This is a genomic window from Desertimonas flava (assembly GCF_003426815.1).
GTDB classification, from domain to species: Bacteria; Actinomycetota; Acidimicrobiia; order Acidimicrobiales; family Ilumatobacteraceae; genus Desertimonas; species Desertimonas flava.
On the sequence record NZ_QKYK01000011.1, the window covers coordinates 57,672 to 115,342 of the forward strand.

General features: G+C 70.0%; 52 protein-coding genes (2 of these 52 cut by a window edge). 23 read left to right on the forward strand and 29 right to left on the reverse strand.

Annotated features, from left to right (window positions below; genetic code table 11):
* Positions 1–54, reverse strand: partial view of an SDR family NAD(P)-dependent oxidoreductase gene (locus DN771_RS14340; RefSeq protein ID WP_162941949.1) — the 5' end (the start) only. 792 nt of this gene lie to the left of the window's left edge; the window shows 54 of its 846 coding nt (coding positions 1–54); it begins with the start codon at positions 52–54; its stop codon lies beyond the left edge, outside the window.
* Between the two features lie 207 nt (positions 55–261).
* Here DN771_RS14340 and DN771_RS14345 point away from each other — a divergent pair, with 207 nt between their 5' ends.
* From DN771_RS14345 to DN771_RS14375, 8 genes are all read left to right on the forward strand, one after another.
* On the forward strand, positions 262–1,092 hold the full coding sequence (locus DN771_RS14345) for an SDR family NAD(P)-dependent oxidoreductase (protein WP_162941950.1): 831 nt from the start codon (positions 262–264) through the stop codon (positions 1,090–1,092).
* 198 nt (positions 1,093–1,290) lie between these two features.
* Positions 1,291–2,532 (forward strand): ABC transporter substrate-binding protein, encoded by a 1,242-nt coding sequence (locus DN771_RS14350; protein ID WP_162941951.1) that lies wholly within the window; start codon positions 1,291–1,293, stop codon positions 2,530–2,532.
* A complete protein-coding gene (locus DN771_RS14355; RefSeq protein ID WP_205528592.1) occupies positions 2,529–4,499 on the forward strand; it encodes an ABC transporter permease in 1,971 nt (656 codons plus the stop codon). The genes DN771_RS14350 and DN771_RS14355 overlap by 4 nt, the downstream gene beginning before the upstream one ends.
* Positions 4,496–5,287, forward strand: a complete 792-nt coding sequence (locus tag DN771_RS30065) for an ABC transporter ATP-binding protein (RefSeq protein ID WP_205528604.1) — start codon at positions 4,496–4,498, stop codon at positions 5,285–5,287. Before DN771_RS14355 ends, DN771_RS30065 begins: the two co-directional genes overlap by 4 nt.
* Positions 5,287–5,991, forward strand: a complete 705-nt coding sequence (locus DN771_RS14360; RefSeq protein ID WP_116998237.1) for an ABC transporter ATP-binding protein — start codon at positions 5,287–5,289, stop codon at positions 5,989–5,991. The genes DN771_RS30065 and DN771_RS14360 overlap by 1 nt, the downstream gene beginning before the upstream one ends.
* A 108-nt stretch (positions 5,992–6,099) precedes the next feature.
* On the forward strand, positions 6,100–7,740 hold the full coding sequence (locus DN771_RS14365) for a CocE/NonD family hydrolase (protein ID WP_193615370.1): 1,641 nt from the start codon (positions 6,100–6,102) through the stop codon (positions 7,738–7,740).
* Between the two features lie 303 nt (positions 7,741–8,043).
* A complete protein-coding gene (locus DN771_RS14370; RefSeq protein WP_205528593.1) occupies positions 8,044–9,570 on the forward strand; it encodes a serine hydrolase in 1,527 nt (508 codons plus the stop codon).
* A 131-nt stretch (positions 9,571–9,701) separates the two neighbouring features.
* Positions 9,702–10,082 carry a VOC family protein gene (locus DN771_RS14375; RefSeq protein ID WP_162941952.1) on the forward strand — a complete coding sequence of 127 codons (381 nt, stop codon included), beginning with the start codon at positions 9,702–9,704 and terminating at the stop codon, positions 10,080–10,082.
* Positions 10,083–10,161: 79 nt separating this feature from the next.
* On the opposite strand, the gene DN771_RS14380 is transcribed toward DN771_RS14375, so the two are convergent.
* A complete protein-coding gene (locus tag DN771_RS14380) occupies positions 10,162–10,869 on the reverse strand; it encodes a GntR family transcriptional regulator (RefSeq protein WP_116998240.1) in 708 nt (235 codons plus the stop codon).
* Between the two features lie 106 nt (positions 10,870–10,975).
* Between DN771_RS14380 and DN771_RS14385 the strand changes: the two genes are divergently transcribed.
* On the forward strand, positions 10,976–12,178 hold the full coding sequence (locus tag DN771_RS14385; protein ID WP_116998241.1) for a pyridoxal phosphate-dependent aminotransferase: 1,203 nt from the start codon (positions 10,976–10,978) through the stop codon (positions 12,176–12,178).
* A gap of 137 nt (positions 12,179–12,315) precedes the next feature.
* On the opposite strand, the gene DN771_RS14390 is transcribed toward DN771_RS14385, so the two are convergent.
* Complete coding sequence (locus DN771_RS14390; protein ID WP_162941953.1) at positions 12,316–13,119, reverse strand: IclR family transcriptional regulator; 804 nt, start codon at positions 13,117–13,119, stop codon at positions 12,316–12,318.
* A 101-nt stretch (positions 13,120–13,220) separates the two neighbouring features.
* Here DN771_RS14390 and DN771_RS14395 point away from each other — a divergent pair, with 101 nt between their 5' ends.
* The 6 genes from DN771_RS14395 (at position 13,221) to DN771_RS30890 (ending at position 18,795) form a co-directional block, all read left to right on the forward strand.
* The gene (locus tag DN771_RS14395; RefSeq protein WP_227462358.1) at positions 13,221–14,360 is read left to right on the forward strand and encodes an ABC transporter substrate-binding protein; all 1,140 of its coding nucleotides are present in this window, start codon (positions 13,221–13,223) and stop codon (positions 14,358–14,360) included.
* Between the two features lie 6 nt (positions 14,361–14,366).
* The gene (locus DN771_RS14400) at positions 14,367–15,140 is read left to right on the forward strand and encodes an ABC transporter permease (protein WP_116998244.1); all 774 of its coding nucleotides are present in this window, start codon (positions 14,367–14,369) and stop codon (positions 15,138–15,140) included.
* Between the two features lie 124 nt (positions 15,141–15,264).
* The gene (locus DN771_RS14405) at positions 15,265–16,005 is read left to right on the forward strand and encodes an ABC transporter permease (RefSeq protein ID WP_162941954.1); all 741 of its coding nucleotides are present in this window, start codon (positions 15,265–15,267) and stop codon (positions 16,003–16,005) included.
* Positions 16,006–16,026: 21 nt separating this feature from the next.
* The gene (locus DN771_RS14410; protein ID WP_116998246.1) at positions 16,027–16,830 is read left to right on the forward strand and encodes an ABC transporter ATP-binding protein; all 804 of its coding nucleotides are present in this window, start codon (positions 16,027–16,029) and stop codon (positions 16,828–16,830) included.
* 94 nt (positions 16,831–16,924) lie between these two features.
* Entirely contained in the window at positions 16,925–18,004 is a 1,080-nt protein-coding gene (locus tag DN771_RS14415) for a TauD/TfdA family dioxygenase (RefSeq protein ID WP_162941955.1), read from the forward strand.
* 59 nt (positions 18,005–18,063) lie between these two features.
* The gene (locus DN771_RS30890; protein ID WP_116998248.1) at positions 18,064–18,795 is read left to right on the forward strand and encodes an IclR family transcriptional regulator; all 732 of its coding nucleotides are present in this window, start codon (positions 18,064–18,066) and stop codon (positions 18,793–18,795) included.
* 61 nt (positions 18,796–18,856) lie between these two features.
* On the opposite strand, the gene DN771_RS14425 is transcribed toward DN771_RS30890, so the two are convergent.
* The 12 genes from DN771_RS14425 to DN771_RS14480 form a co-directional block, all read right to left on the reverse strand.
* Entirely contained in the window at positions 18,857–19,558 is a 702-nt protein-coding gene (locus DN771_RS14425) for a 4-carboxy-4-hydroxy-2-oxoadipate aldolase/oxaloacetate decarboxylase (protein ID WP_116998249.1), read from the reverse strand.
* 209 nt (positions 19,559–19,767) lie between these two features.
* The gene (locus DN771_RS14430) at positions 19,768–21,540 is read right to left on the reverse strand and encodes a gamma-glutamyltransferase family protein (RefSeq protein ID WP_116998326.1); all 1,773 of its coding nucleotides are present in this window, start codon (positions 21,538–21,540) and stop codon (positions 19,768–19,770) included.
* 20 nt (positions 21,541–21,560) lie between these two features.
* Positions 21,561–21,950 (reverse strand): VOC family protein, encoded by a 390-nt coding sequence (locus DN771_RS14435; protein ID WP_116998250.1) that lies wholly within the window; start codon positions 21,948–21,950, stop codon positions 21,561–21,563.
* A complete protein-coding gene (locus DN771_RS14440; RefSeq protein WP_162941956.1) occupies positions 21,947–23,188 on the reverse strand; it encodes an FAD-dependent monooxygenase in 1,242 nt (413 codons plus the stop codon). Before DN771_RS14440 ends, DN771_RS14435 begins: the two co-directional genes overlap by 4 nt.
* A gap of 35 nt (positions 23,189–23,223) precedes the next feature.
* Positions 23,224–24,024, reverse strand: a complete 801-nt coding sequence (locus DN771_RS14445; RefSeq protein ID WP_116998252.1) for an alpha/beta fold hydrolase — start codon at positions 24,022–24,024, stop codon at positions 23,224–23,226.
* A complete protein-coding gene (locus DN771_RS14450; protein ID WP_116998253.1) occupies positions 24,021–25,853 on the reverse strand; it encodes a dipeptide ABC transporter ATP-binding protein in 1,833 nt (610 codons plus the stop codon). Before DN771_RS14450 ends, DN771_RS14445 begins: the two co-directional genes overlap by 4 nt.
* Complete coding sequence (locus DN771_RS14455) at positions 25,850–26,728, reverse strand: ABC transporter permease (protein WP_116998254.1); 879 nt, start codon at positions 26,726–26,728, stop codon at positions 25,850–25,852. The genes DN771_RS14450 and DN771_RS14455 overlap by 4 nt, the downstream gene beginning before the upstream one ends.
* Positions 26,725–27,750, reverse strand: a complete 1,026-nt coding sequence (locus DN771_RS14460) for an ABC transporter permease (protein ID WP_116998255.1) — start codon at positions 27,748–27,750, stop codon at positions 26,725–26,727. The genes DN771_RS14455 and DN771_RS14460 overlap by 4 nt, the downstream gene beginning before the upstream one ends.
* Before the next feature lie 24 nt (positions 27,751–27,774).
* Positions 27,775–29,352, reverse strand: coding sequence for an ABC transporter substrate-binding protein (locus DN771_RS14465; protein WP_116998256.1), 1,578 nt, complete (start codon positions 29,350–29,352; stop codon positions 27,775–27,777).
* Between the two features lie 150 nt (positions 29,353–29,502).
* Positions 29,503–32,058, reverse strand: a complete 2,556-nt coding sequence (locus tag DN771_RS14470) for an ABC transporter permease (protein WP_116998257.1) — start codon at positions 32,056–32,058, stop codon at positions 29,503–29,505.
* Positions 32,055–32,894, reverse strand: coding sequence for an ABC transporter ATP-binding protein (locus DN771_RS14475; RefSeq protein WP_116998327.1), 840 nt, complete (start codon positions 32,892–32,894; stop codon positions 32,055–32,057). The genes DN771_RS14470 and DN771_RS14475 overlap by 4 nt, the downstream gene beginning before the upstream one ends.
* Positions 32,895–33,117: 223 nt before the next feature.
* Positions 33,118–33,615, reverse strand: coding sequence for a hypothetical protein (locus tag DN771_RS14480; RefSeq protein ID WP_116998258.1), 498 nt, complete (start codon positions 33,613–33,615; stop codon positions 33,118–33,120).
* A 355-nt stretch (positions 33,616–33,970) separates the two neighbouring features.
* Here DN771_RS14480 and DN771_RS14485 point away from each other — a divergent pair, with 355 nt between their 5' ends.
* Both DN771_RS14485 and DN771_RS14490 read left to right on the forward strand, forming a co-directional pair.
* Entirely contained in the window at positions 33,971–34,672 is a 702-nt protein-coding gene (locus DN771_RS14485) for a response regulator transcription factor (RefSeq protein ID WP_205528594.1), read from the forward strand.
* Positions 34,669–36,045: a sensor histidine kinase gene (locus tag DN771_RS14490; protein WP_116998259.1), complete on the forward strand. Its 1,377-nt coding sequence runs from the start codon at positions 34,669–34,671 to the stop codon at positions 36,043–36,045. Before DN771_RS14485 ends, DN771_RS14490 begins: the two co-directional genes overlap by 4 nt.
* Positions 36,046–36,088: 43 nt before the next feature.
* Here the strand turns inward: DN771_RS14490 and DN771_RS14495 are convergent, their stop codons facing one another.
* Complete coding sequence (locus tag DN771_RS14495; RefSeq protein ID WP_116998260.1) at positions 36,089–36,682, reverse strand: class I SAM-dependent methyltransferase; 594 nt, start codon at positions 36,680–36,682, stop codon at positions 36,089–36,091.
* 58 nt (positions 36,683–36,740) lie between these two features.
* Here DN771_RS14495 and DN771_RS14500 point away from each other — a divergent pair, with 58 nt between their 5' ends.
* Positions 36,741–37,493 carry a helix-turn-helix domain-containing protein gene (locus DN771_RS14500; RefSeq protein WP_205528595.1) on the forward strand — a complete coding sequence of 251 codons (753 nt, stop codon included), beginning with the start codon at positions 36,741–36,743 and terminating at the stop codon, positions 37,491–37,493.
* A 91-nt stretch (positions 37,494–37,584) separates the two neighbouring features.
* On the opposite strand, the gene DN771_RS14505 is transcribed toward DN771_RS14500, so the two are convergent.
* Positions 37,585–37,998, reverse strand: coding sequence for an SRPBCC family protein (locus DN771_RS14505; RefSeq protein WP_116998261.1), 414 nt, complete (start codon positions 37,996–37,998; stop codon positions 37,585–37,587).
* Between the two features lie 48 nt (positions 37,999–38,046).
* On the opposite strand from DN771_RS14505, the gene DN771_RS14510 reads away from it, so the two are divergent.
* A complete protein-coding gene (locus DN771_RS14510) occupies positions 38,047–38,775 on the forward strand; it encodes a MerR family transcriptional regulator (RefSeq protein ID WP_116998262.1) in 729 nt (242 codons plus the stop codon).
* 37 nt (positions 38,776–38,812) lie between these two features.
* Here the strand turns inward: DN771_RS14510 and DN771_RS14515 are convergent, their stop codons facing one another.
* The 5 genes from DN771_RS14515 to DN771_RS14535 form a co-directional block, all read right to left on the reverse strand.
* Positions 38,813–39,181: an iron chaperone gene (locus DN771_RS14515; protein WP_162941957.1), complete on the reverse strand. Its 369-nt coding sequence runs from the start codon at positions 39,179–39,181 to the stop codon at positions 38,813–38,815.
* A gap of 110 nt (positions 39,182–39,291) precedes the next feature.
* Positions 39,292–39,642 (reverse strand): MmcQ/YjbR family DNA-binding protein, encoded by a 351-nt coding sequence (locus DN771_RS14520; protein ID WP_116998264.1) that lies wholly within the window; start codon positions 39,640–39,642, stop codon positions 39,292–39,294.
* Positions 39,642–40,094 carry a TIGR03618 family F420-dependent PPOX class oxidoreductase gene (locus DN771_RS14525; protein ID WP_116998265.1) on the reverse strand — a complete coding sequence of 151 codons (453 nt, stop codon included), beginning with the start codon at positions 40,092–40,094 and terminating at the stop codon, positions 39,642–39,644. The genes DN771_RS14520 and DN771_RS14525 overlap by 1 nt, the downstream gene beginning before the upstream one ends.
* A gap of 81 nt (positions 40,095–40,175) precedes the next feature.
* Positions 40,176–41,054, reverse strand: coding sequence for an alpha/beta fold hydrolase (locus DN771_RS14530; protein ID WP_116998266.1), 879 nt, complete (start codon positions 41,052–41,054; stop codon positions 40,176–40,178).
* A gap of 172 nt (positions 41,055–41,226) precedes the next feature.
* Positions 41,227–42,531, reverse strand: a complete 1,305-nt coding sequence (locus DN771_RS14535) for an MFS transporter (protein ID WP_162941958.1) — start codon at positions 42,529–42,531, stop codon at positions 41,227–41,229.
* A gap of 137 nt (positions 42,532–42,668) precedes the next feature.
* Here DN771_RS14535 and DN771_RS29535 point away from each other — a divergent pair, with 137 nt between their 5' ends.
* From DN771_RS29535 to DN771_RS14545, 3 genes are read left to right on the forward strand one after another with little or no spacing between them, the layout of a single operon-like run.
* Positions 42,669–42,926, forward strand: a complete 258-nt coding sequence (locus tag DN771_RS29535; protein ID WP_162941959.1) for a hypothetical protein — start codon at positions 42,669–42,671, stop codon at positions 42,924–42,926.
* The gene (locus DN771_RS14540; protein WP_162941960.1) at positions 42,923–44,278 is read left to right on the forward strand and encodes a cytochrome P450; all 1,356 of its coding nucleotides are present in this window, start codon (positions 42,923–42,925) and stop codon (positions 44,276–44,278) included. The genes DN771_RS29535 and DN771_RS14540 overlap by 4 nt, the downstream gene beginning before the upstream one ends.
* Positions 44,275–45,126 (forward strand): class I SAM-dependent methyltransferase, encoded by an 852-nt coding sequence (locus DN771_RS14545; RefSeq protein WP_116998268.1) that lies wholly within the window; start codon positions 44,275–44,277, stop codon positions 45,124–45,126. Before DN771_RS14540 ends, DN771_RS14545 begins: the two co-directional genes overlap by 4 nt.
* A 97-nt stretch (positions 45,127–45,223) precedes the next feature.
* Here DN771_RS14545 and DN771_RS14550 read toward each other — a convergent pair whose 3' ends face one another.
* From DN771_RS14550 to DN771_RS14580, 7 genes are all read right to left on the reverse strand, one after another.
* Entirely contained in the window at positions 45,224–48,142 is a 2,919-nt protein-coding gene (locus DN771_RS14550) for an NHLP bacteriocin export ABC transporter permease/ATPase subunit (protein ID WP_116998269.1), read from the reverse strand.
* A 2-nt stretch (positions 48,143–48,144) separates the two neighbouring features.
* Positions 48,145–50,340, reverse strand: coding sequence for an NHLP family bacteriocin export ABC transporter peptidase/permease/ATPase subunit (locus DN771_RS14555; protein WP_116998270.1), 2,196 nt, complete (start codon positions 50,338–50,340; stop codon positions 48,145–48,147).
* A complete protein-coding gene (locus DN771_RS14560) occupies positions 50,337–51,152 on the reverse strand; it encodes an HlyD family efflux transporter periplasmic adaptor subunit (protein WP_116998271.1) in 816 nt (271 codons plus the stop codon). The genes DN771_RS14555 and DN771_RS14560 overlap by 4 nt, the downstream gene beginning before the upstream one ends.
* A gap of 3 nt (positions 51,153–51,155) precedes the next feature.
* A complete protein-coding gene (locus DN771_RS14565; protein WP_162941961.1) occupies positions 51,156–52,673 on the reverse strand; it encodes a SagB family peptide dehydrogenase in 1,518 nt (505 codons plus the stop codon).
* A 15-nt stretch (positions 52,674–52,688) separates the two neighbouring features.
* Positions 52,689–54,956: a TOMM precursor leader peptide-binding protein gene (locus DN771_RS14570; protein ID WP_116998273.1), complete on the reverse strand. Its 2,268-nt coding sequence runs from the start codon at positions 54,954–54,956 to the stop codon at positions 52,689–52,691.
* A 108-nt stretch (positions 54,957–55,064) separates the two neighbouring features.
* On the reverse strand, positions 55,065–55,343 hold the full coding sequence (locus DN771_RS14575) for a hypothetical protein (protein WP_205528596.1): 279 nt from the start codon (positions 55,341–55,343) through the stop codon (positions 55,065–55,067).
* 139 nt (positions 55,344–55,482) lie between these two features.
* Positions 55,483–57,510, reverse strand: coding sequence for a B12-binding domain-containing radical SAM protein (locus DN771_RS14580; protein ID WP_116998275.1), 2,028 nt, complete (start codon positions 57,508–57,510; stop codon positions 55,483–55,485).
* A gap of 126 nt (positions 57,511–57,636) precedes the next feature.
* On the opposite strand from DN771_RS14580, the gene DN771_RS30070 reads away from it, so the two are divergent.
* A protein-coding gene (locus tag DN771_RS30070; protein ID WP_205528597.1) for a plasmid pRiA4b ORF-3 family protein crosses the window boundary here: on the forward strand, positions 57,637–57,671 show its 5' end (the start). The gene runs 1,093 nt beyond the window's last position; only the first 35 of its 1,128 coding nucleotides appear in the window; it begins with the start codon at positions 57,637–57,639; its stop codon lies beyond the right edge, outside the window.

Consider the following 57,671-nt stretch of genomic DNA (forward strand, 5'->3'; position numbering starts at 1 on the left):
GATGCCGCTTGCTCCACCCGTCACGACGGCCGTCCGGCCGGCGAGCTCCTTCACGATGTCCCTTCCTCGTTCGGCATGCGCTTCGAGATGCCCAATCTCGGCGACGCGATGGTGGTGGTCAAGGGTTCCGCTTGTGCTGTCATCACCACCACCACGACCCAGCCCATATTTCCTGAGAGACGAGCAACATGCGAGTTGACACCTCATCTTCACTGCGCTGAAACTGCACACGATTTGACGTGGAGACCGAAGGAGCGATCGATGGATTTTGCAGGACGCACGGCAGTGGTGACGGGCGGGGGCAGCGGGATCGGCCGGGGCCTGGCGCTGACGTGGGCCGCCGAGGGGATGAACGTGGTGGTCGCCGATCTCCGGACCGAAGCGGCCGAGGCGGTCGCCGACGAGGTCCGCGCCATGGGTCGTGAGGCCGAAGCCGTGGCGTGCGACGTGGCCGCGCAGCCGTCGGTCGAGGAACTGGCGGCGCGTGCGTACGAGCGCTTCGGTTCAGTCGAGCTGCTGTGCAACAACGCTGGTGTCGGCACATACGGAGCGGTGCTCGACGCCACACCCGCCGACTGGGACTGGATCCTGTCGGTGAACCTCTACGGCATCGTCCACGGGGTCGGCGCGTTCGTCCCGCGCATGCGCGCCCAGGGCGGTCCGGCCCACGTCCTGAACACCGGCTCGGCCGCCACGATCACCGCCGGGAACTTCGGCAACGGCCTCTATCTGGCGTCGAAGGCCGCTGTCTCGGCCCTGACCGAGCGGCTCCGCAAGGAGCTCAGGCCCGACGGCATCGGGGTGTCGCTGCTGCTGGCCAGCCGGGTGGCCACGGCGATCCACCAGACGTCAGCGCAGAACCGCCCGGCCGAGCTCGGTCCGATGCCCGAGCATCGCCCCGACCCCGTGTCCAACGACGCACCGACGCTGGCAGCACTCGACCCACTCGAGGTGGGGCGGATCGCCCGTGACGGGGTGAAGGCGAACCGGGCGTTCATCCACACCGATCGCGCGCTGCGCGCCGGTGTCCTCGAGCGCAACGCCGACATCGTCGAGGCGTTCGCGTTCGTCGAGGCCGCGTCTCGCGAGTAGACCGCGCTGCCGGCCGAAGAGACGCCACCGGCGAGCCACGAGTCCGGGTCGTGGTAGTCGCAGCAACAGCAGAAGCGGAACCCTTGACCACCACCCTCACATCCCGGAGATTGGCATCGAGAAACGCGTGCCGAGCGACCGGGCAAATACCGCTCGAAGAATTCGTGCCGGCACGCATGAATGTCCAAGGGGGACTCGATGACTACACGGCGTACGTCGTGGCAGAAGCTTGCCGTCGCGGTGACCGGAGGCGCGCTCGCCGTGGGCGGTGGCGTCGCCCGAGCGGCCGGCGGGACCGACCCGCTCGAACCCGAGGGCGGCGCGGTGGCAGCCACTGGCGATCCGGTGAAGGTGGGCATCATCAACGTCGAGGGCGGCCAGACCATCAGCGCACCCGACAGCCGCAAGACCGGGGAGGCGGCCGCCCAGTACGCCAACGAGTACCTCGGTGGCATCGGTGGCCGTCCGATCGAGCTCGTGCCGTGCCTCACGCTTGGCACACCGGAGTCGACGATCAGCTGCGCCAACGAGATGGCGAGCAACGACGAGCTCGTCGCCGTCGCCCTGGCCACCGAGTCGTCGAGCGACCTGATCGTTCCCATCGTCACGGGGGCGGGCATCCCCTACGTCACGGCGGTCGGTCCGAGCCGGGCCGACCTCACGACGCCCGGGTCGTTCGCGATCACCGGCGGTGCGGTGTCCAACTACGGCGGCATGGCCAAGCACGCCCAGGACTCGGGCTACGAGCACGTGACGATGATCGCCATGAACATCAGCGGCATCACCGTGGGCATCGACGAGTTCGCCGTGCCGGCGTTCGAGGGAGCCGGCGTCGAGCTCGAGGTGGTGTACGCCGACCCGGGGACGGCCGACATGACGCCGACGGTGACGTCGGCCGTGCAGAACGGCAGCGATGCCATCGCCATCTTGGGCAGCGACCCGTTCTGTGCCGCCACGCTGCTCGCCGTGGAGGCAGTCGGGGCGACGGATCTCGACATCTTCGGCAGCGGGCGCTGTGCGTCGGAGCAGGTGATCGACGTGGCTCCGCCCGACGTGCTCGAGGGCATGACGATCATCAACTTCTACTACGCCGGTGCCGACGAGCCCGTCGGTCAGCTGTATCACGACATCGTCGAGCGGTACGCGCCCGGCACCGACGGCCGCGGCACCAACGCCTCGGGTTACGTGTCGGTGCTCGGTCTCGTGCGGGCGACCGCCGGGCTCGAGGGCGAGGTCACCCGCGAGACGGTGATGGAGGCCTTGACCACGTCGAACGGCATCCTCTCGCCGCTGACCGCCGATGAGACCTTCAGCTGCGATGGTTCGGTGGTCGCCGCCTACCCGGGCGCCTGCTCCGCCGCCTACACCGTGTCCACGGTCGACCGCGACGGCATCGAGCACTTCGTGTCGACCGGCGACGCCAGCGACCTGTTCCGTTGAGCCAGCACCTCGGGTACCTGCTTCTGGGCCTCGGCTCGGGAGGTGTCGCCGCCGGGCTGGCGCTCGGTGTGGTCATCACCTACCGCAGCTCACAGGTCCTGAACCTGGCAACCGGGGCGATGGCGCTGTTCGCCGCCTACACCTACGCCTTCCTCCGGCGGGGCGAACTGTTCATCCCGGTGCCGGGTCTGCCGACGTCGATCCAGTTGGCCGACAGCCTGCCGGCGGTGGTGGCGCTCCCTGTCGCCATCGCCATCAACGCGCTGTTGTCGCTGCTCGTCTACGTGGCGGTGTTCCGCCCGCTGCGGCAGGCCCGGCCCGTGGCCCGCGGGGTGGCGTCGGTCGGCGTGATGATCGTCATCCAGTCGGCCCTCGTCATCCGCGTCGGCACGGCGCCGGTGGTCGTCGAGCGCCTGTTCCCCTCGGGGCGATGGTCGGTGGGCTCGACGTCGATCCCGAAGGACCGGGCGTTGCTGGCGGTGACCGTGGTGCTGGTGGCCGTGGTCCTGGCCTGCGCCGACCGTTTCACACGGTTCGGCCTCGCCACGCGCGCCGTGGCCGAGACCGAGAAGGGTGCGATCGTCGTCGGGCTGAAGCCCGATCGGGTGGCCCTCGCCAACTGGGCGATCACGGGGGCGGTGGCCGGCCTCGCCGGCATCCTCATCGCCCCGATCGTGCCGCTGGTGCCGGTGTCCTACACGATGCTGATCGTTCCGGCGCTCGCCGCCGCCGCCCTCGGCCGCTTCGTGCTGATCGGCCCGGCCGTGATCGGCGGCATCGTCATCGGGATGCTGCAGTCGCACGCCGTCTATCTCGTCGGCCAGTGGGACTGGCTGCCACGCGCCGGGCTGCCCGAGCTGATCCCGTTCGCCGTCGTGCTCGTCACCCTCGCCGTGCGCGGTGGACCGCTGCCGACACGCGGCGCCGTCATCGAGCGCAGCCTCGGCCGCTCGCCGCGGCCCACACGCATCCTCACCCCGGCCGTGTGCGGTGGCGCGGTCGCCGTGGCCGCGCTGTTCGCCACCGGCCACGCCTACCGGGCCGGGTTGATCACGTCGTTGATCCTCGGCGTGCTCGGACTGTCGTTCGTCGTGCTCACCGGGTACACCGGTCAGGTCGCCCTCGCCCAGTGGGCGCTGGCCGGAGTGAGCGGCTTCGCGCTGAGCGGGCTCACGTCCGGGTGGGGCGTGCCCTTCCCCGTGGCACCGCTGCTCGCCGCGACGTTGGCGGGAGCGATCGGGACGGTCGCCGGGCTGCCGGCCGTACGGGTCCGAGGACTGAGCCTCGCCGTGGTCACGCTGGCGCTGGCCGTGGCCATCTCCGGGCTGGTGTTCGCCAACTCGTCGTTCAACGGCGGTGCCGACGGTGCGCAGCTCGCCAAGCCGACACTGTTCGGCCTCGACCTGTCGGCCGGCAGCGGCCGGGAGTTCCCGCGCGTGGAGTTCGGGCTGGTGTGCGTCGTCGTGCTCGTGCTCGCGGCGAGCGCCGTGGCGCTGCTGCGTCGTAGCAGCGTCGGTGTCGCCATGCTCACGGTGCGTTCCAACGAGCGCGCAGCTGCGGCGAGCGGCATCAACGTGGCCGCCGTGAAGCTGCTCGCCTTCGCCGTCTCGTCGTTCCTCGCCGGCCTCGCCGGGTCGCTCTACGCCTACCACCAGACCGTCGTGTCGGCGGCGTCGTTCGACCTCTTCGTCGGCCTCGGTCTGTTCGCCGCCGTGTTCCTCGGCGGCATCACCAGCGTGGCCGGCGGCATCTGCGCCGGCTTCCTCGCCGCCCACGGACTGCTGTACGTCATCTTGGAGCGGGCCGGCGCCACCGGCCGCTGGTACGACCTGGTCGGCGGCATCGGCCTCGTCCTCGCTGTGATCATGCATCCGAGCGGACTGGCCGGCACCGTCACCGACCTCTGGTCGTCACGGCGACGTCGCGCCGTCCGCGTCGAGCTCGCGCTGCAGGGCGACGCCCGATGATGCCGACGATCAGCGAGCAGGGTGACGTCTCGCCCGACGACGTCGACCCGACGCCGTCCCAAGGTGCTGCCCTGCTCGAGATCCGTGACGTCAGCGTGCGTTTCGGAGGCGTACACGCCCTCGAGGGCGTCACCTTCGGAGTGCCGGCCGGTTCGCTCACCGGGCTCATCGGACCCAACGGCGCCGGCAAGTCGACGCTCATCGACGCCATCTGCGGCGTGGTGCCGGCGAGCGGCGTCGTGGTCTTCGAAGGCCACGATCTCCGCGGACTCCGGCCGCACGTCCGTGCTCGTCGCGGTCTCGCCCGTGTCTTCCAGTCGGGCGAGCTGTGCGACGACCTGACCGTGTTGGAGAACGTCGTGGTCGGACCCTTCCGCTCGCGCCGGCGGCGGGCCGATCACGCGCGCGACGTACTCCAGCGACTGCAGCTCGATGCCGACGCCGATCGTCACGTCGACGAGCTGTCGACCGGTCGGCGCCGGCTCGTCGCCATCGCCCGGGCCCTCGCGCAGGAGCCGAGGCTGCTGCTGCTCGACGAGCCGGCCGCCGGCCTCGACAGCCGCGAGAGCGACTGGCTCGGCCAGCAGCTGATCGCCGTGCGGGACTCGGGGGTCACCATCGTGATGATCGAGCACGACCTCCAGCTGCTGATGCGCATCTGCGACCACCTCCACGTGCTCAACTTCGGCCGGCTGATCGCGTCCGGCCCTCCGGCCGTCGTCGCCCGTCATCCCGAGGTCGTCGCCGCGTACCTCGGCGGTGCCCACGTCGCGGCGGAGCCGGCGTGATGGACCCGGTTCTCGAGTGCCGGCGGCTCACGTGCGGCTACGGCCGCGTCGCCGTCGTCCGCGACCTCGATCTCACGGTGACCAAGGGCGAGGTGGTCGCCATCATCGGACCCAACGGCGCCGGCAAGACCACGCTGCTGTCGACGATCGCCGGGTTCGCCCGGCCGCTCGATGGTCAGGTGCTGCTCAACGGCCAGCCCTTGGCTGGGGGCAGTCCCACGGCCGCCGCCTCCGCCGGCATCGTGCTCGTACCCGACGATCGTTCGCTGTTCACCCAGCTGTCGGTGTTGCAGAACCTCAAGCTCGCCCAGGCCCGCGGTGGACGCACCGTCGACGACGTGCTCGACCTGTTCCCCGCCCTCCGACGCCGCATCCGCTCCCACGCCGGGGTTCTCTCGGGCGGCGAGCAACAGATGCTGACGCTCGGTCGGGGTCTCATGCGACCGGGCCACGTGCTCCTCATCGACGAGATGAGCATGGGCCTCGCCCCCACCGTCGTCGCCGACCTGCTGCCCGCTCTGCAGCGCGCCTGCAGCGAGACCGACACCGCCGTGCTCCTCGTCGAGCAGCACGCCGAGGTGGTCGAGACGATCGCCGACCAGATCATCGTCATGGTCCACGGCGACGTGGCCTACCGCGGCAGCGCCGAACGAGCCAGCACCGATCGCGACGCCATCGAAGCCGCCTACCTCGGCCAACGCTGACGGTGCCTTCCCGTGCGCGACCGGAGGGTACATACCTGACGGAAGCGTCCGGTAAATACCCTTCGGTCCCGGAGGTGGGCAAATACCCTCCCGTTCTAAGGTGCCGTCGTGTCGAGCACTCGATTGCGTGCAGCGCGCACGCCTCCACGCGGATCTGCGCGACGACGTCTGAGGCTGCTGGCTCGTCCGCTGGCCGAGATCACCGACCCGCCGTCGGAGATCGTCGTCGAGCGGGACGTCGAGGTCGTCGCCCGAGACGGTCTGGTCTTACGGGTCAACGTCCATCGACCGTCGGTGCCCGGGTGCTACCCGGTGCTGTTGTGCGCGCACCCGTATGGCAAGGACAGGGTTCCCACGCGGCGTCGTCGCGGCGGGTTCAGGGTGCCGATGCAGTACCGGATGCTGTCGCAAGGCCAGCCGTTCTCGCATTCGTCGTTGACGTCGTGGGAGGCTCCGGATCCCGCGTACTGGGTCACCCATGGCTACGTGGTCGTCAACGCCGACCTACGTGGCTGGGGACGATCGGACGGTGTCGGCGATCTGCTGTCGGCGCAGGAGGGACTCGACGGCCACGACCTCGTGGAGTGGGCTGCGTCCCAGCCGTGGTCGAACGGGCGGGTGGGCATGACCGGCGTGTCGTACCTGGCGATCGTGCAGTGGCGCACCGCCGCGACGCGCCCGCCGCACCTCTGTGCGATCAACCCGTGGGAGGGGTTCACCGACGCCTACCACGATTTCGCGTACCCGGGCGGTGTACGCGAGGACGGCTTCATCACGCTCTGGACGGCGATCCTGCGCAGCCAACGGCGAAGCCCTGTCGCCCTTCGGCGTGAGCAGCTCCGACGTCCGGATCGCGATGACTGGTGGGCGAGTCGGGCAGCCGACCTCTCGGCCATCGAGGTCCCGGCGCTCGTGTGTGGCAGCTTCTCCGATCACAACCTGCACAGCGCCGGCTCCTTCGCCGGCTACCTCGGCATCTCGTCGCCCTTGAAGTGGCTGTACACGCATCGTGGCCCGAAGTGGGCGGTGTACTACTCACCCGAGGCGCTCGAGACGCAACGCCGGTTCTTCGACCACTTCGTCCGCGACGGGCGGACCGACACCCTCGACGAGCCACGGGTGCGGCTCGAGGTGCGCCAGGACGCCGGCACGATCACATCCGTGCGTCGCGTGGACGCGTGGCCGCCGCCAGAAGCGGTCCGGCACCTCATGTATGTGGACGCCGAGAGCCGTCGTCTTCATGGCGACGGCACCCCGTCGCCCGCGACGCTCGACCTCCAACTGCCGCGGGATCGGATCTCGTTCCTCACCGACCTCGACGAGACCGACGAGATCGTCGGCCCGATGACGCTTCGTCTCACCGTCCGACACGGCGGCGGTCGTGACGTCAACCTCTTCGCCGGGATCCGGCTGATCCGCGATGGACGACCCGTGACCTTCGAGGGCTCCTACGGGTTCCACACCGACCTGGTCACCCACGGCTTCGTCCGGCTTCCGATCGACGTCGACCGGCAGGACGCCAGCGGCGGCACCACCGTCGTCGAGCTGACGCTGCCTCCATCGGCAACGGCGATCCTTCCCGGCGACCAGCTCCGCCTCGACCTGCAAGGCCGGTGGTTCTTCGCCACGAACCCGTTGCGAGGCCAGTTCCCCGCCAGGTACCGCCGGAGCCGGCGACATCGCATCACCGTCGTCACCGGCGGCGACGCGACCTCGACGCTCGAGTTCCTCACCACGCCGTCGACCTAGGCCGGCGTGCTCCGTGAGCTGGCAGCAGACTGAGCCGTGGCGGCTACATGTGCTGCCAGCTCGACACGGACCGCCGTCCGCCGGACAGGCGAGTGCGAGGGGTCGAACCGCTACATTGCGCCGGAGGGCGCGAACCGCTGCACGGCGTGAGCGCGAGGGCAGGGCCAGCACGGGCCTCTTGGTGTGGGAACGGCTTCGATCGGAGGAGCGGACATGAGACGGCAGGATCGCTCGCGACCGAACACGTGGAGGAGCCTGGTGGCGGCAACGACCGTCGTCGCAGGAATTGCATCAACGGGTGCAGTGGCGCGGGCAACGAACAGTTCGCCGCCGACGCTCAACTTCGACGCGGCGGCGATCGACGAGGCCGTCGAGGGTGTGCTCGCGCAGACGACGACGCCAGGTGCGGTCGTGCTCCTGCGCCAGGGTGACACCGAATACCTCCAGGCGTATGGCACTCGCCAGTACGGCGGCGGCGCGGCCGTCACGGTGGGCGACCACTTCCGGATCGGGTCCAACACCAAGACGATGACCGGGACCGTGATCCTCCAACTCGTCGACGAGGGCGAGCTGGCGCTCGACGACCCGGTGTCGGACTTCGTCCCCGAGGTGCCGAACGGCGAGAACATCACGATCACGCAGCTACTGAACATGCGCAGCGGGCTGCACAACTACAGCGAGCTCGTCTCGTTCAACCGCATGCTGGACGAGGACCCGCAGCGGGCCTGGCAGCCCGAGGAGTTGGTGGCGATGGGAGTCGCCGAAGAGCCGTACTTCGCACCCGGGAACGGCTTCCACTACTCGAACACCAACACGGTGCTGCTCGGCATGATCATCGAGCAGATCACCGGCAACTCGGCGGCCGACGAGTTCCGCACGCGCATCTTCGAACCACTCGGTCTCGACGACACCCTGCTCCCCGCGCTGGACGATCCATCGCTCCCCGAGCCCCACCCGCAGGGCTACCTGTGGGGAACGAACGAGTCCACGGCGCTCGACGCGGTGCTTCCCGCCGACGAACAGGAAGCAGCGCTCGCCGGCGAGATCGAACCGAACGACGTCACCGAGGCCAACCCGTCGTGGGGATGGACGGCGGGAGCCGGCATCTCGACCGCCGGCGACCTTGCGACGTATGTGGAGGCGATGATCGGCGGCGGGTTGCTGTCGGACGAGCTCCAAGATCTCCGCCTCGACAGCCTCGAGCCGGTCGAGGACGACAACCCGCAGGCCGCTCAGTACGGGCTGGCAATCGCCCGGCTCGGACCGCTGCTCGGCCACGACGGGTCCTTGCCCGGGTTCCAATCCGTCATGGGACACGACCCCGACACCGGGCTCACGATGATCGTGTTGACCAACCTCCAGGCGGCGCCCGATGGGCAGCAGACGGCCAACCTCCTCGCCCAGACGCTGATCCCCGTGCTCTACACCGACCCCGCCACGACCCCTGCGACCACAATCGACGAACCGGTGACGGCGACCGACTTGGCGGCCGGCGAGTACGACGAACCCGTCGAGATCTCCGTCGGCGATGGCGACGGCGTGCAGGTCGTCTTCCGCGAGATCGTCCTGCCTCCCGGTTCTCGCACAGGTGAGCACTGTCACCACGGCCAGCTCGTCGCCGTGGTCAAGCAGGGCGAGCTAACGCACTACGCGCCGGTCTATCCGGACGGCGTCCGCGTGTACCAGGAGGGCGACGCCATCATCGAGGGTGCCGACTACGTCCACGAGGGCGTCAACGAGGGCACCGAGGACGTCGTGCTCTGGGTGACCTACATCATCGAAGCCGACGAGCCGCTCGCCGAGACCGACCTGACGCGCTGCGCGGACTGAGTTCCGCGCATCCGGCTGTCGCCGGCGCATCCGGTGAGCCCATCTGGAGGTGCACACGGCGGTGTGAGTCGTTCTCGGCCACTGGCAGGATGAATGGGACGACGACACGAACCCAGCGAGGAGGCAACCCGATGAAGGTGATTCGTATGGTTCCCAACGTCGCCTCCGAGGCCTTCGAGGCCAGTCGCGACTTCTACGCCGCGATGTTCGACCTGGAGGTGAGCGTCGAGCTCGACGACTGGTATCTGCAGCTCATGCCGGCGTCGGAGCCTCGACTCAACATCGGATTCGTCAAGGCCGATAGCGAGCTGTTCAACGGCCGGGAACGGCCGTCGGGACCGTCAGGCGTTGTTCTGACCGTTCACGTGGATGACGTCGACGAGGCGTACGAGCGGGCAGGACGACTGGGCGTCGAGGTCGTGACCGAACTGCGCGATGAAGAGCACGGCCAGCGCCACTTCGTGGCCGTGGACCCGAACGGGCTGCTCGTGAACGTCATGAGCGCGATCTGATCACGCACGTGCCGTCCGGGCCCATCCGCGAGAGGAACTCGCGCCTCGCGATGCAGGCTCAGAGGCCTTGCGGAGCTTCTTAGTCCACCGCCCGGCTCTCGAGCCACCGGGCGGTGTTCTGGGTGGCACCGCGGCAGTGGGCGAGCATTTTCGCCCGGGCTTCGACAGGGTCGTGGTCGGTGATCGCCTCGGCGATGGCGAGGTGCTCGTCGAGGTTGCGGCGCAGGAGATGGGAGTGGCCGGCGTAACCACTGAACGAGAGGTTGCGGGGGATGCGGCGGTGGAGATCGCCGAGCGTGCTGGCCAGCTGCCGGTTGTGGGCGGCCTCGACGATGACGCCGTGGAACTCCTCGTTGGCGGCGGCCCACATCTCGCCGAGGTCGGCCGGTGTCTTGCGGCCCGAGTTGAGCACCTTGGCGAACTTCTCCCAGGCGGCGTTCATCCGGCGGAGATGGTCGTCGGTGCTGCGCTCGGCGGCGAGCTCGGCGGCGAGCGCCTGAAGATCGCCGCGCACCTCCCCGATCTCGCGCACCTCGCGGCTGGACAGCCCGTTCACACGGGCGCCGCGGTTGGGCACGATGGTGACCACACCTTGGGCGGCGAGGACCCGGAGGGCCTCGCGGATCGGGGTGCGGCTGACGGCGAACTCCTCGGCGAGCGCACCATGGCGGAGCCAGGTGCCGATCGGGACCTCACCGGTGACGATGCGCCGCTGCAGTGCCGTCACGATCCGGTCGGTGGTCGACCCCTGCGCCCCGACTGCTTCCTCCGCGATTCCGATCGACACGTCGCTCCCTCCGAGAAGTGTGGAGCGATCCTAGCGACGGCCCCACTCCGCACATCTTGCATCCAATCTTTACGAGATTGCACGACTCTCCTGCTAACGTATCGCGATGCGCCGCGCCTCCCGTCGACTGCTGGAGATCGCCCCCTCGGCCACGCTGGCGGTGGACGCCAGGGCCAACGCCCTGCGAGCGGCTGGGGCTCACGTCATCAGCTTCGGGGTCGGCCAGCCTGATTTCCCGACGCCCGCTCCGGTGGTCGACGTGGCAGCCGCAGCGTGCCGGGAGCCGCGGAACCACCAGTACACACCGGCTGGTGGCCTCGCCGAGCTGAAGGCTGCGGTCGTCGCCAAGACCGAGCGCGACAGTGGGATCCGCTACGACCCGTCCCAGGTGCTGATCACCAACGGCGGCAAGCACGCCGTGTTCACGGCCCTGGCGTCGTTGCTCGACCCGGGCGACGAGGTGCTGCTGCCGGCCCCGTACTGGACCACGTACCCCGAGGCGATCCGCCTCGCCGGCGGCACGCCGGTGGAGCTGGCGTGCCCCGACACGACCGGCTTCAAGGTCAGCGTCGACCAGCTCGACGTCGCCGTGAGCGACCGTACCAAGGCGCTCATCTTCGTCAGCCCGTCCAACCCGACCGGGGTGGTGTACACGCCGGACGAGACGCGGGCGATCGGTGAGTGGGCGGTCGCCAACGGGGTCTGGGTGATCACCGACGAGATCTACGAACACCTCACGTACGGCGACTCGGTGTTCACGTCGATGCCCGCCGCCGTTCCCGCGCTGCGCGATCAGTGCCTCATCGTCAACGGCGTGGCCAAGACGTACGCGATGACCGGCTGGCGGGTCGGCTGGATGATCGGACCTCCCGACATCGTGCAGGTCGCCGACGGCTACCAGAGCCACACGACCGGCAACATCGCCAACGTGTCGCAGCGGGCGGCGATCGCCGCCGTTGAGGGCGGGCTCGAGGAGGTGGCGCGCATGCGCGAGGCGTTCGCCCGACGCGGTGCGGTGATGCACAAGCTTCTCTCGTCGATCCGCGGTGTCACGTGCGTCGAGCCGCAGGGCGCCTTCTACTGCTTTCCCAACGTGACCGGCCTCCTGGGTCGCGACTACGGCGGCGTCACGCCGCTCACCTCGCTGGAGCTTGCCGACGTGGCGCTGGCCCAGACCCACGTCGCCTTCGTGCCGGGCGAAGCGTTCGGCGCCCCGGGCTACGCACGGTTCAGCTACGCGACCAGTGACGAGGCGATCGAAGAGGGCATCGGCCGCCTCGTCGAGTGGGCGACACGGGCGGCCAGCTGACACTCGCGCCGTACCGGCCGATGTGAACACGACCCGCAACCTGTGCGGGCGGTGTTCACCGACGCAGACACAGTGACGCGGGAGCTGCGCTGGGAACGCGGACCGAGCGGCCGCTCGCTCGCCCGGCCGCCCCGCCGTCAGGGATCGCCGAGGCGGTGCGACAGCGCGTTGGCGGCGTCGACGACGGCTGTGGCCGTCGCCGACCTGACGTCGTTGGGGACGGTGGCGGTCGTTCCGATGATGGCCAGTACGGCGGCAATGTGTCCATCGCGAAACACCGGCGCCGCAACGGTGCGGACCCCGTGCCACGCGGGCGTGCTGAGAGCGAGGCCCCGTTTGCGAATGGCGAGCAGCTCGGCGTGATCGTCGGTGGTCGTCTCGGGGTCGGTGAGCCGGTCATTCATGAGGAACGCCCGGAACACCTGACTCTGCGCCGACTCGTTGTCCAGTCGGGATCCGACGCGGACGTTGATCTGTAGGAATCGGTCGGTGTTGTCATCGGTTCGCACGACGATCGGCGCTTCGCCGTCCCAGACCGACAGGACAACGGTCTCGTTCGTCTGGCGCACCAGTTCCTCCATGATGGAGGCGGCCAGCGTGATGAGCGGCAGCCCTGCTCGTGCCGCCGCAGCGAGGGTGAGGATCTGTGAGCCGAGTGTGTACTCGGCGGTGCGGCGGTCGTAGCGCAGCAGATGCCGGTGGCGGAGTGCGACCGCATACCGGTGGGCCGTCGGTTTGCTGATGCCGAGCAGGGCGGTGATCTCGGCGAGTGTGAGTCGCGGACGGCTGGGGGTGAAGAGCTCGAGCAGGCTCGCCGCCCGGTCGACCGATTGGATCTTCCCGATCGGGTCGTTCGAAGCGTCCCGCGGAAGGAGATCGCGGCTCGAGATGTGCTCGTCGGCGGCCTCGTGATCGCCGTCGATACCTGGTCGCCGGTTCATAGGTATCGGTTGACGGTAGCGGTCACCTGCCTTGGGGCCGCTTTTCTCCGACAGCAGACGGCGGCCTGCTGTGTCCGCGCTCATGAGCGCGGGCGGTGCCGATGGCGGAGACGTGCGTCAGCCGTGAGTTGACGAGCGCCGCCACGCATGTCAGTATGAGAGATGCCGTTTCATATCGAGAGATTTGGCAGCGACCATCTCCCAGACGACGTGATGCCGGCAGGGATCCAAGACAAGGGGAAATGATGATGAATCGAAAGCGCTCTACCGCTGCCGTCGCCGGCGTCCTCGCTCTGGTGGGAACCGGAGGTGTGGCAACGGCGTCGTCGTCCGAAGAGACCTCGATCCGAGTGACGACGCTGGGACTGTGCACCGAGGTTCCCCACTGGGCAGAGGTCCAGGGCTTCCATGAGGCCGAGGGGCTGTCTGTCGAGTTCGTCTCCACCACGGGTGGCGCTGCGGGCCTCGACGCGATCGAGGCGGGAGAAGCAGACATCGCCTTCGTCAACCCGATGACGTTTCTGAATGCAGTCGAAGCGGGCCGCGATCTGGTCGTCGTTGCCGGGGCGGGCACGTCGATGCCCGACAACAACGGCGTGATCGTCAGCGCCGACAGCGACGTGGAGCGGCCCGCTGATCTCGTGGACCACACGATCGGCATCAACGAGATCGGAGGCCTCGGGTACGTGATGACCCAGGCATGGATCGCGGCTGACGGCGGGGATCCCGATGACGCCGAGTTCGTCGCCTTGGGCTTTCCAGAACTGGTGCCGGCAGTCGAGGGAGGACAGATCGATGCCGCTCAGGTGACGGCCAACCAGACCGCACAAGCGGCTGCGTCCGACAACTTGAGAGTGCTCGGCAACCCCTTCTACGAGGTCGTCGGCTCGATCCCGACCGCCTTCTGGGTGGCCAAGCGAGATTTCGTCGAGTCCGGTGATGCCGCCGAGCGATGGAACGCTGCGATCGTTGCTGCTGGGGCCGACTTCGACGATCCGGCCAACCGCGAAGAGCAGTTCGAAGTGATGAGCGAGTTCTGCCAGTCCGACGTGTCCGTGTTGGAGGCGACCCCGTACACCGAGCAGCCCGGCACCCTCAACGTCGACGAGTTCCAGGGGCTCATCGACGTGTTGGCGGAGCAGGGGGCACTGGGCGAGGAACACGCGGCCACGGATCTGGTTGCTCCGTTTGCGGTGGCGGCAACGGATGAGGCCGCTGCGCCGAGCAGCACCACTCCCTGACGGTTGATGTTGCACGTGGGAGGCCGGCGTCGATTGATCGACGCCGGCCTCGGACTCCTCGGCACCGCCTTGATCGTCGCCGGGTGGTGGATCGTCTGGGCAGCTGGATGGGTCTCGGAGCGGTCGCTCCCGGCACCCCACGAGGTGCTCGCACGCATCGTGGATCTCGTCGCCGACGGCGAGTTCTGGTTCCAGCTCCGCGACACCATGTGGACCTGGATCCTCAGCCTGATCATCGTGACGGCCGTTGCCGTCCCGGTCGGCCTGCTCATCGGACAGATCCCGGCGCTCGCCAAGCCGACCCAGGTAGCGGTGAACGGGTTGCGATCGGTGCCGTCGACGGCGTTGTTGGCGGTGGCGATCATCACGTTCGGGCTGGGGTACGAGATGAAGCTCGCCTTGACCCTGTACGCCATTGCGTGGCCGGTGTTGATCAACACCATCTATGGGTCGCAGCAGACCGAGCCACTTCGGCTCGACGTGGCCCGCACGCTGGCTTGGGGTCGGACGCGGACGTTCGCCCAGATCGTGCTCCCGAGCGCCCTCCCGATGATTGCCACCGGTGTGCGCATCGCATCTGGAACGTCGCTCGTCGTGATCTTGAGCGCCGAACTGTTGGGCGCGTCGAAGGGCGTCGGGGTGCTGATCCGGATCTACCAGCAAGCGGAACGACCTGACTTCGTCTACGCAGGGATCGTGTTGGTCGGGGGTCTCGGCATGGTGCTCTACACGGCCCTGGTCGTGGTCGAAGGTCGGATCCTGAGGTGGAACCGTGCCTAATGCGACGACGAGCGCGCTGGTTGCCTCGACGCCTCGTCCGACGAGCACACGGGGTTGGACGCGTCAACCGGTCGTTCACGCGGCGAGGAGCATTGGCCACCTTCTGTCGTCGGTGTGGCTCGTCGTGTTGCTCTTGATCGTGTGGGAGCTGGTCGCCCGTTCCGCCGATGTCCGGCACTTTCCACCGCTGAGCGAGATCTTTCGGCAGTTCCGCGAGGACTGGTTGACGGGCGATCCCACGACGCTGTTCCTGTCCGAGCACTTCTGGGAGAACGCCGGCCCGAGTCTTCGCAGATTCGGCATCGGTTGGTTCCTCTCCATCGTGATCGGAGTCGCTGCGGGCGTGGTGCTGGGTCGGTCCCGGGTCGCGGCGGCGATGTTCAACCCTCTGATCCGCTTCTCGATCGCGACGCCCAAGACGATCCTGCTCCCGTTGGCTGTGACGTTCTTCGGCGTCGTGGACGAGATGAACATCTTCTTGATCTTCATCGGCACGGTCTGGGTGATCCTGATCAACACGATGGACGCCGTTGCCACCATCGACTCGATGTGGCTGCGCTCGGCGAGGAGCATCGGCTTGCCGAAGGTACGCCTCCTTCGAACGGTGATACTTCCGGCGGCAAGCCCACAGATCATGGCCGGCATCCGAGTCAGCCTCGGAGTGGGGCTGATCCTCATGGTGATCTCCGAGCTGTATGCGACGACCAGTGGAGTCGGCTACGAGATCACCCTCGCGCAACGTACGTTCAAGTACCTCCCGATGTGGTCGGCGATCATGCTGGTGGCGATCATCGGCATCGTGCTCAACATGGCGTTCGATGTCGTCGAGCGCAGACTGCTCCGATGGACCCAGCGCAAGCGATAGACGCGACAAGTAAGGCATCACATGTTTCAACTCATCGACGTCGGAAAGAACTACGCCACCCGTGCGGGTGAGCGTGTCGCAGTGGCGGGAGCCAACGTGACGATCGAGCCGAACGAATTCGTCTCGATCGTCGGGCCGTCAGGATGCGGAAAGTCCACCCTCCTCATGATCATGGCCGGGCTGCTCGACGCGTCGAGCGGACAGGTTCTCTTCGACGGTGAGCCGGTCAACGGACCGCCCGCGGGCTTGTCAGTGGTCTTTCAGGACTACAGCCGGTCCCTCTTTCCCTGGATGACGGTCGGCAAGAACATCGGCGCCGCCCTCGTCCGCTCCCGGCTGAGCAAGTCCGATCGGCACGATCGGATCGAACATGCCCTGACGTCGGTCGGGCTGGACGGCGCTGCGCATCTACACCCCTCGCAGCTGTCTGGCGGCATGCAACAGCGCGTAGCCATCGCCCGGGCACTGGCCACGAATCCACGCGTGATGCTCATGGACGAACCCCTCGCCGCCGTGGACGCCCAGACCCGCGCCGATCTCGAGGACCTCGTACTGCGCGTGCGACACGAATACAACGTCACGGTCGTGCTCGTCACCCACGACATCGACGAGGCCGTGTACGTGGCCGATCGGGTGGTGGTGATGGCCGCGAACCCGGGCCGCATCATCGCCGACGTGCCCGTCGAACTGCCCAGGCCGCGCGACCAGGTCGACACAAAGCGCCACCCCCAATTCGTCGACCTGCGCGCCCAGGTCTTCGAGCTGGTGATGCGTCGCCGTGAAGCAACCACCGAACGGCTCCTGACCGCAGGTGAGGCGCGATGACCGGTCCCATCGATCCGCCGTGCCGTCAACCGAGCCGGCGCAGGCTCTCCAGACTCGGAACCGACCGTTCACGACACATCGGGAGACGTGGCACTTGAGCACCGACACGATCCGTCATCTGAGCCCGATCGACGGGCCAACCGCCTGGCGTGGCGACGATCTCCAGCACCGCACGGACTGGATCTACCAGCTCAGCAGCAGCGAGTGTTCCGACCTCGAGACGGTTGGCGAGCGCTTCGTGGCCGACGACCCCGATCTCCGCACCGTCACGGCCGACGCCTACCCGCTCGCCGCGGCGCGCGCGGTGATCGATGAGTGTGCACGGCAGATGGACCGCGGGCTCGGCTTCGTCCTCGTCCGCGGCCTCGACACCCCGGCGTACGGCGACACGTTGGCCGGGGCGATCTTCTACGTGATGGGCCTGCACCTCGGTCAGCCGATGGAACAGAACCAGATGGGTAACGTTCTCGACCACGTCATTGCCACCTCGAACAAGTCGATGGCAGACAAAGGAGCGCTGCCGTCACGGGTGCGCGACCGGCTGCGGTTCCACTCCGACAGCTCCGACGTCGTGGCCCTCATGTGTCTGCGGCCGGCCCGCGAAGGGGGCGCGAGCAGCCTCGCCAGTGGGACCACCATCTTCAACGAGATCCTTCGGCTCCGCCCCGACCTCGCACCGCTGCTCTTCGACAACTGGTACTGGGACTGGCGAGGACAGGACCCCGACGCCCGATCGGACTTCTACGTCTCGCCGATCTGCAGTCATGTCGACGGTGTGTTCAGCACCTACGCCGGCACGACGATGATCAAGTCCGCCCAGAAGTTCGACGGCGTGCCTGTGCTCACCCAAGATCAGCTCGATCTGCTCGATCTGTACGACGAGGTCACCCAGCAGCCCGGCCTCGCCCTCGACATGAACTTTCAGCCCGGCGACACACAATGGCTGCTCAACTACGCCGCGCTGCACTCCCGCACCGCGTATCAGGACTGGCCCGAGCCCGAGCGGCGCCGCCACTTGCTCCGGCTGTGGTTGAAGCGAGACGTCGGTCGGCCACTGGTGGCACAGTTCGGCAAGCCGGTCAGCGGTAGCCGACCGATGAACCGGGCAAGGCTGCCCGGCGGGGCATTCCGCATCGGCGAAGCCGTCGTTCCCAACGAAGCCTGGGGCAACTGAGCCAGGGGGCCAGACATGAACGCCGTGTCACATCGGCGGTTCTCCTGGAGCGGCGTGTCATGACGGCGCCCGTCCCGTCCGTCGGCCGTGATGGACCTCGACGTTCCGAGGTCGGCACCGTCGCCAAAGCAGCGGCTCTGCTGCGCTTCGTCGCAGGACGCCGACCGCCGCCGACGTTGCGCCAGATCGCGCAGGCCATCGGGGTCAGCCGAGCAACGGCTTACCGGTACGTCAGCTCCCTGCAACGGACGCATCTCCTCGCACACGATCACCGAGACGGAACATTTCGCCTCGGTCCTGGCATCTTCCCGCTCGGTGCGTCAGCACATGCCGGCCTGTCCCTCATCAGCACCGCCGGGCCGATCATGGAGCAACTCTCACGAGCCTTGAACGAAACCGTCGTCATGAGCATCTGGGACGGTGACGCTCCAGCAATCGTTCGAGTAGCCGACTGCTCCGACCGACTCGTTCGAGTCACCGTGATGACCGGAGCCCGTCTCGATCTCGACTCCGCGCAGGCCGCCATCTTCCTCGCTCACCTGAACCCCGACGCACCGACGCCGACACTCGGATTGGCCGTCGGCAGCCCTCGGAATCACGGGATCCGCAGCCTCGCCGCCCCCATCATCCTCTTCGGTGAGCTCGTCGCGGTCATCGCCGTGATCGGCACCACAGCCACCGTGCCCGATGGGGCAGACTCGCCGGTCGCCAACTCACTCCGTGCCGCAGCGCTGCGCGTCGGCGCACACCTCGGCTCGGACCATGCTGTTCCGACGGAGGGCTATCCGTGACGCGGGACGTGAACACGACCCGCAGGACCTGCGGGTTGTGTTCACAGCGGGCCGCCGACGATCACGCCGACGAGACCCACTCGACGCCCAGTGCGGTGAGCTTCTCGCGGATGCCGAAGAAGTCGAGCATCAGCTCGCCGCGGTCGAGCCGGTCGCGAGTGGCGCGTTCGGACTCGATGCGCTGCTCGGCGAGGTCGAGCACGGCCGCCGCTTCGTGACCAGCGACCACGACGACGCCGTCGTCGTCGGCACACACCACGTCACCGGGGTGGACGATCTGCTCACCGAGCACCACGGGAACGTTCACCGAGCCCGGCGAGCCCTTCACGGTCCCCCGGCACGAGACGTGCTGCGACCACGCAGGAAAGCCCATGGCGCGCAGGTCGGTGACGTCCCGCACGGCACCATCGGTGACGATGCCGCGGACCCCGCGGGCGAGGAGCGTGGCGGCCAGCAGGTCGCCGAACAGGCCGTGGTCGGACGGTCCGGTACTTGCGACGACGAGCAGGTCGCCGGCGCGGCACTGCTCGGCGGCGGCGTGCACCATGCCGTTGTCACCGGGCTGCGTGAGGACGGTGACGGCGGTGCCGGCGACGCGCACGTCGTTCTGGATGGGTCGAATGTGCGAACCGACATAGCCGCGCCGCTGCATCGCCTCGTGCACGGTCGAGGTGCCGATCTCGCCGAGCCGATCGACGAGGTCGAGCGGGGCCCGCTCGATGCCGGTGACGACGATGTGCCTGGGTGTTGGTGTATCTGTCATAGATCCTCTCCGAAGGCCGGGGCCAGCCGGCGGTGGCCAGCCGGTCGATGCTGCGTGTCGGTTCGTGGACGCCCTGCGGGCGACGGCTGCTGGTTCCGTCGAGGCCGGTGCCTCGCAAGCACCGCGACCGTTCGCTCGTAGCTCGGCGCCTCGACGAGTTCGCCTCGGATCGCTCGCGAGCTCGCAATCCGGTCGAACATCGGTGTACTTCAGCGGCCGACGGCGTAGCCGAGGTCGCCGCGGGCGTTGGCTGCGGCGCGGTAGAAGCCGTCGCCGTCCCGGCTGACGGCCGAGAGCCGGCCGAGCGACCACGGCGCGACGGGCACGACGTCGTGGCCGCGGCGACGCAGGTCGTCCACCACGGCTGCGTCGAATCGGGACTCCATGCGCACCCGTCCCGGGTGTGACTCGTGCGGGTAGAAGGAGCCCGGGAAGTGCTCGGACGTGAACGCCGGAGCGTCGATCGCCTCCTGCAGGCTGAGGCCGCCGAGTACGACGGCGCAGAAGAACGCCAGCGACCACTGGTCCTGCTGATCGCCTCCGGGCGTGCCGAACGCCAGCCACGGGCGGCCGTCGCGGAAGGCCAGCGACGGCGTCAACGTCGTGCGGGGACGGGCGCCGGGCCGCAACGAGTTCGGGTGGCCGTGCTCGAGGCAGAACATCTGGGCGCGCGTCCCGAGGCAGAACCCGAGCGACGGGATGTCGGGCGAGCTGTGCAACCAGCCACCTGACGGCGTAGCCGACACCATGTTGCCCCAGCGGTCGACGACGTCGACATGGCAGGTATCGCCCGACACGTGACCGCGGGTGCCGAGCGTGGGTTCGCCGTACCCGACGCCGCGAGCCGCCCCGACCAGGTCGTGGCGGGGCAGGTGCGGAACCCGACCGGCGATCGAACCGGGACGCAACTCGAGGCTGGCGGTGTCGTCGATGAGCACCGCCCTCGCGCAGTTGTAACTGCGGTCCAGCAGCCGGGGGACGAGATCGTCGATGGTGCCCGAGTCCCCGTACCACGCCTCGCGGTCGGCGAACGCCAGCTTGCCCGCCTCGAGCAGGAGGTGGATGTACTCGGCGCTGCCGTACGGGATCGACCGGATGCCGGCCGCGTCGAGCAGGGCGAGCTGTTGCAGGAACACCGGGCCCTGACCCCAGGCGTCCGTCTTGAACACGGTGCAGTCGCCGAATGCGAACGACGCCGGCGCTTCGACCGTCGCCGACCAGCCCGCCATGTCGTCGCCGGTGAGCAGCCCGCGATGACACTCGCCGGACGTGTCGATCCACGGGTCGCTCTGACAGAAGCGGTCGATCTCGTCGGCGACGAAGCCGCGGTACCAGACGTCCACGGCAGCGTCGATCTCGGCGTCACGATCGGGACGGGCCGCCTCGCGGATCACCCGTTCGTAGGTCTCGGCGAGGCGGAGGCGGCGCAGGCGTGACCCCACCGCCGGGACCTGCCCGTGATCGAGCCAGGCGGCGGCCGACGTGGGCCAGTCGGTGCGGAACATGTCGGCGACGTTCTCGATCGCCTGGGCCACCAGCGGCGCCGTCGGGAATCCGTCGCGGGCGTAGCCGATGGCGTACCGCAGCACGTCGGCGAGGCGCCATGTGCCCCATCGCTGCAACAGCAGCATCCATCCGCCGAAGGCGCCGGGCACGACCGCCGGCAACGTGCCCGTTCCCGGGACGACGTCGAGGCCGAGATCGTTGCGGATGTGCTCGATCGTTGCCGCCGCCGGCGCCGTGCCCTGCCCGCACACGACATCGACGCGCTGGTCCCGCTCGCTCCACAGCACGGCGGGCATCTCCCCCGCCGGCCCGGACAGGTTGGGCTCGACCACCTGGAGCACGAAGCCGGCGGCGACGGCGGCGTCGAAGGCGTTGCCGCCGTTCTCGAGCACGCTCATCGCCGAGGACGAGGCGAGCCAGTGGGTGGACGCCACCATCCCGAAGTTGCCCGTGAGCGTCGGTCGTGTCGGCGGCACGTGAGCCATTCGGGCCGCGCTCAGAACGCCGTGAACTCGATCAGGTTCCCGTCGGGATCCTGGACGAAGAACTGCGGGAGGAAGGCGCCGCGGCGAACGGCGAAGCCGTGTTCCTCGAACGCCGCGCACGCGGCGTCGAGGTCGTCGGAGTGGAACGCGACGTGGTTCGCCGACCCGGTCAGGCCGGTGGGCGGGTGTCCGGTCACCTCGGAGGCCGCGGCCTCGATGAGGTGCACCTGCGTGGTGCCCGCTTCGAGCCAGGCGCCGGGGACCGGCATCTTGTCGTCGGGCCGGTCCAGGCGACGGCAGCCGAGCAGCCCTTCGTAGAACTCCAGGGCGGTGGGGAGGTCGCTCACGCGGAACGACACATGGTGGACCGTGCCGGCACGGCAGCGCGGGTCGGCGGTCATGTGAGGCCGTACCCCTCGATCGACAGGCTCGTGGGTGTGGCCTTGTAGCCCCGGTCGAGCAGCTTCACCAGACCGGTCCGCTTCAGCCACGGGAGCGCCCAGAGCTTGAGGTTGCGCTTGCGCAACGCGTCGGCGTCGCGAGGGATCGCGTTGGTGTTCTTGCGGACGGCGATCGCCTGGTTGCGCTCGACGAACTCGCGGATCCGCGCCTCGTACGCCGTGAACGCTCCCGCCGGATCGTCGGGGGCGGCGACGAGTTCGCTGGCCAGCACGAAGGCGCCGATCAAGGCGATGCTGGTGCCCTGACCCGACAGGAACGACGGGGCGTAGGCGCTGTCGCCCACCAGCACGACGCGACCGCGGTGCCAGCTGTCGATGTGGATCTGGCTGACCGTGTCGTAGAAGAGGTCGTCAGTGTGTTCGAGGTCGTCGAGGAGCTGCCGCACCACGGGGACGAGGTGCCCGTCGAAGGCCCGGCGGGCGAGGCGGTGGGCCGACTTCGTGTCGTCGAGGTCGACGGCGCCGGGGTCGTCGACGATGAAGGCGACGAAGCCGCGGGCCGGGCCCTTGTTCTCGCGCATGTGCATGGCGGTGCAGCCCGGGATGTTGAACATCGTTCCGGTGCACGGCGCCAGACCGGCCTCGTCCATGTCCCAGATGGCCACGATCGGGCCGAGGTGGCGGATGAAGTCGGACTCGGGGCCGAACACGAGACGGCGCGTCGTGGAGTGGATGCCGTCGGCGCCGACGACGATGTCGAAGCTGTCGGCGCGGCCGCTGACGAACGTGACGTCGACGCGATCGTCGTGCGGCGTGATGGTGGCGACCGATTCGTTGAACACGTAGTCGACGCTGTCGCGCGTGAGGTCGTAGAGGACGTTTGCCAGATCGCCACGCGGCAGCTCGACATCGCCCGAGGCGGCGTCGTTGAGGAGCTCGGCGCTCAGGTCCATGGTGGCGATCCGGCGGCCGGCCTGGTTGAGGATGCGGGTGGAGCGGTGGCCCACCTGGTGGCGGCGGACGTCGTCGTAGATCCCCATGCGCTTGGCGACCTGCACGGCGGTCCCACGGAGATCGATCGGATAGCCGCCACCGCGGACGTGGGCCGCCCGTTCGACGAGCGTGACGTCCCACCCGTGGCGGGTGAGCCAGTAGCCGAGCGCCGGCCCGGCGATGCTGGCACCCGACACCAGGGCGCGGCGTCGGGGCGGTTCGATTTGTTCGGTCGCATCGGTCATGGTGGTCACCTCGGTGGTCGGTGGGGGACGATCGGTCAGGCCGGCCCGAGGCCGATGAACTGGCGGACGTGGGCCGCCACCTCGGCGGCGTACTCGGTGGCGATGCCGTGGCGGCCGCCGGGGATGGGGCGCAGCACGGCGCCGGGGATCCGTTCGGCCGTCAGCTCGGCGAGGGCGAAGGGGGCGATCGGATCGTCGGTGCCGTGGATGACCAGGGCGGGGACCTGCACCGTCGGCAGCTGGTCGATCACGTCGTGGTCGCGGACGGCGGCGATGCGCCGGGCCATCAGCTCGCGGGGCCGCTCGGTCAGGGCCCTGGTCCCGAAACCGGCGAGGTCGGGGTTGGATCGCATGCCCTCAGGAGTGAAGAGGAGGTCGAACATCGCGGCGCGGCGTTTCTCGGGACTGAGCTCGCCGACCTCGCTGGCCCGGTCGATCGCGCCGGCGGCCCGCGGCAGCGTGGCCACCAGCGTCACGCTGGCCACGCGTTCGGGGTGACGCAGCGCCGTGTGGATGGCGACCGCTCCGCCGAACGACACGCCGAGGATGTGTGCCTTCTCGAGGCCGAGGACGGCGATGAACGAGGCGAGGTCCTGGGCCATGTCGGCCACGACGTAGGGCTCGTCGGGGTTGACGGTCTCACCGGAGTCGCGCTGGTCGTAGGCGATCGCCCGGATGCCGTCGCCGAGGTGCGGGAACAGCACGCGGAAGGCGTTGCGGTCGCTCTCACCGCCGTGGATCAGGATCAGCGGTTCGCCCGATCCGGACTCGGTGTAGGCCACCTGGACGGGGCCGAGGTCGATCACCTGGGTGGTCGTGTCGCCGGCGGTGCTCATGAGGGGAGGGCCTCCTTGGGGCTGTTCGTCTCGACCCCGGGGATCGAGCTGACCAGCTTCTGGGTGTACGGGTGGGTGGGGCGGTCGAGCACGTCGTCGACGGGTCCCTGTTCGACGATCTCGCCGGCGCTCATCACGTAGACGCGATCGGCGATCTGCCGGACCACCGCCAGGTCGTGGGTGATGAACACGTAGGCGAGGTCGAGCTCCTCCTGCAGTCGCCGGAGGAGGTTGAGGACGTGCGCCTGCACGGAGACATCGAGGGCGGAGACGACCTCGTCGCACACCAGGACCTGTGGCCGGCGGGCCAGGCCGCGGGCGATGGCGACGCGCTGGCGTTCGCCGCCCGACAGCTGAACCGGCAGGCGCCGGACGTAGTTCGCCGGCAGACCGACGAGCTCGAGCAGCTCGGCCGCCCGCCGGTCGAGATCGTCGCGGGACACGAGACGAAGCGCGTCGCGGAGCGTGGCGCCGACCGTGCGGTGCGGGTTGAGCGTGGACGACGGGTCCTGGAACGCCATCTGCACGGTCGACCGCACCGTGTCCCACTGGCGCTTGTCGGGCGAGCCGGCGAGGTCGACGCCACCGACGCGGACGTGGCCGGCCGTCGGGCGCGTGAGGCCGACGAGCATGCGGCCGAGCGTCGTCTTGCCCGAGCCCGACTCGCCGACGACGCCGACGCTCTCCCCGCGGAACACCTCGATGTCGGCGCCGGCGACGGCCACCTTTCTGCCGAACTCGCGGCAGGCCCCGGTGGTGACGATCACCGGCTCGACGCCGTGGTCGCGCGCCGGCGGCCGGTGGTGGGCCGCCTCGATCCGCAGCCCGGCGAGCTCGTCGTCGAGCTCGCCGGCCCGGATGCACCTCGAGACGTGTCCGTCGGCAATCTGGCTCAGCGCCGGCGCGCCCGACCGGCACGACTCTGTCGCCCAGGCGCAACGGGGCGCGAAGCGACAGCCGGCGGGGCGGGCGCCGGGCGCCGGCACCCCGCCGGGGATGCTCGCCAGCGACTCGACCCGGCGGTCGAGCGGGGGGTCGGCGAGCAGGAGGTTGGCCGTGTACGGGTGGGCCGGCGCCGCCAGCAACTCGTCGGTCGGGCCGGCCTCGATCACCTGGCCGGCGTACATGATGTAGGCCCGGTCGCACACCGAGAAGGCGACGCGCAGGTCGTGGGTGATCAGCACCATCGCCAGGCCGTGCGTGCGGCCCAGCCGGCGGAGCAGCTCGAGGATCTCCTTCTGCGTCGTGACATCGAGCGCCGAGGTGGGCTCGTCGGCGATGAGGACCTTGGGGTTGCGGGCGATCGCCGCGGCGATGCCGACGCGCTGGCGCATGCCGCCAGAGAGCTCGAACGGGTAGCGGTCGGCGGCAGCCGGGTCGGTGATGCCGACCTCGGCGAGACGCCGCTCGGCCTCCTGGCGGCGGGCCTGGCGCGACAGGGGACGGCCGCCGTCGTCGGTCATCCCCACGGTGACCTGGGTGCCGATTCGCTCGAGGGGGTTGAGGATCGCGTAGGGGTCCTGCATCAGCAGGGAGATCGCGCTGCCGCGCAGCTTGCGCCGTCCGGCCGGGCCGGCCTGGCGGAGGTCGTGGCCGTCGATCACCATCTCACCGGTCGAACGCAGCCCGTGCGGAAGCAGGTCGAGGATCGCCCGCGCCGTGAGCGACTTGCCGCTCCCCGACTCGCCGGCGATCGCCACGAACTCGCCCGGGCGCAGCGAGAGCTCGAGGTCGTCGATGATGCGGATCGCTTGGCGGCGCCGCTCGAACTCGACGTCGAGCCCGCGGACGCGGAGGACGTCTACCCCCGGCGACTCGGCGGCGCTCATCGCTGCCGCGCCGATCGCTCGTTGACGTGGTGGATCCAGTCGCCGACGACGTTGGCCGACACGGCGAGGGCGGCGAGCACGACGCCCGGCCCTGCGGTCGCCCACAGGTTCGACGACAGGCTGGCCCGGTTCTCGAACATCATGCGGCCCCAGTCGGGGGCGCCCGGGGGGACGCCGAGGCCGAGGAACGACAGCGAGGACACGGCGACGAGCCCGTAGGTGTACTGCAGGAAGAACGTCGTGACGATCAGCGGGACGAGCGCCGGCAGGAGCTGCGTGAGGATGATCCGCGGCGTCGAGATACCCACCGTACGGGCCGCTTCGATGTAGGGCAGCTGCACGCGTTCGAGCACCGCGGCACGGAAGATCCGCACGTTCATCGGCAGGCTGAACAGCAGCAGCACGGCGATCGACATCGCCAGGCCGCCGCCGGTGACGCCGACCACGACGATCGCCACGACGAGGCCGGGGAGCGAGTAGAGCAGGTCGACGAAGTGGCTCACGGCGACGTCGACCCAGCGGCCGGCGAAGCCGGCGACGAGCCCCAGCCCGACGCTCACGGTGATGCTGCCGAGAGCGAGCACGAGCGGGGCGAGGCATGCGGTGCGGGAGCCGGCGATCGTCCGCGAGAACACGTCACGCCCCAGCTGATCGGTCCCGAAGAAGTGCTGCCAGCTCGGGCCGCGCAGCGACTCGAGCGGGTTGATCAGGTCGGGATCGTGCGGGGCGATCGCCGGTGCGACCACCGCAACGGCCACGGCGAGGATGACCACCATCGCCGCGGCCACTGTGGCCGGGACACGGGGCAGCCGCCTCTCGCCGCGCGCATCGACCGACCCGGTGACTGCGGAGGTCGAGGTCGTCGCGGCGGTCACGAGTCCACCTCCATGCCGCGACGGATCCGGGGATCGATCGCCATGCAGAGCAGGTCGACGACGAGGTTGACGCCGACCGCCAGGATGGCGATCAGGAGCGTGATGCCCTGGAGCACCGGGATGTCGCGGGCGTTGATCGACTCGATCAGCTGGGTCCCGACGCCCTTCAAGCTGAACATCCGCTCGACGATCACCAGACCACCGACGAGCGTGACGATCAGCGAGCCGGACCAGGTGACGATGTGGACCGCGGCGTTGCGCACCAGCACCCGCCCGACGACGTAGCGGGACGACAGCCCCCGGGCCCGGGCGAAGGTGATGTAGTCCTCGTCGAGGATCTCGGCGAAGCGAACCCGCGAGAGCTTCGTCGTCGACGCCAGCAGCACGGTGGTCGTGGTGACCGCCGGCAGCACGAGGTGCCGCACCGTGTCCCAGCCGCCGTCGCCCGAGCCGAAGAAGGGAAGCCACCCGAGCCGCACGCCGACGATGTAGGCCACGAACGTGCCGGTCACGAACACCGGCGTGCTGGCGCCCAGCACGGTGCCGCCGACGATCACCCGGTCGAGCACCGTGCCCCGGCGGCGGGCGGCGACATAGCCGAGCGTCAGTCCGGCCGTGATGGCGAAGATCCACGTCATCGCCAGCAGCGGGATCGTGACACCCCACGCCGCCCGCCACACGACGGTGGTCACCGACTCACGGAAGATGAACGAGTCGCCGAGATCGAGCCGCAGCAGCGACCGCAGGTACGACGCGTACTGGGTGGGCAAGGGGTCGTTCAGTTGGTACCGCTCGCGCACCGCCTGGCGCTGCGCGTCGGTGGCGTCGCGCCCGAGCAGGGCGTTCTCCGGTCCGCCGGGGGCGGCGTGGATGAGCAGGAACACCAGGACCGACACGAGCAGCAGTACGAAGACCGCGGCGACGAGACGTCGGGCGACGAGGCAGACCACGGGGTTCGACGCGACCTGCGCGAGGCGCCGTTCACGCCGGACCCCGGGGGCCGTGGCTGCGAGCTGCTGCACGATGGAACCTGTGCTCGTGACCGGTCAGGCGGACGTGAACGCTTCGTCGAACGGCACCATCCAGAAGTACGGCGTCACGGCGTTCAGCACGACGTCGTCGTCGAGGTACACGAAGAGGTTCGGGAAGGCGAGCGGCACGTACGGTGTGACCGCCTGGGCCGCCGTCAGCGTGTCGACGAGCGTCGCCTGCTGAGTCGCGGCGTCCCCGTCGGCCGCCACGTAGGCGGCGAGGGCGTCGTTCACCGCCGGGTCGTCCAGCTTGGAGAAGTTGCCGGCGGCGCCGGGGGTGAACAGCGAGCGGGGAACGGTCGCCGGATCGGGCGACCCGGCCGACCACTGGTCGATGATGAGCCCGTCGCCCTCTCCTTCGAGGAACACCCCGACCCAACCGTTCATGTCGACCTGGCTGATGCTGATGTCGATGCCGATCTCGGCCAGCGACGGCGCCATCACCTGGGCGACGAGCGCCTGGGTGGGATCCTCGGAGAACACCGGCACCTCGATCTCGAAGCCGTCGGGCACGCTCGACTGGGCGAGCTCGGCCCGGGCGGCGTCGAGGTCGTACTCGAAAGCCGCGGCGAACTCGTCGAAGACCGTCGCGACGTCGGTGTCGCCGCCCATGTCGGCGACCACCGACTCGAGCACGACCGAGTCGGCGAGCTCGGCGTTACCGCCGAACACCCCGGCGACGATCGCCTCACGGTCGATGGCGTGGGCGATGGCGTTGCGCACGTGGATGTCGTCGAACGGGGGCTTGGTGGTGTCGAAGATGACCCGGTAGATCGTCGGGTCGAACGTGGAGTACTCGGTGTAGGCGCCGAGACCCTGGATCGCTGGGATCTGGTGGACGGGCGGCAGCAGCACGCCGTCGAAGTCACCCGACTGCAGGGCCAGCAGCCGGCTGGAGTCGTCGCTCGCCGTGGAGTACGTCAACGACTCGTACGCCGGTGCCTCGCCCCAGTAGCCGGGGTTCGGTTCGAGCGTCACCTCCTCGGCCGGGGAGAAGTCGGCGATCACGTACGGTCCCGTGCCGATCTGGGGCGCCGCCGGGGTGCCGATGTCGTCGGGGTGGGCCTCGTAGTTCGCCTTGCTGACGATGCCGAGGCTGGCGACGGCGTAGGGGAACTCGGGGTCGGGCTCGGCGAGGGTGACGGTCACCTGGTCCCCTGCCACCTCGATCGACTCGATGCCGGCGAAGAATCGTGCGCGGTACGAGGGATTCTCCTCGCCCATGTGGAGCTCGAACGAGAACTTGACGTCCTCGGCCGTCAGCGGGCTGCCGTCGGAGAACTGCACGTCGGGGCGGAGGGTGTAGACGTACGTCGTCGGGTCCGGATGCTCGGCCTCGCTCGCCAGGAGCGGGGTGATCGCTCCGTCGGCGGCGTACGCGGTGAGCGGCTCGGTCACCGCCAGCTGGACCACGTTGTGATACCCGGCGGTCTCCCGCGTGTCCCAACTGGCGGGTATCAGCGGCAGCAGCAGGCCCAGCGAGCCGTCCGCCGCGCCCACACCGGCGCCGCCACTGGCGACGGCAGTGACGGACGTGACGGCGATCGCGGCGGCGCCCAGCAGCAGGCGGCCTGGTCGGCGATGGATGGTCATGTGATTCCCCCTTGGTGGAACGAGGCGGTGAGGCCTCGAGCTAACGCCTCGTCGATGTCGGGCTTGTTCGGAGGCTGTTGCCGCCGCGTGAATTGCATCCCATTTTTATCATCTTGCATCATTTAGCACAAGCCCGACGATGGCGGTGCACTACTCGCCGCCCGCCCTCGATGGACGGCGCAACAGCGCTCGCGCCGGCACGGCCATCGCCCCGAAGGCGATGAGGGCGGCGACGGCCACGACGCCGAGGCCCTGCAGCGGTGGCACGTAGGGAAGCCCGTCGGTCGCTCCCTTGGCGAAACCGCGCAGGGTGATGAAGGCGATCGCCGTGCCCAGACCGATCCCGGTGAGGGCAACGATCGCTGCTTCCCAACGGAACATCGCCTGCACCTGCCGACGGGTCGTGCCGGTGAGCCTGAGCAGGGCGACCTCGCGGCGTCGATCGAGCACCACCATGACGAGGGTGTTGACCGCGGCGATGGCGGCGAACCCTCCGAACACGGCGGCCATGACCCGGTTCGACCAGGTATCCAGCTCGAGGTCGGCGTCGACCCTCGCCGAGTAGCCGTCGCGGTCGGTCACCGCGGCGCCCGGCACGTCGATCGCCTCCAGTCCGGTGCCCACCACCTCGGGGTCGGCCCCGGCCTCCAGCGCCACCAACACCTCGGCGAGGAACGGGGCACGCACATGGCGAGCCATCAGGTCGTGCGGCAGCAGCACCTGGCCGAGTCCGAGACCGTGCTCGTAGACGGCCACCACGGTGGGCGAGTGCTCGGTGCCATCGCCGAGGCGGAGGTCGACGGTGTCGCCGACGTCGGCGTCGAGCGATCGGGCGAGGAGGTTGTCGAGCGCCACCGTGCCTTCTCGCACCTCGGTCAGCGAACCGTCCGTGACCCCGAGGTCGAGCACCTCGTCGAGGCGCGCGAGATCGGAGACGCCGATCGCTGCGGCCGACTCGAACTCCTCGAAGCCGTTGTAGAGCACGTCGGAGCGCAGGAGCCCGACAGCCGTGTCGACGCCCGGCACCGCGGACGCGAGGACGGTCGTCGTCGAGGGCAGGCCCGGTCCGTCGGCGGCGATCACCAAGTCGGCGACGAGCCCGCTGCGGATGTCCGACCTGGTCGCCTCGGCGACGGTCGACTGGATGAACAGGAGCACACCGCTCGAGCCGATGACGAGCGCGATCGGGGTGATCGCCGAGGCCAGCCGCCGCGAGTTCGCCGCCGCGTTGGCGGCGGCCAACGAGCTGGCCGCTCCGCCACGGCTCAGCGGTCGGCCGAAGAGCGCGGTCGCCATCCGGGCGATCGCCGGGCCGAGCAGGGCGACGGCGGTGAGGAACGTCATCACGACACCGATCGATGCCACCGCGGCGCTCCCGCCATCGAGCTGATAGCTGATGATCGACAAGAACACGCCCAGGGCGATGAACAGCGCGCCGAAGACCCAGCGCACGCGGCCCAAGCCGCGCCGCTCGACGGCCGCCTCTCCGAGCGCCTGGCTCGGCTTCGTGCGGGCCGGGCGCCGTGCTGCCGCGTAGCCCCCCAGCAGCGCGGCGAGCAGCCCGGCGACAACGGCCGCCGCGGCCGGGACGACTCCGGTGTGGAGGTCGAGGCCGTAGGGCAGGGCACCGCGATCGACGAGCTGGCCGAACCACCAGCGCGCCAGCAGGATGCCGGGCAGGATGCCGGCGGCCCCGGCGAGCGGGGCGACGAGCAGCGTCTGGGTGGCGACCATACGGCGGATCTGCTTCGGCGTCGCACCGATCGCGCGCAGGAGGGCGATCTCCCGACCGCGCTGGCCGATGGCCAGTGCCACGGTCGTGATGACCACGAACACCGCAGCGAACGCGGCCACGCCCCCGAACGAGCCGCCGAAGCCGATCAGCAACTCCTTCGCAGTCGGCAGGTCCGGCGCCTCGATCTCGCCACGGCCGGAACCGGTACGCACCGTCACGCCGGCGTCCGGTACCTCGGCATCGAGCGCACCGCGCACCGCGGCAGCCATGTCGTCGACATCGGCGGCCTCGTCGACGAACACGGCGATGGCGTCCGCCCGTCCCGGCTGACCGGCGAGCGACGCGGCCACGCCGTCGGCGAACCACGCCGTTGCCCGTCTGCCCGATGGCCCATCGGCCGCCGTCGCCACTCGTTCGGGGACGAGTCCGGAGACACGGAAGTCGTGGGCGCCGTCGGGCGCCGTCAACGTCACCGAGTCCCCGACGGACAGGCCGGACTCGCGGGCCGTCTGCTCGTCGAGCACCACGTCGTCGGTTCCGGGTGCCGAGCCTTCGACGAGAGCTGCGGCGTCGGCGCCAGCGCCGAGACGGCGCGTCGACCAGTCGCGTCCCGTCACCGACCCGACATCGTCGCCGATCAGGGCGACGGCGACGTCGGGCACGGCGTCGGCGACTCCTGGGACCGAGACGATCGTGTCCGCGAGCGAGGCGTCGAGCCGTGCACCTTCGGGAAGCACACCCTTGACCTCTTCGCGGTCGTCGCCGCTGCCGACGATGCGGCGGGCGAACTGGTCGGCCGACACCACGATCGGCGCATCGGCATAGCGCACGGGCTGGACACGCGCCGTGAGCCCGGTCTGCAGCAGCGACCCGCACGCCATGACGACGACGGAGGCGAGCAACAGGGCGACGAACGTGCCGAGGAACGACGCCGGACGGGAGCGGATCGACGCCCGCGCCAGGCCGTTCATGCCGCCACCTCACGCGATGCGGCGACGAGCTCGCGCAGCCGGCGGGCGACCGTGGCGGCGTCGGGGTCGTCGATCTGACCGGCGATCGAACCCCCGGCGAGGAACACGACCCGGTCGGCGTACGACGCCGCCACCGGGTCGTGGGTGACCATGACGACGGTGGCCCCGAACTGATCGACGGCATTCCGGAGCAGGTCGAGGATCTCCCGGGCCGTGGTCGGGTCGAGGGCGCCGGTGGGCTCGTCGGCGAAGATCACCTCTGGGTCGGTGATCAGCGCCCGGGCGATGGCTACGCGCTGCTGCTGACCGCCCGAGAGCTGGGCGGGACGCCGATCGCCGTGGCCCGCCAGCCCGACGCGCTCCAACATCGCCTCGGCCTTGCGCCGGTTGGGCCGTTTGCCGGCGAGGCGCAACGGCAGCTGCACGTTCTGCAGCACCGTCAGCGACTCCAGCAGGTTGAATCCCTGGAAGACGAAACCGACGTCGGCGCGGCGGAGCTTGGTGAGCTCGTTCTCGTTCAGCGACGTGAGCTCGACGCCAGCGAGCGTGACGCCTCCCGACGTCGGTACGTCGAGTCCGGCCGCGCTCTGCAGCAGGGTGCTCTTCCCCGAGCCCGACGCGCCCATCACGGCGGTGAACGTGCGGCTGGCGAACGCGAGCGACACGCCGTCGAGGGCGTGCACGGCGTCGGGGCCGTCGCCATAGGTGCGCGTCACGTCGCGCAGTTCGACCGCGATCGCGGCGGGTGCGGGGGCGGCGGTGTCGGGTCGGGGCGGCGGGAAGCCGGCCTCGTGATCGACCTGATGCGTTGGGTGGTCTCGGTGCTTGCGGAACATGGGGGTCTCCATCGGCGATCGGGCCCGGCCCGGGGCAGCCATCGGGGCGCACCACGGGGCGGGAGTGGTTACCGATCACGATGACGGCCGAGTGTCAACACGCTGCTGTGCGCAGCTCAACAGCAGCTCAACAGCGGTCTCGATCGACGTGACCGCGCCTCGCGTCGTGGACGAATCACGGGGTGATGGCCGGTGTGGCGCGTCGCATCGGCGACGCGCCGGGTCAGACGCCTCGCGTCCAGAACTCCAGTGCCGAACCGTTGAACTCCGGGTCGCCAGAGAGGAACCACTCGTCCCACCTGGGCCCGTTGGCGAGCTCCCAGTGCTCGACCGCAACCTGGTTCTCGAATCGCCACGCTCCGAGCCCCACGCGCGTCCACACCTCGTGGCCGCGCGTGGTGCGGAAGGTTCCGTGGACGATGCCGTAGTGGTCGTCGGCGAGGATCTGATCGATCTCCACGGGCTGCACGTTGGCGTCGGCGAGCATCGCACGGCGTTTGTGGTACTTGCCGAGGAAGTCCATCCCGGCGGTCACCGCGAGGCGGACACCACCGGTGTGGATGACCATGTCGGGCGACATGCGGCTGATGATCGACTGCTGGTGCTCCTTCTGCCGGCGCGCCCGCTCGTCGGCATCGAGGGCCGGATCCACTGCGATGGCCGCACCGCCGCGATATGCCTCCGCCAGCCATACGGCGTTCGGATGCGTGTCGGTCATCATGTGAGTTCTCCCAGAGGTGAGGGCGACGACGGACTCGCTCGTCGCTCGGAACGTGGCGGCGATCCGCGCCAGGGGCGTGGATCAACAATCGTCCGCCGATCGGCGGCGATTGCATCCACTTCCTATCATTTCGCATCCGATCACGCCAGGGCTCTCCGGTCGCGGCGTGCGCTGCGATCGCTCCCGGCACGGTGGGCAGCGGTCGACGCGCTCCACCTGGCGGGAGTGGTTGCCGATCACGATGACGGCCGAGTGTCAACACGCTGCTGTGCGAAGCTCAACAGCAGCTCAACAAGCGGTCTCGATCGGCGCGACCGCGCCTCGCGTAGTGGAGGATTCAGGGGGTGATGGCAACGTGAACGAGACCGCGACCGTGCTCGTCGCCGACGACGACAGCGACATCGCCCGGCTGATGAGGGACTACCTCGAGGCCGACGGCCACACCGTGCTCATCGCCAATGACGGCCGGGCCACCGTCGAGACGCTCGAGCAGCATCCGGTGGACTGCGTCCTGCTCGACGTGATGATGCCCAACCTCTCCGGATTCGACGTGCTGCGACGAATCCGCGAGACAACCGACGTCCCGGTGCTGATGTTGAGCGCGCTCGGCGGCGACAGCGAGAAGCTGCGCGGCCTCGGTCTCGGCGCCGACGACTACATCGTCAAGTCGGCGTCCCCGTCCGAGGTGGTCGCACGCGTGCGCGCCGTGCTCCGCCGGGCCGGACAGGCCAGGCCTGCGGCCACGGCGGCGGCAGTGCTCGACTACGGCCGGCTGGTGATCGACATCGGCGCCCATGAGGTGACGGTCGGCGGCGTGCCGACACCATTCACGGCGCGCGAGTTCGAACTGCTCGAACACCTCGCACGCCACCCCCGGCAGATCCTCACCCGCGACCAGCTGTTCGAGCGGTTCTGGGGCGAGTTCGGCGATCGCCACTCGCTCACCGTGCACATCAGCCGCCTCCGGGAGAAGATCGAGGAGGATCCGGCGCACCCCCGCTACATCGTGACCGTCCGCGGGGTCGGCTACCGCTTCGAGGGCGAGCCCCGGCGATGATCGACGCGGCACGACGCCGCACGCTGCCGGTCCGGGTCTGGTTCGCCCTGGCGGCGGTGACCACGTTCCTCCTGGTGGTCGCCGGGGTGCTGGCCAGTGTCGGGCTGCTCGGCGCCTCGGACATCACCTCGGAGGAGCGCATCAGCAGCGCCGTCGACACGGTGCGTGAGGGCGGCAACCGGTGGCACGACGACCGATGGCGGGCAGAAGCCGCGGCCGAGCTCGCCGACGACGGGGTGTCGCTGGTGCTGACCGAGCGCGGCGACGAGGTCTTCCGCAGTCTCGTCGACACGGGCGGCGACGACGAGGGGGCCGAGGACGTCTGGGACGCCGATCGGGGCAACGGGCTCGTCCGCTACGTCGACATCACCGCCGACCCGCCGCTGACGGCGCAGCTCTACACGCCACTGCGCGGCGACGACCCGGTACCCGGCATCGTGCGCGCCGCACTGTTCATCAGCCTCGTTGCGATCGCGGTTGCGCTGGCGTTCGGCCGACCGTTCATCCGCTCCCTGCGGGCGGTGCAGCACGCTGCCCGCAGCGTGGCCGAGGGCGACATGGCCGTCGCCCTCCCCCGCTCGCGAATCACCGAAGTCGACGAGGTCAACACGGCGTTCGCGGCGATGACCACCGAGCTCAACCACTCGCTCGAACAGCAAGCGGCGCTCGAGCTCGAGCGGCGGCTGTTCATCGCCGCCATCGCCCACGACCTCCGCACACCGTTGTTCTCGCTGCGCGGTCACCTCGACGGCCTCGAGTCAGGCGTCGCCGACACGCCCGAGAAGCGCGAGCGCTACCTCGCCATCGTCAACGAGAAGGCCCGCACGCTGGACCGGCTCGTCGCCGAGCTGTTCGACTACACACGCCTGGAGTATCTCGGCCCGGCGATGGAGCGCACGGCGCTCGATCTGGCCGAACTGCTCGAGGATCTCGTCGACGGGCTGCGACCGCAGGCCGACGCCAACGACGTGCGCCTCGAGCTGTTCCCGCATGACCACTCGTGTCCGATCGAGGCCGACCGCGAGCAGCTCGCCCGCGCCGTCACCAACGTGATCGACAACGCCCTGCGCCACACCCCGGCCGGCGGCCGCATCGACGTGGCGTGCGGCATCGGCGACGACCGCGCCTGGTTCACCGTGTCGGACACCGGGCCGGGCATCGACCCCAAGGACCTCCCCCATCTCTTCCAGCCGCTCTACAGGGGTGGCGCCGACCATGGCACGGCGCCGGAGGGTGCCGGTCTCGGGCTCGCCATCGCCCAGCGCATCCTCGTCGCCCACCACGGCACGCTCGAGGCCGGCAACAACGAGCACGGCGGTGCCGTGTTCACCGCCTCGTTGCCGTCCCGCGCCGAGCCCGACGCGGCGCGATGAGCGATGAGGCTGCCGGGCGACCCTGTCGCTCATCGCGTCGTCGTCAGGTTCGGCGGGCGCTGGCCGTCCAGCCATGGTCGTTGGCGCGCACGACGACGTCGGTGAAGCCGGCCCGCGTCAGGCGCTCGGGGATCGTGTCGGGGTCGACCGGGTTGTACGTGTCGCCCTCGTGGAACTGCTCGAGCACCTCGCTGCCGAGGCTGTCGGCCAGCACGAACCGTGCGCCCGGCACAACGACGCGGGCAACCTCGGCGAACAATCGGTCCTGCAGCTCCGCGGTCGGCACGTGGTGCAGCATCGTGAAGCAGACGGCACCGGTGAAGCGTCCGTCGGGGAACGTCAGCGCCGTGGCGTCGCCTTCGATCACGTCGACGTTGGTTCCGGCGAGACGTTCGCGAAGCGCCACTGCCAGCTCGTGGTCGATCTCGACGGACGTCAGCTTGGCCGCGACCTCCCGGAACACGTCGGTCGTCGCGCCGTAGCCGGGCCCGACCTCCAAGACGTCGTCGCCGAGACCGCCATCGTCGAACCCGGCGGCACCGTCGCCCCAGGGGCCGCCGAACGCCCACGGGATGACCTGCTCCCGAATCGTCGTCCGCCACTCCTCGCTCCCACACAGGGCGTGGTGTTCGTTCATGGCGTCGACGGTACGGACGCGACCGCGTGTCGGGAAGTAGCTACGGTGACAATCACTTGTGAGTATCGGACAGCACGCCGCCACGGTCACGGCCTGGCCACTCGGCGACGGCCGCAGCATCGCCGAGCACCGTCACCGCTGGCACCAGCTGAGCATCGCGTCGCGCAGCAGCCTCGCCGTCGCCGCCGGCGGCCGCATCTGGGTGCTGCCGCGTTCGCGGGGTCTGTGGATCCCGGCGGGCTTCCACCACAGCATCGACCCGATCGGGCCGGCGGCGATGACGGCGGTGTGGATCGACCCGGCGCGCTGCCGGCTCGACTGGGCCCAGCCCACCGTCGTCGCCGTCGACGACCTCGCCCTCCGGCTCGTCGACCGGCTCTCCGGATCCGACCTCGACGACGGCGCCAGGCAGCGCACCGAGAGCGTCCTGTTCGACGTGCTCGAGCCGCTCGACGCCGACGTGCTCGACCTGCCGATGCCTGCCGACGACCGGGCGCGTGCGGTCGCCGAGGCGCTGCTCGCCGACCCCACCGACAACCGCACCCTCGTCGCGTGGGGCAGGTCCATCGGTGCCAGCGAGCGGACGTTGATGCGTGGCTTCCGGTCGGGCACCGGCCTCGGCTTCCACGAGTGGCGCACCCGCGCCCGCCTCCTCGCCGCCGTGCAGATGCTGATCGCCGGTGAGCCGGTCACGGTGGTCGCCGGAAAGGTCGGCTATTCCACCACCAGCGCGTTCAGCGCGGCGTTCGCCCGCGAGCTCGGCGTGCCGCCGTCCACCTACCGCGGGGGTCCGGTGAATCGCAGCGCCTGACTGCGTGCCGGCGGCGGCGGGTCGTTGATGTCGTCGCCGCGACGACGGCGCGCCAGAGGCCCGACTTGGTTCATGCCGCGCCCCGGAACCTTCACTGCGCAGGCTGCTGGTGCTCGAGCGTGGCCTTGATGGCTGCCAATCCGGCGTCCATCAGCCCGGCGACCGCATCGGCCAGATCGTCGGGGAGCAGGTCGGTCGTCCACACGAACACCGTCCGCTCGCCCTGCTCGACGACTTGGGCCGCGGCGTTGTGGTGGGAGAAGCCGAGGCCGCTCTCGATCACGCTGTACGCGAGACGGCGGGCATCGTGATCGACGCCGACGAGCCGCTCCCTCGCCGCCGCACCGTTGACGAACGTGATCGCCCGCACCTCGGGCGCGTCGAGCGTGCACGTCGCCACGAACCCGGCGGCGAGTCGCCGGTGGACGGCGCCGAAATCCTCGAGCGCGGCCCACGCCTCGGCGGGTGTGACGTCGATCGTGGTCTGTCTGATGATGGTTGCCATGTCCGCGACACTGGACCCTCCTGTCGCGGGAGGGTCAAGACTTCTGTCATGTTCACGATCGGCGAGTTCTCGCGGGCGACGCATCTGAGCGTCAAGGCCCTTCGGCACTACGACGAGATCGGTCTGCTCGTGCCGGCCGAGGTCGACCCCTCCAGCGGCTACCGCCACTACCAGGCCGCCCAGGTACCGGCGGCCCACCTCGTGAAACGTCTGCGCGACCTCGAGATGCCGCTCCCGCAGATCCGCGAGGTGCTGGCGGCACCCGACGCCGACGCCCGCGACCGGGTCATCGCCCATCATCTCGAACGGATGGAGTCGGCCTTGGTCAAAACGCTCGACACTGTCGCCGCATTGCGGTCGCTACTGACCCGCGACCCCGACGCGGCGATCGGCCACCGCACCGTGCCGGCGATCCCGGTCGCCGTGGAACGTGCCGTCGTCAGCTGGGACGAGGCCGAGGACTGGCTCGCAACCGCGTTCGAACGCCTGCACGCCCGGGCCGACGCGACCGGGCCCGATGGGGCGGTGTACGAGCCGACGTTCTTCGAGCAGCACGCGGGCGAGGTGACGGCGTTCGTGCCCGTGGCCTCCTCGAGCGACTCCCTCGGCGCGGCGTCGTACGCCGTCGCCGTGCACCACGGGGCATTCGACCGTCTCGACGAGACGTACGGCGTGCTCGGCTCGTACGTCACCACACGCGGGATCGGTGCCCGCGGCGCCATCCGCGAGCACTACCTCGACGACTCCACGACCGAGGTGCTCTGGCCGATCCGGTGAGCCAGCGTTCGAGCAAAGAGGCGGGTCGCTCCCGGCGTCAGCTCGCCGCGGCGGCGTTGTGGTCGGCTTGGTAGCGGACCGTGCGAGCGATCAGGTCCAGCGGCATGGGCTTGTCCTTCGGGAAGTGCACGGCGCTCTTGGTCCGCTTGTAGGGCCCGAGCTCGGCGGCGAAGTGCTCGAACATCGCCTGTGGTGGAGGACACGAGATGCTCACGTGCGACTTGGCCACGGCGACGTAGGCCACCCAGCCGTGGTGCTTGAACGCCGGCAGCTGGTAGCTGATCACCTGCTCGGCCTCGGGGACCGCCTCGCGAATCCTCTCGAGGACGGCCGTGACGAGCGCGCGGTCATCGTCGGAGAGCGCAGCGACGAAGTCGTCGTGAGTGCGAAAGTCGGTCTTGGCCACGTGCGATGTCCCCTCAATCCGTACAAATGGGTCGTGCTGTTCGCTCCGGCACTGACGGCTCGGCGTGCGGGAAGTCATCGACGGTGCCGACGTCGACCGCCGCCCGCCGCTCACCCCAGCTGGGAACGCTGTTTCCTGGTGAGCCCGGCGACGACGAGATCGTAGGAGTGACGGATCATGTCGTTGATGTCGGTCGGGTCCACGCTCCCGTCGAGCGTGACCGTGTTCCAATGCCGCTTGTTCGTGTGATAGCCGGGCTGCACCGCGGCGTACTCGGCCCGGAGCTCGAGCGCCCACTCCGGATCGCACTTCAAGGTGACGCGACCCGGCTCCCCATCGAGGGCGACGATGGCGAAGACCTTGCCGCCCACCTTGAACACGGCGACGTCGTCACCGAACGGGTAGTCCTCGACGGCGGCGTGCCGACTCGCGCATGACGAAAGGGCCTCCTGCCGATCCATCAGGCCGGACCCGGATTGGTGTACACGCGACTCGGGGTGACGAGGACCGCTGCCCGCCGCTCCTCGATCATCGTGCGGTCATATGTGGGCCAGTCGTCGTGGGTACCTCCGGCCGCCTCGAAGATCACACGCAGCAGGGTGCGCAGACGTTCGTCGTCCACGTCCGGATGCGGGTCGTCGGGGCCGATGATCGTTGCGGCACCCTCTACGGTCGCCCAGCGCCAGCCGACACGGACGGTCAGGACGGCGAACGGGTCGGCGCGGAGGTGGCGGAGCTTCCGGCTCGAACCGGCGGACACGAAGGCGACGGCGACCTCGTCAGCGAACGCGTGCGGGATGACGCCGGCGTTCACGACGGTGGCGTGGGGCGAGCCGTCCGGTCGCCGGGTGACGACCACGCAGAGACCGTGATCGAGGGGGACGAGCGCTTCGAACGGGGAGAGATCGGTCATGGCACACCTTGCCTCGAATCGCACGCGCGAGGAGTCGACACGTCGTCGGGACGTCTCTCCGACGTCCCGACCGGGCGAAACTCATCGGTGCCGTTGCCCGCCGCCGCGTTCGATCTCGACGAACGCCCGGATGAGGCCCGTGGCCACGTCCGCGTGCGTCTCGAGCAGGAAGTGGCCTCCGTCGAGGATGTGGGCTTCCATTCTCGGCAGGTCCTCCATCCAGGAATGCACCTCGGCGAGATCGAAGAAGGGGTCGTGCCGGCCCCAGAGCAGGAGAGCCGGCGGCTGCCAGAGGTCGAGATAGTCGGCGACGTCGTCGAAGCGTTCGACGTAGCGGCCGTAGTCGGCGATCAGTGCCCGCTGCGTGTCGAGCCGACCAGGCAGGCTCATCACCCGCCAGTCCTCCTCCCACCGTGCAGCGGAGATCCGGTCGGCGACGTCGGCCGGCAGGCCGGCGGTGTACTGGTCCCGTGTTCCCTCGAGCGTGAGATGCGCCGTGGCCTCGGCCTCGTTGTCCGGACTCGGGTCGGACCAGAAGTCGATCGTCGTGACCCATTGGGGCCCGAAGCCCGTGCGGTGCGCATTGGCGTTCTGGATGATCAGTCCGAGCACCTGGTCCGGCGCATCCATGGCGATCTGGAGACCGACCGGCGCACCGAAGTCGTGCAGGTAGATGAACCGGGGCCCGATCCGGAGATGGTCGAGGAGTTCGACGATCGCCGTTCCGAACGTGGCGAATGACGGCTCGGCGAGCACGTCGGATGCGCCGAAGCCGGGTAGATCGGGGGCGACGACGTACGCGTCGCGCGAGAGCTCCGGCACGACGCGGCGGAACGTCTCCCAGCTGCTCGGAAAGCCGTGGATCAGCACCACGGCCGGGTCCGACCGATGACCGGCGGTGACGAATGACAGGTTGCTGCCACCCGAGATGCGGAGACGTTGGGGGATCACCGGGTCCATCTGCGCGTTCCTCCAGGCCAGGTCGGTTCGCGTGGTACCCGCGAGGCGATCAGTCGAAGCGCGCTGTCACGGTGCGGCACACCCGTCACACAGGCTTCAGTGCATGCCGACCCAGGTGTCCGGATCGTGGCTCCACCGCCCGGCACCCCGCGACGCCACGAAGGCGTCGTCGTCAATCCGCCGCCGGGACCGGCGCGACGTCGCCGACCAGCGACCGCGATCGCAGGTGGGCGATGAACGCGGCGACGAGGAGTGCGCCGGCGGCGACCGTGGCGAGCGTCGCCAGGACGTGGTAGCCGACGGCCCGGCGGACAAATCCCGAGGCGAATCCAGCGATCCCCCCGCAGAGGCTCATCGCCAGGTCGGCGCTGCCCTGCACCGCCACGCGCTGCGCGGCCGGCACGCTCTCGACGAGGAGGCTCGACCCACCGATGAGCCCGAAGTTCCAGCCGATGCCGAGCAGCCAGAGCGACGGGAAGAGAAGTTGCTCGACATCGCCCGACAGCGCCGCCGTCGAGCCGGCGACCACGAGCAGGACCGCACCAACGGCGATCGCGCTGCGGCGGCCGCGCCGGTCGCTGTAGCGACCGACCAGCGGGCTGAAGGCGAACATCCCGGCGATGTGCAGCGACACGACGTACTGGCTCACTCCCTCGTGACCGTGCAGCTTCAGATGCACCGGCGTCATCGCCATCACGGCGACCATCGTCACCTGGGACACCACCATCGCCGTCACGGCCAAGCGTGCCCCGGCATGATCGGCGACGGCGCGGAACGTCGCGCCGAGCGCGGGCGGGCGGCGGTCGATCCCCGCGGCAGCGACACCGCCGGCCGCGACGAGCGGATCGGGGCGCAGGCGGATCGTCGTGATCGTCGACGCGAGGACGAAGAAGACCGCGCTGCACAACCACGGGCCGCTGTAGCGCTCGACCCCCAGCCAGGCCTCGCCGGCGTGCTCGGCCGGACCGACGAGCAGCGGCCCGGCGACGGCGCCGAACGTCGACGCGAACACGATGCTGCTCATCGCTCGGCTGCGCTCGGCCGGCTCAGCGAGATCGGTCGCCGCGTAGCGAGCCAAGAGGTTGGCCGCCTGGCCGTTGCCGAACAGGAACAGGCCGACGAGGAACACGGCGAGCATCTGCGTCTCGACACCGACGACGGCGATCGCGCCGCCGACCGCGGCCAACCGATAGCCGAGCACCAGGCCGGGCCGGCGGCCGAGGCGTTGCATCCGCCGCGAGAGCACCTGGGCCATCAGCGCGGTGCCCGTCGTGACCGTCGCTGTCGCGGCCCCGGCCCACGGCGTGTCCTGCCCGAGGATGTCCTGCACGACGAACGCGCCGACCGTGACCGCCGAGGCGAGTGCGGCCGCGCCGACGATCTGGCCCGTCGCCAGCGCCCGCAGTGTGCGGCGCTGGAGCTCGGCGCGCTCCGGCCCGGTCAGCACGACCCGCTCCCGGGCCTCCGATGACGTCACGGCGCCCATGCTCACACATCGCTACGTCACCGCAGCGGGTGGATTGTGCGGTCGTCGCTGCGCCACCCTTCGATGGTCCGGGCCGCTGTCGGCGGCCGTTCGCTACGGCCGAGGACCCCCTTGGAGTACAGTCTCCAGTGCATGTCGACCCAGCGGTGGAGACGATGACGTTCAACAACGCACTGATGTCCGCGCTCGTCCCCAATGTGGTGGTGTGGTGGATCTACATCGCTCAGGAGGATCGCGGCTTCCCATGGCCGATCTTCGTCACGATCGCCTCCGTGGGTGGTCTCGTCGCCGTGGCCCGGCGCCGCCAGGCGCCCGTGCCGACGGAGGGCGGCCGGAGCCGCAACCGGAACCGCGATCGCAGCGCGCGCCGGTCCGCCCGGCCGTGAGGCCCGCCGGCTCTGCCGTGCTCGGCGACCCGCCGGGTCCGCTCGATCCGGTGCCGCTCGAGCTGATACGCGCCGACCCCCTCGGGTTCCTCCGCTCCCTCGTCGCCCGTCACGGGCCCGTCGTCCGGCACGTCGTCGAGGGGCGCCCGGTCGTCACCGTCAACGACCCCGGCGGCGTCCATCACGTGCTCACCGCCAACCGGGCGAACTACGTCAAGACCGGGACGCCCGACGAGCAGATGCTCGTGCCGCTCCTCGGGCGCGGCCTGCTCACCAGCGACGGCGACGACTGGCGGCTGCAACGACAGCTCACCCAGCCCGCCTTCCAGCACCGCCAACTGGTGACGTTCGACTCCTTGATGAGCGATGTCGCGCAACGTCTCGTCGACTCGTGGACGGCGCAGGAGGGTGCCGCGGTCCGTGTCGATCGCGATCTCACCGCAGCCACGCTCACCATCGTGGCCCAGGCGTTGCTCGGTTCCGACCTGGCGGTGGGCGCTCGCTTCGGTGCCGCGGTCGATGCAGCCAACCGGTTCATGGGGCACTACGGCGCCGACGCCGCCGACCCCGACGGCCGGCGGGAGTTCCTCCAGGCAAAGCGGTTCCTCGACCAGATCGTCGGCCTGCTCATCGCCGCGGCCGGCCTCGACGACACCGCCCGCGCCGATGTCCTCGCCCAGCTGTTGCACGCCCGGACCGGTGAGCGACCTGGTGGCTTCTCGCCCGTCGAGATCCGCGACCAGGTCATCACGCTGATGATGGCCGGACACGAGACCACCGCCAAGGCACTGACCTGGACCCTCTACCTCCTCGATCGTCACCCCGCCGAGCGCGACCGGTTGGAGCGCGAGGTGGACACCGTCGTCGGCGAGCGGGCCGTGACGGCGGCCGACGTGCCGCGGCTGGTCGCGTGCCGCAACGCCATCTACGAGGCGCTTCGCCTCCATCCGCCCGTCTGGCTCATCTCGCGCACCGCAGTCGCCGACGACGTGGTCGCCGGCTACACCGTTCCTGCCGGTGCGCTGGTGTGCGTCAGCCCGTGGCTGCTCCACCGCCGCACCGACGTTTGGGGTGACGACGTCGACGACTTCGTCCCCGACCGGTTCTCACAGCGCGGTGACGTGTTCGCCCCTGGCGGCTCGTTCCTGCCGTTCGGCGCCGGTCCGCGCCAGTGCATCGGGCAGCAGTTCGCCGTGCTGGAAAGCACGATCGTGCTGGCAACCGTGGTCGCCGGCGTCCGCCTCGACATCGCCCCCCACCATCCGCCGGTCGAGCCCGAGGCGCTCGTCACACTCCGTCCACGTCACGGACTGCTCATGACGCCCAACCGTCGCCCGTCGCGGACGCGATGACGACCTACGACCCGCGCACGATGCCGGGCGGCCTCGACGCCGAGCTCGCCAGGTTGGAAGCCCAGGCCGCCGTCATGTGGCCGGCCGAGCGCCGCCTGCTCGAGTCGTGGGGCGCCGGCCGGGCGCAGGTGATCGCCGATCTCGGCTGCGGCTCGGGTGCGCTGCTGGCGCGCCTCGGTGACCTCAACGCCGGCGCCCGGCTGATCGGTGTCGACCACGACGCCGCGCTGCTCTCCGTCGCCGGCGATCGGTGTGCGTGCCCAGGGCTTGCCGGACGGGTCGAGCTCGTCCAGTCCGAGCTCGCCTCGCTGCCGCTCGCCGACGGCTCCGTCGACCTCGCCGTGCTGCGCTTCGTCGTGCAGCACCTCCCGGACCCCGTGCCCGTCCTCGCCGGCGTCCGCCGCCTGCTCCGTCCCGGCGGGCGGGTGGTCGTGATCGACGTCGACGCCGAGTTGTGGGGCATCGCCGAGCCCGTGGACCCGGTGCTCGCCGCGCTGCACCGCCGCGTGTGGGACGTCCCCGGGAACGGGCCCGCGGGACCACCAGAGCGCGCCGATCGCCTCGTCGGCCGTCGTCTGGTCCGCACGCTCCGTGCTGCCGGCTTCGCCGAGCCGACGACCCAGGTGTACTCGTACGACTCCGACGAGTTCGGCGTCGACGCGTTCGGACCGCTCCTCGACCCGGTGCAGCTGATGCCCCACGTCGACGCGGGGACCCTGAGCCCCGCCGAGCTGGCCGACGCCGTGCGGCGATTCCGCGCCTGGCTGGCACGGCCCGACGCCTACGCGCTGCTCGTCGGCTTCGCCGCCACCGGCATCGCCCCCGACCCCGAGTCGCTGCCCCGGTAGCGATCTTCCCGCGTTCCTGTACTGGTTTCGCGTCGCCGGTGGCGCGAAAGCAGTACAAGAACCTGGGCCAACGGCGAGCCGGGCAGCGCGCGGGAGATCAGGCGATCTGGCGCGAGGCGAGCTGGCGGAACAGGCCGTCGACGGCCATCAGCTCGTCGTACGTGCCGACCTGGACGACGCGGCCGGCCTCCATCACGACGATGCGGTCGGCGTGAATGATCGTGCTCAGCCGGTGGGCGATCACGATGCGCGTCGCGTTGAGGGCGTGGAGCGAGGCGGAGACGATCGCCTGCGTCCGGTTGTCGAGGGCGCTCGTCGCCTCGTCGAAGAAGATGATCCGCGGGCGCGAGATCAGCGCCCGGGCGATCATCAGGCGCTGCCGCTGGCCACCCGACAGCGTGGTGGCACCCTCGGGCAGCAGCGTGTTCATCCCCATCGGCATCTGCTCGATGTCCTCGCGCATGCCCGCCATGTCGACGGCCTCCCAGGCGTCCTCCACGGTGAACGTGCTCGAGCCGACGATGTTCGACAGCAGGTCGCCGGCGAAGAGCTGGCCGTTCTGCAGCACCACGCCGCACTGCCGGCGCACGGCACCGGCGTCGAGGTCGGCGAGGTCGCGCCCGTCGTAGCGGATCGCGCCCGCCAGCGGGTCCTCGAAGCCGAGCAGGAGGCGCAGCAGCGTCGACTTGCCGCAGCCGCTCGGCCCGACGAGGGCGACGAACTCGCCAGGAGCGGCGGTGAACGAGACGTCCTGCAGGACAGGCGGCTCGTCGGGGTCGTAGCCGAACGTGACGTGGCTCACCTCGATCGCCCCCGACAGCTCGCCGGGATCGAGCTTGCCGCCGTCGACCTCGGGGACCGTCTCGAGGATCGGGCGGAGCTGCTCGAACATCGGCACGATCGCCAGCACGGTGATGCCGGTCCCGGTGAGCTGCAGCGTGGAGCCGAGGAAGAGCACGAAGGCGACGTTGAACGACAGGAACGTCGCCAGCGGGAACTCCCCGTCGCGGAAGACGCCGATGAAGGCGAAGATCAGGCCCGGGGCCAAGATCGCGTACCCGGCGTTGAACACGACGAGGCGGTTCTGCACGGTGCGGGCGGCGAACGACAGCGCCCGCATCGACGCGAACTTGCGGGACCAGAAGGCGTACGCCCGGTCCTCGGCGCCGGCGACGCGGAGCTTGGCCATGCCGGTCATCAGCTGGAACGTCGTCGACGCGACCTCGTTGTTCTCGTCGAGTACGGCCCGTTGCTGGTGCACCTGGCGACGGCCGAAGCCCACCGAGACGGCCGCCCCGACCGCCACCACCAGCGCGGCGACGAGCCCGAGCGTGACGTCGTACCAGAGCATCAGGCCGAGGTTGGCGAGGCCGGTGACGAACGCCAGCGTGGCGCTGACGGCCAGCCCCGACACCGCGTCGCGGATGCCGTTGATGCCGAGCGCCGCCGCCGACAGCTTGCCGATCGAGTAGCGGCGGAAGAACGGCGCCGGCAGCGCCATCAGCCGGTCCCACACGCCCGCTTGGGCGTTGACATCCACCCTGCCCTCGATGCGCAATGCGGCGACGTTCTGCACGAGCGACACCGCGGCGACGGCGACAGCGATCGTGAGCAGCAGGATCGACGCCTGGGCGATGAGATCGGTCTCGGCTCGTGGCACGAGCTCACCGAGGATCGTGCCGGTGAGGATCGGCGTCAGCAGGCTGAGGCCGGCGACGATCACGCTCGCCACCCCGAGCACGACGGCGTCGGCGGCGCTGTTGCGGAACCCGAAGCGCAGCAGCCCGGCCCCGGTGATCGACCGCTCGGGCAGCGGCGGATACACCATCCGCGCCTCGAAGTAGAGCGTCCGCGCCGTGTCCGCGTCGACCGGGGTGACGGTGCCGGCCGTCGGGTCGTCGATCACGTAGCCGCGGTTGCGGCGCACGAGCGCGACCGGGTGCATGCCGTCCTTCAGGAAGGCGATCAGCGGCCCGGCGTCGTGGCGGTACCACCCGCTCTCGAGGCGGACAGTGCGGGTGCGGAACCGCGACGCGCTGGCGACGGCGCTCACCGGGTCGGAGCCGCGGCGGAGATCGGTGGCGCGGGCCGGGACGACCTCGACCCCGAGGACCCGCCCGACGATCGATGCCGCCGCGAACGCCGGATCGGTGTCCACGAGGGCGGCGCGCTCCCGGTCGACGCCGGCCAGGATCTGGCCGAAGTGCTCGTCGGCGCGGCGGACGAGCACGACGTCGCGCGCGCTGCGCTCGGCGATGCGCCGGGCCTCGCTCTCGGCCGCCTCCCGCCGCATCCGGACCGCGCGGCGCAGCGCCTGCTCGGCCGCGCGGGCGACGAGGTGGGGGCCGTCGGGGCGTTGGAGCGCGGCGGCGGTCGTGACGACGGTGACCGCCGTCGCCTCCGGACCGGTGATCCAGTTGGCCTCGATCAGGGCCGTGCCCTCGGCGAATGGCGCGGGCTCGTCCTCGGCGCGATGGACCTCGACCGGCGCCGACGAACCGACCAACCACACGAGTCCGGTGACCGGACGGGCGATCCCGACCCGATCGAGGATCACCTCGCCCGGCCGGAGCGGCACGAAGTTCCGCGGTGCCGAGCTGGTGTCGCCCCAGCACCGCTCGAACAGCGCGGCGACGTACTGCTCGACGCCCTCCGAGGCGAGCGCCGGCTCGGCGGCGACCAGCGCGGCGACCGCTGTCTCGTCGAGCCGGGCGAGCGAAGCCCCCGGCAACGGCCGAGCGATGAAGCGCACCCCGTCGATCGCATCGGCGCCGACGAGCACGGCGCCGGCAGAGCAGCGGGCCATGTGGGTCCACGGCTCGGCGGCCTGTGGATCGACCGGGGCGGCGAACACGTCGACGCTGCCCGACAACACGGCGCACGCGCCGTCCGCCGGCAGCGCCACGATGTCGTGCCCGTCGCGACCCTCGACGTTCATCAGCCGGCCGACAACCGCGGCCAGCTCCGTCCCGGAGCCGCCTGCGGGGCCTGCGGGGTGCTCGACCCGGTCGCTCACGCTCACTCGGCTCCGATCAGCGAGAGATAGGCGCCCTCGACCACCTTGAGCTCGTCGTGGCGGCCCCGCTGCACGACGCGTCCGCGATCGAGCACGATGATCTCGTCGGCGTCGCGGATCGTGCTCAGGCGGTGGGCGATGATCACGCACGTGCACCCTCGCCGGCGAAGGTTGTCGTCGATGCGCCGCTCGGTCTCGGTGTCGAGCGCGCTGGTCGCCTCGTCGAGCACGACGATCCGCGGCTGGGCCGTGAGCGCGCGGGCGATCTCGAGCCGCTGGCGCTGACCGCCGCTGAGGTTGCGGCCACCCTCGGTGATCACCGCGTCGAGGCCACCCGGTCGCCGCATCACGTCGTCGTAGATCATCGCGTCGCGCAGCGCCTCGACCAGCACCTCTTCCGGGATCGTGTCGTCCCACAGGGTGAGGTTGTCGCGGACGGTGCCCTCGAAGAGGAAGATGTCCTGGTCGACCACGGCGAGCGACGCCCCGAGCACGTGTCGCGAGTAGGCCGAGCGCGGCCGCCCGTCGAGCCGGACCTCCCCCGACCACGGTTCGTACAGACCGGAGATCACCTTGGCGAGGGTCGACTTGCCGCTGCCGGACCCGCCGACGAGGGCCACGCGACGCCCGGGGGGCACCACGAGGTCGAAGCCCTCGATCAGTGGCGGGGCGAGTGGGCTGTACCCGAACGTGACGGCTTGGAGCTCGACGTGGCCGGCCAGCTCGCCGGTGGTCACCTCGGGTTCGACCACGAACTGCGAGGCGATGCGGTACCGCTCGACGTCGGCGAGCCGGGTCAGGTCGGCGGTGACGTCTTGCACCTTCTGACCCAGCTCGGTGAGCTGCTGCACGGGGCGCGTGAACGACGCGAGCAGGCCCTGGAAGGCGACGAGGACGCCGATGGTGATCGTCCCGGTCACGACGCGATCGCTGCCGATCCAGAGGATCAACCCCGTGTTGAGGCCGACGAGCAGTGGCGGCACGACGGTCAGCACCTGGGTGGACACGCCCAGGCGTTGCTGGCCGTTGGCGACCTTCGTCTGGAAGCCGGCCCAGCGCCCGAAGAAGTCGTTCTCGGTGCCGGTCGCCTTGAGCGTCTCGATCAGCTGCAGGCCGTTGTAGGTGGTGCCGACCAGGCGGCCGCGGTCCTGGCGGAGGCGGCGGGTGGCATCGACGCGGGACCGGGCGACCCACCGGAGCAGCACGATGTTCGCCACGACGAGGGCGACGCTGATCAGCGTCAGCACGAGGTCGTAGCTGAACATGAACACGGCGTAGAAGACGACGACGATGGCGCTGACCGCGGCCGTCGCCAGGTCGCGCGACAGGAGCTGAGCGACCGTGTCGTTGGCCTGGATGCGGCTCGACACGTCGGCCGGCGACCGTTGCGAGAAGAACTCGACGGGCAGGCGCAGCACGTGGCGCACGAACGCCGCCGAGCTGCGCAGCGCCATGCGCGTCTCGAGCCGGAGCAGGTAGTGCTGCTGCAGCGACGTCAACGCCATCGCGGCGAGCGCGGTGACCGCGATCACGGCGAACAGCGGACCGATCCAGCTGGTGAACCCGGCCGTGAGCACGCGGTCGATGAAGATGCGGCTGAACGCCGGGGCCATCAGGCCGGGGATCACGAGGAGCAGGCTGGCGAGCAGGACGAGCAGCAGTGCCGCGCCCCCGCCGCGCAATCGCCGGCCGAGGCCGTCGAACGCCTTCGTCCGGCTCCCGCCCGGCTTGAAGTCAGGTCCGGGACGGAACGTGAGGGCGACGCCGGTGAAGGAGTTCTCGAACTCCTCGACGTGAACCTTGCGCGGGCCGGTGCCGGGGTCGTTGAGGAACACCGTGTCGCCCTTGAAGCCCTCGACGACCAGGAAGTGGTGGAAGTTCCAGAACACGATGAACGGCGTCTGCAGCTCGGCGAGCGCTGCCGTGTCCATCTGGTAGCCCTTGGCGACCATCCCGTAGCGACGGGCCGCCTTCAGGACGTTCGAGGCCCGCGAGCCGTCGCGGGAGACTCCGCACGAGACCCGCAGCTCCTCGAGCGGCACCCACTTGTCGTGGTGGGCGAGGACGATCGCCAGCGCGGCCGCACCACACTCGACCGCCTCCATCTGCAAGACGGTCGGCGTCCGCACGCGGCGCTTCGCCGGGTGGGCGGGAGTCGCGCCGCCGGTGGTGGCGCTGGAGGTCGTGGGAGCGGTCATCTCCCGAACACGAGGTCGACCGGGCGTTGCTCGCCCTGGATGATCAGCGCGCTCACGTCGACCCCGGGTCCGAGCGGGAACGGTGGGCCGTCGTCGGTCGACCACTTGAGGCCCGAGACCGTGGAGTCGTCAGGGAGCAGATCGACGAGGACCACCACGGGAGGCCCGTCCTCGGTGAAGCGGGCAGCGAGCTGCTCGTCGCCGAGCAGCTCGTACAGCTCGAGCTCGGTGGCGGGGTACGGGTCGACGCTCGTGACGCGACCGCGCAGCACGCCGAACGCGGCCGACGGGGCCGAGGCGACGCTGAGGTCGACGGCCATCCCCGGGGCGAGGCTCTCACCCTTGCCGGACGGGACGAAGACGTGGGCGACCAGCCTCGTGTCGGGCAGGTCGCTGCGCTCGATGAGGTAGAGCGGTGTCCCCTGCTCGACGACGTTGCCACCGTCGATGAAGACGCTGGTGACGGTCCCCGGGTAGACGGCGGTGACCTCGATCGGCTCACCGGAGGCGTCGATCACCGTCGCGACGATGTCGCCGGTCGCCAGCTGTGCGCCGTCGGCGATGCGGACGTCGGTCACCTGCCCCTCGACGGTCGAGTCGATGCGGGACACACCGTTCGGCGTGCTGAGGATGCCGTCCGCCTCGACCTGCACGGGGAGGCTCCCGGTGAACGACCAGGCGATCAGGGCGGCGGCCGCGAGCGCGAGCGTGCCGAGGGCGATCCATCCGCGCCGCTTGGTGACCTTCATCAGCAGGTCGAGGTCGTCGGGCTTCTGCAGCTGGTTGAGCGCCTTCATCCGGAACTGCACCATCGGTCAGCCCTCCCCGTTCCGGGAGTCGAGAGGTGGGGCGTGGTCGCGCGGGCGCCAGTCGTCGTCGGGAAGGTGGGCCGGCCGGCTGCCGATCACCATCTCGCCGACGGTGGCTTCGACGAGCGGATCGATCCCGCTCGCCGCAGCGAAGGCGTCGGAGTTGCCGCCGCCGAGCGCACACACGGCCAGGCCCATCGCCGTGGCCGCGAGGTACGTCGCCTCGTAGAGCACGCCGACGTGCTTGAGCGACAGGGCGTACGCCATCGACTCGTACTTCCACATCGAGCGGTCGAAGCGGGCGGTGACGAGCAGCACCACCTGGGGCATCGTGTCCATGATCGCCGTCCGCTTGGCGTACTCGGCGAGCAGGATGGTGCGGGGGTCGGGTTCGCTCACGAGGCCGAGGGCGTGGCCCTGCGCGTCGTAGTGGTAGAGCCCGGGTGCGAGACCGTCGCAGCGGTTGACGAGTGGGTACAGCTCGAGCTCGTGCAGTGCGCCGCCGCTCGGGAGCTGGCGGGCCGAGAGCTCCTGGTGGCCGTCGTGGAACACGGCCCCGACGCGGCCCACGCGGGCGAGCAGCTCACCGAGGCGGCCGATGTCGATCGGCCGGTCGTCGTCGTGGACCCGCACGGAGCGCCGGCGTCGCATGACGTCGGCCAGCGGCGGGTCGGTCAGGGCCCGGGCGGTGAGGTCGGAACAGGGCAGCTCGATCGCCGGCGCGAAACGCGGCCGGACCGCTGGGGCCGGTTCGCGGCGGCCTTCCCACCGGTAGGTCCCGCCGTAGCCTCCCTCGTTGCGACCGACGCGGCTGCGGGTGTGGAAGAGCAGGTCGGGGAGGGACCACAGCTCGTCCGGTGACCCCGGCTCGGCGTCACCGTCGGCGGCGCGGTCGCCGCCTTCGATCACGAGGACGGCCGCGTCGACGAGCGCCTGCGCGAGGGCGGCGACCGCCGCGGCGTTGGCGCCGGTCACCGATGCGGCCAGCGCATCGACCGTCAGCGCCTCGCTGGCCGCAGCCACGACTGCCGGTCCGACCGGGCCCTGGAAGAGCACCTGAGCCGCGCCGAGCGGCGACTCGGCGAGCAGCCCGCCGTCCCCGCGCCGTAGGAGGGCGAATCGAGACAGGCCCACGCGATCGGTGGGCCGGACACGCCGGGTCGCCACCTTGATCACGTGCCCGAGCGGGATGCTGCGGGCGATCTCGGTGCCGGCGGCGACGACGACGTGCTCTAACCAGCCGCCGGACGTGAGGCGGCGGAGCAGCAGTTCGAGCGCCATCGCACCGCGGTCGCCGCCGCGCTCCATGGCCATGGTGAAGAGCCCGTCGTCGTCCACGGCACCGCGGTCGAGCGCCTCGAGCACGGCGGCCGTCATCGCGTCGGGCGCCCTGAACACGCTGCGCACATGGCCCTCGGCGAGCACCAGCGCACCGTCGGCGCACGACAGCGTGGCGTCGGCGCGGAGGCAGAGGCCGACGCCGTCGAAGCCGGGGGCGGCCAGGGCGGGAGCGGGAGCACGCATGATCGGCACGGACGGTCAGAAGAAGATCGACGTGGGGTTCAGCCCGTCCTCGGCGACGGTGTCGGCCCATCCCATCCGCGTTGGGACGTCGTAGAGCCGGCCCGGCCCGAGCCGGCGCCAGAAGTGCCGCAGTCCCGGGGCCATCACCTTCACCACGGACAGCTCGATGTCTGGTCGGGTCTGGTCGACGACGATCACGTCGTGGCCGGCGGCGCCGATCCGCTCGACGCAGTTGCGCACGTCGCCGGCCAGGTCGTCGGTCGACAGGCCGGCGTACCGTTGCGGGTCGATCGCCGGCGTGGACGGGTCCGGGGTGACGTACGGGGCGTTCTCCACCGTCGCCGTCGTCCACCACTCGATGGCGTCGGGATCGTCCATCCAGTAGTTCGTGGTGCCGTCGGGCGCCACCTCGCAGACGGCCGGCAGGAACTGGTTGAGCTCGGTCAGCGCGCGCATCGCCGCCATGCGCGGGTCGACGTGGGCGCCGAAGCCGATCAAGATGTCCTCGGTCGGGCCCGAGTGGCGCCGGGAGACGCCGGCGAAGGTCGGGATGCCGAGGTCGGTCGTGAGGTCGAGCATCCAGATCGACCGGCCGAGGCGCGCATAGTGGTCCCGCACCGCGTCGACGTACGGCTCCTGCAGGGCGTCGAGATCGACCTCCGGCCGCCGGACCCGCGGGTACCACCACAGCGCGACGCTGTCGCGCTCGACGAGTTCGAGCAGGCCCTGGAGCACCGCCTCCTCGAGGCAGTTGCCCGCGGCGTTGCCGTTGGCGTCACTGGCGCAGAAGAAGTGCTCGGCGATGTCGGGGTGGCCGAAGTAGCAGTACCCCGTCGGCACGGCACGCGGCGCGTCGTCTCGCAGCGACCACGCGGTCGTCCAGTCGATCGGCCGGTTGTGTTCGAAGCGCTCCGGCACCACGTGATAGCCCGAGCTGTTCGCCGCGTTCCACGAGTGGCGCTCGTCGTACTGGCGGTCGGAGAACAGCAGCAGGTCCGCCGGGTGGACGACCGCCTCGCCGGCGGCGAGCAGCTCGTCGTACGACGCCCGGCGGCGCGGCTCGTCACCGCGGAAGACGCCCACGTAGCGCTCGATCGCCTCGCAGATCGCGCCGACCTTGGCTTGCACGTCGGTGCGGCCCTTGCCCCCGCTGCGGCCCCGCAGGTTCTTGCGCAGGAAGTAGGTGCTGTCCTGCATCAGCGCGAAGTTGTGCCCCGAGGCGTAGCTGTAGGCGACACCGTTGTCCTCGATGGTCTGCCGCTTCAGCGTGCTGACCGCTCCGGTGATCGGGCTGACGTGCTTGACCAGTCGCTCGTAGGTGACTTCGGGCCGCTCGACGCGGTGACCACCGTCGTCGGTGAACGACTTCGGCGCCGGCTGCAACACCACCGGCCGATCGTGGGAGGGGAGCGAAGGTGATCCGCACTCGGCGCACTGGGGGCGGCGGACCACGTGATGCACCTCGGCGGTGAACGTGTACGGGTCGAACGTGCGGAGCCCGTCGGCGAGACGTGGCGACGAGCCGGCGACGAGGATCGAGACAACCTCGGTGGCGACCATCGCCGCGGCGGTGGCGATCGTCGACGGCAGAGCAGGAGGCGCGGCGGGTCGGCGCCACGTGGTCGCCGTCTTGCGCTCGAGATACTCGTGCAACTGCCGGTTGCCGGCCAGCCGCTGGGCCAGGCACGCCCAGCACGCCGAGCGGCCGGGCCGGAAGTGTGGCCCGATGTGGACGCGCTCGCCGGCGATGCGGCACAGCAGCCACTCGTGGCGACCGTCGAGCATGCGGCGGTTGATCGCGGCCAGCCCGTCGTCGAGGTAGTCGGCGGCGACGACGACACCGAGCCGCGTCGACGCGTCGGGCGACGCGGCCACGCGCACGCCGACGGCCGAGAGCGCATCGACGACCGGCCCGGCGTCGGCACCGGCGAGGGCGTGCACCACCACCGTCGCCGTCTCCAGCGCGTCGCGCGACGCGGTGGGCGCGACGCCCATCTTGTCCCACCACGCGGTGGCGGACGGGTCGTCGCCCGCGGGGTCCGAGGCGAGGTGTCCGGCCCGCTCGAGACGGCGAACGGCGGCCATCATCGGCGCCAGCGCGAGCGCCGACGACGCGCCGGCGATGATCTCGTCGAGCGGCCGCGTGCCGTCCAGGAGGGGGAGCACGCCGTTCACGGCGCGGCCCTCGACCAGGTATGTGGCGTCCTCGGTGGCGAGGAACACCTTGTCGTCGTCGACCACGGCCACATCGAGATGGGCCTTGACCCGTGGCTGTCCGATCATCGGACGCGATGATTCCGCCGCGCCGCGCGAGGCGCGAGGGGGCGGATCCGGAAACGTCCCTCGCTCCCGCCGGCCGGCGGGAGCGAGGCCCGAGTGGTCATCGACCGATCAGGTGCAGGTGCAGCAGGGCGAGCAGCAGCAGCAGTAGGTGTCGCCACCGGCGACCGACTCGAGCTGCTCGTCCGACAGCTCCTCCGTCTCGACCTGCGGGACCTCGGGCACGAACAGCTGGACCGACCCGCTCTGCTTGCCGGCATCCCACAGCTCGACCTGCTCGTCGAGGCTGCCCTCGCCGCGGACCTCGGTGACGATGCTGACCGTGGCGTCGCCGGCATCGAGTCCGTACTCAGCCAAAGTATCCTTCGGGTCCGACTTGAGGCGCTTCATAAAGTCCTCATCGGACCATGCGCTCGTGAGTACTTTCGTGTAACCGCGCACAAATTGTGCCCGTTCAGCCGTATCCATCTGAATCCCTCCCCGACGGTTGTTTGGAGCATAGCCAATATGGCATACCGCCAGGTAGAGGTCAAGCCGAAGCGGTTCCCGGCGCGGGGATTTTCTCCGCGACGCGGGCAAAGGCCTTGCGGGTCGCCGGTTTGACCGAGGCGAGATAACCCCGCTTGTCCTTGCCGTAACACCACACGAGATGGTCGAGCCACGACGCGACGTTGGTCAGCGGCTTGCTCGTGCGATCGACCGACAACATCGTCCAGCGCTCCTCGACGACGGGGCGCTCGCCGCGCAGCACCGAGCGGTACGCGCCGTCGACGTCGTGCGTGGTGAGCACGACACGGTCGGTGGGCGGCGCAGGCTGCCGGAGGATCGCCGCATTGAGATCGAACAGCTCGCCGACGAAGAGCGGCGACTCGTCGATACCGCGAGCGGTGAGCACGCTCGTGACGAGACGCTCGGCCTCACGGTAGAACTCACCGAGCGTGCCGTCGAGCACCAGCCCGATGAGGGTGAACTGGTCCATCGGCCACCAGATGTTCCCGGCATCGCGACGGCTCAGGTATTCGATTCCGCCGCCTTGGATCGCGCTCGCATGATCGACCATCGCAGCGACCGCGGCGGCCACCGTCGGCGCCGACCGCGGATCGGCATCGATCAACCGGTCGACGAACTCGCGCAAGGGGATGTCGTGGCGCGCCGACAGGACCGCCAGCGGCACCTGGAGCACCCGGTCGAAGTAGACGAGGTCGGTGAGCCACGCGAAGACCTTCGCTCGCCGCCACGCCTCGGGGGCCATCGCGTCGGTGGCGACGACGATCGGCAGCCACTCGGGGATCTCGTCGATCTCGTCGACGGAGTGATGGACGTTCAACATCTGTTGGCGGACCGTCTGCATCCCGAATCGGCGCTGATACTCCGGGTCGCCCATCTCGGCGTTGGGCAGGACCGAGCAGTTGTGGAACTGCACGTGGTTGTGCTGACCCGTCGCCACGACGTGGGAGACGCCGTCGGCGAATTGGTCGTAGGACTCGCCCGGTAGCCCGAGGATGAGGTCGGTGTAGGTGTAGACACCGTCGGCCGCGAACCGGCGCTGGAGATCCTCGAACGCGCCCGACGAGATGTTGCGTCGCTTGATGTTGGTGAGCGTCTCGCGGTTGGCCGATTGGAGCGAGATCGTCACGCCGAGCGTGTTCAGCGATCCGGCGATGAGGGTTTGCACCTGATAGGCGCGCTCCCTGGCGTTCTTCGTGTTCTGCACCGACAGCGAGAACGGGAAGCCGGTCCGCTGGCGCTGCTCCACCAGCGCCTGGGCGATGTCGAGATCGCGCGGGAGCATCCCGAAGTTGGCGTCGCAGCAGAAGACGAAGCCCACCCGATGGTCCCCCATCCAGTCGATCTCGCCCATCAGCCGGTCCATCCCGAAGCGGTACACCGATGACGCAGTGGCCGAGCCCCAGTCACAGAACGTGCACGAGAACGGGCAGCCGCGGTTGGTCTCCCACGTCATGATCCACCCCGTCGTGGGGTGCTCGGCCATCACCTTGTCGAACACGCCGTCGAGGTAGGGCGACGGCAGCGTATCGAGGTCGCCGACGCGGTCGCGCTTGGCTGTCGACACGACGGCGCCGGTGGCGTCGAGGAAACTGACGGACGAGACCCGGCCCCAGTCACGGTCGGCCGACGCGTCGAGGATCTCGGTGAACGTGCGCTCGCCCTCGCCGTGGCAGACGACGTCGACGTCGGGATTCTCGCGCAGGAACGGTTCGACGCGGTCGGGTACGTGCGGTCCGCCGCACACGATGATCGTGTCCGGCTCGACGGCACGCAGCTCGCGCACGATCGCCAGCGACAGCTCGGCGTTCCACACGTAGAGCGAGAAGGCGACGAGGTCGAACCCGCGCAGCCGCTCGACGGCCTCGGCGACCGGCATCCGCTTGAAGATCGGCATGGCGAACTCGTGACGCTCGCGGGCGTGCTGCTCGGCGTGGGCCTGGAGCATGCCGACGGAGTACGGCAGCATGGCGAACTCGATCGGTGCGCCATCGGAGCCCGGCGCGGCCGACCACATCGTCATGGAGATCTGTACGAGGCCCACCTTCACGAGCGCGACAGTACGCCATCGCGCAAGGACAGCGATGCTGCACCGCGTCGCCAGGCGCGACGAGACCGACCGGGAGTCGCCCGGACGTTCCGGCACTGCGGATGCGTCCCGCGCGACACTGACGTCGTGCTCGTCGTTCGAGGAACAAAGAAGCTGCGCGA

Coding starts and splice junctions, on each gene's coding strand:
- DN771_RS14345 (WP_162941950.1), top strand. CDS start 262: ATGGATTTTGCAGGACGCACGGCAGTGGTGACGGGCGGGGGCAGCGGG.
- DN771_RS14350 (WP_162941951.1), top strand. CDS start 1,291: ATGACTACACGGCGTACGTCGTGGCAGAAGCTTGCCGTCGCGGTGACC.
- DN771_RS30065 (WP_205528604.1), top strand. CDS start 4,496: ATGATGCCGACGATCAGCGAGCAGGGTGACGTCTCGCCCGACGACGTC.
- DN771_RS14360 (WP_116998237.1), top strand. CDS start 5,287: ATGGACCCGGTTCTCGAGTGCCGGCGGCTCACGTGCGGCTACGGCCGC.
- DN771_RS14375 (WP_162941952.1), top strand. CDS start 9,702: ATGAAGGTGATTCGTATGGTTCCCAACGTCGCCTCCGAGGCCTTCGAG.
- DN771_RS14385 (WP_116998241.1), top strand. CDS start 10,976: ATGCGCCGCGCCTCCCGTCGACTGCTGGAGATCGCCCCCTCGGCCACG.
- DN771_RS14390 (WP_162941953.1), bottom strand. CDS start 13,119: ATGAACCGGCGACCAGGTATCGACGGCGATCACGAGGCCGCCGACGAG.
- DN771_RS14395 (WP_227462358.1), top strand. CDS start 13,221: ATGGCGGAGACGTGCGTCAGCCGTGAGTTGACGAGCGCCGCCACGCAT.
- DN771_RS14400 (WP_116998244.1), top strand. CDS start 14,367: ATGTTGCACGTGGGAGGCCGGCGTCGATTGATCGACGCCGGCCTCGGA.
- DN771_RS14410 (WP_116998246.1), top strand. CDS start 16,027: ATGTTTCAACTCATCGACGTCGGAAAGAACTACGCCACCCGTGCGGGT.
- DN771_RS30890 (WP_116998248.1), top strand. CDS start 18,064: ATGACGGCGCCCGTCCCGTCCGTCGGCCGTGATGGACCTCGACGTTCC.
- DN771_RS14425 (WP_116998249.1), bottom strand. CDS start 19,558: ATGACAGATACACCAACACCCAGGCACATCGTCGTCACCGGCATCGAG.
- DN771_RS14435 (WP_116998250.1), bottom strand. CDS start 21,950: ATGACCGCCGACCCGCGCTGCCGTGCCGGCACGGTCCACCATGTGTCG.
- DN771_RS14440 (WP_162941956.1), bottom strand. CDS start 23,188: ATGACCGATGCGACCGAACAAATCGAACCGCCCCGACGCCGCGCCCTG.
- DN771_RS14445 (WP_116998252.1), bottom strand. CDS start 24,024: ATGAGCACCGCCGGCGACACGACCACCCAGGTGATCGACCTCGGCCCC.
- DN771_RS14450 (WP_116998253.1), bottom strand. CDS start 25,853: ATGAGCGCCGCCGAGTCGCCGGGGGTAGACGTCCTCCGCGTCCGCGGG.
- DN771_RS14465 (WP_116998256.1), bottom strand. CDS start 29,352: ATGACCATCCATCGCCGACCAGGCCGCCTGCTGCTGGGCGCCGCCGCG.
- DN771_RS14470 (WP_116998257.1), bottom strand. CDS start 32,058: ATGAACGGCCTGGCGCGGGCGTCGATCCGCTCCCGTCCGGCGTCGTTC.
- DN771_RS14475 (WP_116998327.1), bottom strand. CDS start 32,894: ATGTTCCGCAAGCACCGAGACCACCCAACGCATCAGGTCGATCACGAG.
- DN771_RS14480 (WP_116998258.1), bottom strand. CDS start 33,615: ATGATGACCGACACGCATCCGAACGCCGTATGGCTGGCGGAGGCATAT.
- DN771_RS14490 (WP_116998259.1), top strand. CDS start 34,669: ATGATCGACGCGGCACGACGCCGCACGCTGCCGGTCCGGGTCTGGTTC.
- DN771_RS14495 (WP_116998260.1), bottom strand. CDS start 36,682: ATGAACGAACACCACGCCCTGTGTGGGAGCGAGGAGTGGCGGACGACG.
- DN771_RS14505 (WP_116998261.1), bottom strand. CDS start 37,998: ATGGCAACCATCATCAGACAGACCACGATCGACGTCACACCCGCCGAG.
- DN771_RS14510 (WP_116998262.1), top strand. CDS start 38,047: ATGTTCACGATCGGCGAGTTCTCGCGGGCGACGCATCTGAGCGTCAAG.
- DN771_RS14520 (WP_116998264.1), bottom strand. CDS start 39,642: ATGGATCGGCAGGAGGCCCTTTCGTCATGCGCGAGTCGGCACGCCGCC.
- DN771_RS14525 (WP_116998265.1), bottom strand. CDS start 40,094: ATGACCGATCTCTCCCCGTTCGAAGCGCTCGTCCCCCTCGATCACGGT.
- DN771_RS14530 (WP_116998266.1), bottom strand. CDS start 41,054: ATGGACCCGGTGATCCCCCAACGTCTCCGCATCTCGGGTGGCAGCAAC.
- DN771_RS14545 (WP_116998268.1), top strand. CDS start 44,275: ATGACGACCTACGACCCGCGCACGATGCCGGGCGGCCTCGACGCCGAG.
- DN771_RS14555 (WP_116998270.1), bottom strand. CDS start 50,340: ATGACCGCTCCCACGACCTCCAGCGCCACCACCGGCGGCGCGACTCCC.
- DN771_RS14560 (WP_116998271.1), bottom strand. CDS start 51,152: ATGGTGCAGTTCCGGATGAAGGCGCTCAACCAGCTGCAGAAGCCCGAC.
- DN771_RS14565 (WP_162941961.1), bottom strand. CDS start 52,673: ATGCGTGCTCCCGCTCCCGCCCTGGCCGCCCCCGGCTTCGACGGCGTC.
- DN771_RS14570 (WP_116998273.1), bottom strand. CDS start 54,956: ATGATCGGACAGCCACGGGTCAAGGCCCATCTCGATGTGGCCGTGGTC.
- DN771_RS14575 (WP_205528596.1), bottom strand. CDS start 55,343: ATGAAGCGCCTCAAGTCGGACCCGAAGGATACTTTGGCTGAGTACGGA.